40 protein-coding genes (1 of these 40 running past the window's edge) are annotated in these 57,671 nt (G+C 64.6%); 18 read left to right on the top strand and 22 right to left on the bottom strand.

Going from position 1 to position 57,671, the window contains the following annotated elements; all coding sequences use genetic code 11:
- From pepN to E8F12_RS19580, 5 genes are all read left to right on the top strand, one after another.
- Window positions 1–254, top strand: the 3' portion of a protein-coding gene (pepN, locus tag E8F12_RS19600; RefSeq protein ID WP_280326865.1) for an aminopeptidase N. Its footprint begins 2,404 nt before the window's first position; the window shows 254 of its 2,658 coding nt (coding positions 2,405–2,658); its start codon lies off the left edge, out of view; its stop codon occupies window positions 252–254.
- 521 nt (window positions 255–775) lie between these two features.
- Window positions 776–2,812: a DUF1302 domain-containing protein gene (locus E8F12_RS19595; RefSeq protein ID WP_280326864.1), complete on the top strand. Its 2,037-nt coding sequence runs from the start codon at window positions 776–778 to the stop codon at window positions 2,810–2,812.
- 60 nt (window positions 2,813–2,872) lie between these two features.
- The gene (locus tag E8F12_RS19590) at window positions 2,873–4,240 is read left to right on the top strand and encodes a DUF1329 domain-containing protein (RefSeq protein ID WP_280326863.1); all 1,368 of its coding nucleotides are present in this window, start codon (window positions 2,873–2,875) and stop codon (window positions 4,238–4,240) included.
- Between the two features lie 828 nt (window positions 4,241–5,068).
- A complete protein-coding gene (locus E8F12_RS19585; RefSeq protein ID WP_280327103.1) occupies window positions 5,069–6,142 on the top strand; it encodes a YCF48-related protein in 1,074 nt (357 codons plus the stop codon).
- 18 nt (window positions 6,143–6,160) lie between these two features.
- Entirely contained in the window at window positions 6,161–8,536 is a 2,376-nt protein-coding gene (locus E8F12_RS19580; RefSeq protein WP_280326862.1) for an RND family transporter, read from the top strand.
- Window positions 8,537–8,796: 260 nt separating this feature from the next.
- On the opposite strand, the gene E8F12_RS19575 is transcribed toward E8F12_RS19580, so the two are convergent.
- The 6 genes from E8F12_RS19575 to E8F12_RS19550 form a co-directional block, all read right to left on the bottom strand.
- Window positions 8,797–10,440, bottom strand: coding sequence for a BatD family protein (locus E8F12_RS19575; RefSeq protein WP_280326861.1), 1,644 nt, complete (start codon window positions 10,438–10,440; stop codon window positions 8,797–8,799).
- Window positions 10,440–12,155 (bottom strand): VWA domain-containing protein, encoded by a 1,716-nt coding sequence (locus E8F12_RS19570; protein WP_280326860.1) that lies wholly within the window; start codon window positions 12,153–12,155, stop codon window positions 10,440–10,442. Before E8F12_RS19570 ends, E8F12_RS19575 begins: the two co-directional genes overlap by 1 nt.
- Window positions 12,152–13,171 carry a VWA domain-containing protein gene (locus tag E8F12_RS19565; protein ID WP_280326859.1) on the bottom strand — a complete coding sequence of 340 codons (1,020 nt, stop codon included), beginning with the start codon at window positions 13,169–13,171 and terminating at the stop codon, window positions 12,152–12,154. Before E8F12_RS19565 ends, E8F12_RS19570 begins: the two co-directional genes overlap by 4 nt.
- Window positions 13,164–13,655: a DUF4381 domain-containing protein gene (locus E8F12_RS19560; protein ID WP_280326858.1), complete on the bottom strand. Its 492-nt coding sequence runs from the start codon at window positions 13,653–13,655 to the stop codon at window positions 13,164–13,166. The genes E8F12_RS19565 and E8F12_RS19560 overlap by 8 nt, the downstream gene beginning before the upstream one ends.
- A complete protein-coding gene (locus E8F12_RS19555) occupies window positions 13,652–14,530 on the bottom strand; it encodes a DUF58 domain-containing protein (RefSeq protein WP_280327102.1) in 879 nt (292 codons plus the stop codon). The genes E8F12_RS19560 and E8F12_RS19555 overlap by 4 nt, the downstream gene beginning before the upstream one ends.
- A gap of 122 nt (window positions 14,531–14,652) precedes the next feature.
- Window positions 14,653–15,612, bottom strand: coding sequence for a MoxR family ATPase (locus E8F12_RS19550; protein WP_280326857.1), 960 nt, complete (start codon window positions 15,610–15,612; stop codon window positions 14,653–14,655).
- A 446-nt stretch (window positions 15,613–16,058) separates the two neighbouring features.
- Here E8F12_RS19550 and E8F12_RS19545 point away from each other — a divergent pair, with 446 nt between their 5' ends.
- Window positions 16,059–20,921 carry an NAD-glutamate dehydrogenase gene (locus E8F12_RS19545; RefSeq protein ID WP_280326856.1) on the top strand — a complete coding sequence of 1,621 codons (4,863 nt, stop codon included), beginning with the start codon at window positions 16,059–16,061 and terminating at the stop codon, window positions 20,919–20,921.
- Window positions 20,922–21,283: 362 nt separating this feature from the next.
- Here E8F12_RS19545 and E8F12_RS19540 read toward each other — a convergent pair whose 3' ends face one another.
- The 4 genes from E8F12_RS19540 to E8F12_RS19525 all read right to left on the bottom strand — a co-directional run bounded on the left by E8F12_RS19540 (window position 21,284) and on the right by E8F12_RS19525 (window position 26,310).
- A complete protein-coding gene (locus tag E8F12_RS19540; protein ID WP_280326855.1) occupies window positions 21,284–22,726 on the bottom strand; it encodes a cytosine permease in 1,443 nt (480 codons plus the stop codon).
- A gap of 482 nt (window positions 22,727–23,208) precedes the next feature.
- Window positions 23,209–24,624, bottom strand: coding sequence for an amidase (locus E8F12_RS19535; RefSeq protein ID WP_280326854.1), 1,416 nt, complete (start codon window positions 24,622–24,624; stop codon window positions 23,209–23,211).
- Window positions 24,625–24,626: 2 nt separating this feature from the next.
- Entirely contained in the window at window positions 24,627–25,217 is a 591-nt protein-coding gene (gene betI, locus E8F12_RS19530; protein ID WP_280326853.1) for a transcriptional regulator BetI, read from the bottom strand.
- 616 nt (window positions 25,218–25,833) lie between these two features.
- A complete protein-coding gene (locus E8F12_RS19525; protein ID WP_280326852.1) occupies window positions 25,834–26,310 on the bottom strand; it encodes an Lrp/AsnC family transcriptional regulator in 477 nt (158 codons plus the stop codon).
- A 137-nt stretch (window positions 26,311–26,447) separates the two neighbouring features.
- Here E8F12_RS19525 and kynB point away from each other — a divergent pair, with 137 nt between their 5' ends.
- The 4 genes from kynB to E8F12_RS19505 all read left to right on the top strand — a co-directional run bounded on the left by kynB (window position 26,448) and on the right by E8F12_RS19505 (window position 31,230).
- The gene (kynB, locus tag E8F12_RS19520; RefSeq protein ID WP_280326851.1) at window positions 26,448–27,101 is read left to right on the top strand and encodes an arylformamidase; all 654 of its coding nucleotides are present in this window, start codon (window positions 26,448–26,450) and stop codon (window positions 27,099–27,101) included.
- Window positions 27,098–28,348, top strand: a complete 1,251-nt coding sequence (kynU, locus tag E8F12_RS19515) for a kynureninase (RefSeq protein WP_280326850.1) — start codon at window positions 27,098–27,100, stop codon at window positions 28,346–28,348. The genes kynB and kynU overlap by 4 nt, the downstream gene beginning before the upstream one ends.
- 147 nt (window positions 28,349–28,495) lie before the next feature.
- A complete protein-coding gene (locus tag E8F12_RS19510) occupies window positions 28,496–29,764 on the top strand; it encodes an OprD family porin (RefSeq protein WP_280327101.1) in 1,269 nt (422 codons plus the stop codon).
- A gap of 50 nt (window positions 29,765–29,814) precedes the next feature.
- Window positions 29,815–31,230, top strand: a complete 1,416-nt coding sequence (locus E8F12_RS19505) for an amino acid permease (RefSeq protein WP_280326849.1) — start codon at window positions 29,815–29,817, stop codon at window positions 31,228–31,230.
- A 78-nt stretch (window positions 31,231–31,308) separates the two neighbouring features.
- On the opposite strand, the gene E8F12_RS19500 is transcribed toward E8F12_RS19505, so the two are convergent.
- Window positions 31,309–32,178, bottom strand: coding sequence for a DUF6685 family protein (locus E8F12_RS19500; protein ID WP_280326848.1), 870 nt, complete (start codon window positions 32,176–32,178; stop codon window positions 31,309–31,311).
- Between the two features lie 147 nt (window positions 32,179–32,325).
- Here E8F12_RS19500 and E8F12_RS19495 point away from each other — a divergent pair, with 147 nt between their 5' ends.
- Both E8F12_RS19495 and E8F12_RS19490 read left to right on the top strand, forming a co-directional pair.
- Window positions 32,326–32,547, top strand: a complete 222-nt coding sequence (locus E8F12_RS19495; protein WP_280326847.1) for a DUF2835 domain-containing protein — start codon at window positions 32,326–32,328, stop codon at window positions 32,545–32,547.
- Between the two features lie 57 nt (window positions 32,548–32,604).
- The gene (locus E8F12_RS19490; protein ID WP_280326846.1) at window positions 32,605–33,630 is read left to right on the top strand and encodes a quinone-dependent dihydroorotate dehydrogenase; all 1,026 of its coding nucleotides are present in this window, start codon (window positions 32,605–32,607) and stop codon (window positions 33,628–33,630) included.
- Window positions 33,631–33,723: 93 nt separating this feature from the next.
- On the opposite strand, the gene E8F12_RS19485 is transcribed toward E8F12_RS19490, so the two are convergent.
- A complete protein-coding gene (locus E8F12_RS19485) occupies window positions 33,724–33,939 on the bottom strand; it encodes a ribosome modulation factor (RefSeq protein WP_151132935.1) in 216 nt (71 codons plus the stop codon).
- Between the two features lie 433 nt (window positions 33,940–34,372).
- Here E8F12_RS19485 and rlmKL point away from each other — a divergent pair, with 433 nt between their 5' ends.
- Complete coding sequence (gene rlmKL, locus E8F12_RS19480) at window positions 34,373–36,550, top strand: bifunctional 23S rRNA (guanine(2069)-N(7))-methyltransferase RlmK/23S rRNA (guanine(2445)-N(2))-methyltransferase RlmL (RefSeq protein ID WP_280326845.1); 2,178 nt, start codon at window positions 34,373–34,375, stop codon at window positions 36,548–36,550.
- A 286-nt stretch (window positions 36,551–36,836) separates the two neighbouring features.
- Window positions 36,837–39,614 (top strand): diguanylate cyclase, encoded by a 2,778-nt coding sequence (locus tag E8F12_RS19475; RefSeq protein WP_280326844.1) that lies wholly within the window; start codon window positions 36,837–36,839, stop codon window positions 39,612–39,614.
- A 51-nt stretch (window positions 39,615–39,665) separates the two neighbouring features.
- On the opposite strand, the gene dacB is transcribed toward E8F12_RS19475, so the two are convergent.
- Window positions 39,666–41,123, bottom strand: a complete 1,458-nt coding sequence (gene dacB, locus E8F12_RS19470) for a D-alanyl-D-alanine carboxypeptidase/D-alanyl-D-alanine-endopeptidase (protein ID WP_280326843.1) — start codon at window positions 41,121–41,123, stop codon at window positions 39,666–39,668.
- Window positions 41,124–41,347: 224 nt separating this feature from the next.
- Between dacB and E8F12_RS19465 the strand changes: the two genes are divergently transcribed.
- Window positions 41,348–41,689, top strand: a complete 342-nt coding sequence (locus E8F12_RS19465; protein WP_280326842.1) for a 50S ribosome-binding protein YggL — start codon at window positions 41,348–41,350, stop codon at window positions 41,687–41,689.
- Between the two features lie 162 nt (window positions 41,690–41,851).
- Here the strand turns inward: E8F12_RS19465 and E8F12_RS19460 are convergent, their stop codons facing one another.
- From E8F12_RS19460 to E8F12_RS19450, 3 genes are all read right to left on the bottom strand, one after another.
- Window positions 41,852–44,803: an HD domain-containing phosphohydrolase gene (locus E8F12_RS19460; RefSeq protein ID WP_280326841.1), complete on the bottom strand. Its 2,952-nt coding sequence runs from the start codon at window positions 44,801–44,803 to the stop codon at window positions 41,852–41,854.
- An 88-nt stretch (window positions 44,804–44,891) separates the two neighbouring features.
- Complete coding sequence (locus tag E8F12_RS19455) at window positions 44,892–45,308, bottom strand: response regulator (RefSeq protein ID WP_280326840.1); 417 nt, start codon at window positions 45,306–45,308, stop codon at window positions 44,892–44,894.
- Window positions 45,309–45,311: 3 nt separating this feature from the next.
- A complete protein-coding gene (locus E8F12_RS19450) occupies window positions 45,312–46,511 on the bottom strand; it encodes an EAL domain-containing response regulator (RefSeq protein ID WP_280326839.1) in 1,200 nt (399 codons plus the stop codon).
- A 328-nt stretch (window positions 46,512–46,839) separates the two neighbouring features.
- On the opposite strand from E8F12_RS19450, the gene E8F12_RS19445 reads away from it, so the two are divergent.
- Together E8F12_RS19445 and E8F12_RS19440 are read left to right on the top strand one after the other, a co-directional pair.
- Window positions 46,840–47,517 carry a response regulator transcription factor gene (locus E8F12_RS19445; protein WP_280326838.1) on the top strand — a complete coding sequence of 226 codons (678 nt, stop codon included), beginning with the start codon at window positions 46,840–46,842 and terminating at the stop codon, window positions 47,515–47,517.
- Between the two features lie 8 nt (window positions 47,518–47,525).
- Complete coding sequence (locus E8F12_RS19440) at window positions 47,526–51,146, top strand: transporter substrate-binding domain-containing protein (protein WP_280326837.1); 3,621 nt, start codon at window positions 47,526–47,528, stop codon at window positions 51,144–51,146.
- A gap of 15 nt (window positions 51,147–51,161) precedes the next feature.
- Here E8F12_RS19440 and E8F12_RS19435 read toward each other — a convergent pair whose 3' ends face one another.
- The 5 genes from E8F12_RS19435 to E8F12_RS19415 form a co-directional block, all read right to left on the bottom strand.
- Window positions 51,162–52,226, bottom strand: a complete 1,065-nt coding sequence (locus E8F12_RS19435; RefSeq protein WP_280326836.1) for an FUSC family protein — start codon at window positions 52,224–52,226, stop codon at window positions 51,162–51,164.
- A 25-nt stretch (window positions 52,227–52,251) separates the two neighbouring features.
- Window positions 52,252–53,583, bottom strand: a complete 1,332-nt coding sequence (locus tag E8F12_RS19430) for a deoxyguanosinetriphosphate triphosphohydrolase (protein ID WP_280326835.1) — start codon at window positions 53,581–53,583, stop codon at window positions 52,252–52,254.
- A gap of 111 nt (window positions 53,584–53,694) precedes the next feature.
- Complete coding sequence (locus E8F12_RS19425; protein WP_280326834.1) at window positions 53,695–54,012, bottom strand: hypothetical protein; 318 nt, start codon at window positions 54,010–54,012, stop codon at window positions 53,695–53,697.
- The gene (locus E8F12_RS19420) at window positions 54,009–54,392 is read right to left on the bottom strand and encodes a phage holin family protein (protein WP_280326833.1); all 384 of its coding nucleotides are present in this window, start codon (window positions 54,390–54,392) and stop codon (window positions 54,009–54,011) included. Before E8F12_RS19420 ends, E8F12_RS19425 begins: the two co-directional genes overlap by 4 nt.
- A 2-nt stretch (window positions 54,393–54,394) precedes the next feature.
- Window positions 54,395–54,709: a YqjD family protein gene (locus E8F12_RS19415; protein ID WP_280326832.1), complete on the bottom strand. Its 315-nt coding sequence runs from the start codon at window positions 54,707–54,709 to the stop codon at window positions 54,395–54,397.
- A 355-nt stretch (window positions 54,710–55,064) separates the two neighbouring features.
- Between E8F12_RS19415 and E8F12_RS19410 the strand changes: the two genes are divergently transcribed.
- Window positions 55,065–56,273, top strand: coding sequence for an ammonium transporter (locus tag E8F12_RS19410; RefSeq protein ID WP_280326831.1), 1,209 nt, complete (start codon window positions 55,065–55,067; stop codon window positions 56,271–56,273).
- Window positions 56,274–56,486: 213 nt separating this feature from the next.
- Here E8F12_RS19410 and E8F12_RS19405 read toward each other — a convergent pair.
- On the bottom strand, window positions 56,487–57,671 hold a 1,185-nt coding region (locus E8F12_RS19405; protein ID WP_280326830.1), incomplete at its 5' end, for an OprD family porin.

Below are 57,671 nucleotides of genomic sequence, written 5' to 3'. Positions count from 1 at the left end.
GTGCCTTCGCCAACCAGAACCTGGTGAACTTCCACCGGGCCGATGGCGCGGGTTATCGCTTCCTCGCCGATCATGTGATCACGCTCAATGCCCTCAACCCGCAGATCGCCTCACGCCAGCTCGCGCCCCTGACCCGCTGGCGCAAGTACGACGGCGGCCGCCAGCAACTGATGAAGGCCGAACTGGAGCGCATCCTCGCCTCCGGTGAACTGTCCAGCGACGTCTTCGAAGTGGTCAGCAAGAGCCTCGCCTGAGGTCCTCCCAACAGCCCGTGAAAGCGGGCTGTCATCTTTCCGAAAGAGTCCTTTTATGAAGTGTTACCGGTTAGTTCCGGTAACACTTTTTTGTTACTCAAGGAAATAACTGCCTCCTCTGTTATGCGCTGATTGTCTTAAAAGCCCAGAAAATGCTTGACCAGGCAGCTTTTGGTATGAGCGTACATGCCCTGCAAGTGTGATCTTGAGTGACAAATCGAGCCAGATCGTCCGACAAAATCGGACGCAAATTTCGGAATTGATCAGTGGCTGATCAGTCACTTGTTTGACAATTTTCCGTCGCGCAGTCTGCGGGATTTTTCTGACGAACATTCCCGACTTGGCACCATGGTTGCAACTCCGCCTGCCGATTTGGCCCCGTTTCGGTGCGTCTGCAACGGGGTGCGCTCTGCGCTGGGGGTTTCCTGCCGAAGCAAGAAAGTCGCCAAGAGCGGCTGGACAAACAGGCCTGCCCGACGGGCCGCCAATAACAAAGTGATCAGTCCACGGAGTAAGACTCGATGGAGCTAAAGTCCCATAAGCCCATGTTGCGTTTCGCACCGGCCAAGGCAGGTTTCGCCTTCGCCGGTATCCTGCCGCTCCTGGTAACCGCCCAGGCCCAGGCGGTGGAGTTCAGTTTCGCCAACGACGAAATTTCCGGATCCCTCGATACCACCGTTTCCTACGGCCAGCTGTGGCGCGTGCAAGGACGGGACAAAACCAACGACGACATCAACACCAACGACGGCAACCGCAACTTCGATACCGGCCTGGTTTCCGAGGTCTACAAGATCACTTCCGACCTGGAAGCGACCTACAAGAACTACGGCATGTTCGTTCGTGGCACCGCTTTCTATGACACCCAGATCATGGACAAGCGCAACGACTACCTGGACAACAACGACCCCGTCCAGCCGAGCCAGAACTTCCCGAAGGATGACAGCTTCACCCACGAGACCCGCCACAAGGCGGGCCGTGATGCACAGATCCTCGACGCCTATCTGTATGGCAACTGGGACGTGGCCGACATGCCGGTCACCGGTCGTATCGGCCGCCAGGTGTTCAACTGGGGCGAAGGCATCTTCTATCGCGGTGGCGTCAACACCACCAACCCGGTGGACGCCGCCAAGTTCCGCCTGCCGGGCTCCGAGCTGAAGGAAGTGCTGGTGCCGGTGGAAGCCCTGAGCTTCAACCTCGGCCTGACCGAAAACCTGTCGATGGAGACCTTCTACCAGTGGAACTGGAAGGAATCGGCCATCGACCCGGTCGGTACCTACTATTCCGAGACCGACCTGTTTGCTGAGGGCGGCAATACCGCCTATTCGACCCAGCGCGCGCTGACGCCGCTGGCCGGTCTGTACAGCGGCCTGAGCCGCTTCGGTGTGGGCGGCCTGCAAGGCGGCCGCACCGTGGATGCCAACGGCAACATCAAGGTCGCGTCCATCGGTCCGGACATCAACGCCAAGAATGATGGTCAGTTCGGCGTTGCCTTCCGCTACATCGCCGAAGAACTGAACTCCACCGAGTTCGGCTTCTACTTCGTCAACTACCACGCCAAGGAGCCGACCATCGCGGCCAACCTGGGCGACTACGCCGGCCTTAATCTCGCGCAGATCGCTGGCCAGGCGTCCACCGCCCTGGCTCCCCAGGTGCAGCAGGCGGTCGCCTCCCAAGCTGGTATCTCGGTCGCCCAGCTGCAGGCCGTGCTGGCCAACCCGGCGCTCAACCCGAACTTGGCCCGCGCCTACTCCAACGCCCTGACTTCGGCGGCTACCACCGCTGCCGGCGGCCTGGCGACCATCGACGTGGCCAACCAGGTCCAGGCCCAGCGCGAGTACGCCGAAGACATCCGCATGTACGGCCTGAGCTTCAACACCACCATCGGCGAGGCCTCGGTCTTCGGCGAGTTTGCTTACCGTCCGAACCTGCCGATCGGCATCGCCACCACCAACGACCTGCTGGGCGACCTGCTGCTCCAGGCCCCGCAACTGGCATCCGGCCGAACCGTCAACATCGGTGGCCAGAGCGTCCAGTTGGGCGACGAGATCCACAACTCCGAGCGCGTCGAGGCCTACAACACCTCCCTGGGCACCATCTACAACTTCGGCCCGTCGCTGTCCTTCGACTCCCTGATCGGCGTGGCCGAGCTGGCCTCCGAGCACCTGCGCGGCAGCGATCTGCAATACGTCGCTTTCAACGGCGAGAACCGCTACTACTCCGGCCGTGGCAACAGCTCCTACGTCTCCGGCGGCGATCGCGACGACCAGGTCAACAAGAACGCCTACGGCTACACCCTGCTTCTGTCCGGCACCTGGAACGACGTCTACGCCGGCGTGAACGTTTCCCCCTACGTCGTCTACAAGGACGACTTCGAGGGCAACTCCTACCAGACCGGCAACTTCATCGAAGGTCGCAAGGCTTACACCCTGGGCCTCAAGGCCACCTACCTGAACAGCCTGGAAGCCGAACTGCAGTACACCGAGTTCTACGGCGGTGGCCAGAACAACTCGGTGCGCGACCGCGACAACGTCGGCGTCAACGTCAAGTACTCCTTCTAAGCCAACAAGAACAAGACGGGCGTCCCGGCGCCCGCTACAGACTCATCACGGAGAACCCACATGCTGAAAAAGCTTTCGCTGATTAGTGCCGCGGTTGCCCTGGCGCTGTCCGCCAGCAGCGCCCTGGCGCAGGTTTCGGCCCAGGATGCCGCCAAGCTCGGCAGCAGCCTGACCCCCTTCGGCGCCGAGAAGGGCGGCAACGCCGCCGGCACCATCCCGGCCTGGACCGGTGGCATCACCCAGCCTCCGGCCGGTTACAAGTCCGGCCAGCACCATCTGGACCCGTTCCCGGAAGACAAGCCGCTGTTCACCATCACCAAGGCCAATCTGGACCAGTACAAGGCCAACCTGACCCCGGGTCAGATCGCCCTGTTCAACGCCTACCCGAACAGCTTCCAGATGCCGATCTACCAGACCCGCCGCTCCGGCTCCGCACCGCAGTGGGTCTATGAGAACACCGTCAAGAACGCCACCGGCGCCAAGCTGCTGGACGGCGGCAACGGCTTCTCCGACGCCTACGGCGGCATCCCGTTCCCGATCCCGCAGAACGGTGTGGAAGCCCTGTGGAACCACGTCGTCCGCTACCGCGGCAGCTACATCGTCCGTCGCGCCTCGGAAGTGGCCGTGCAGCGCAATGGCGACTACTCCCTGGTGACCTCGCAGCAGGAAGCCCTGTTCAAGTACTACAACCCGAAAGGGTCCTATGCCGACCTGAACAACGTCCTCTTCTTCTACCTGTCCTTCACCAAGAGCCCGGCACGCCTGGCCGGTGGCGCGACCCTGGTCCACGAGACCCTGGACCAGGTCCAGGAGCCGCGCCAGGCCTGGGGCTACAACGCCGGCCAGCGTCGCGTCCGCCGCGCGCCGAACCTCGCCTACGACACGCCGATCGCCGCCGCCGACGGCCTGCGTACCGCCGATGACACCGACATGTTCAACGGTGCGCCGGACCGCTACGACTGGAAGCTGGTGGGCAAGAAGGAAATCTACATCCCCTACAACAACTACAAGGTGTCCAGCCCCGAGGTCAAATACGATGACCTGCTGCAGCCGGGCCACCTGAACCCGGCCGTCACCCGCAACGAGCTGCATCGCGTGTGGGTCGTGGAAGGCACCCTGAAGGCGGGCGCCCGCCATATCTACTCCAAGCGCACCCTGTACCTCGACGAGGACAGCTGGCAAGCCGCAGTGGTCGACCAGTACGACGGCCGTGGCGAGCTGTGGCGTGTATCGGTGGCCTACCTGAAGAACTACTACGACCTGCCGACCACCTGGTCCGCGCTGGACGTGTTCCACGACCTGCAGGCCCGCCGCTACCACGTGCAGAACCTGGACAACGAGGAGCCGACCACCATCGACTTCGCCCAGGCCGTGCCGGACGATGGCTACTTCAAGCCGTCCGCCCTGCGTCGCCGCGGTACTCGCTGATCCGGCAGTGCTCCATGAAAAAGGCCGCTACCCGCAGCGGCCTTTTTCTTTTGGTTGAAACTGGATTGGTAATCCAATGTTGGGCTTTCTGGTGTGGGCTTGTTGTCTGGTGGTCCAGCCCATTGCCGAGTGAGCTTTGGGTTTTTGTTTCGCCCTCCCGGGCGACTCCCTTTTGCAGTCGACGGATGGCCGCCCCCCACAAAAGGAAGCAAAATGCTTGCCCCTGCATCCGGGTCCGGCTTTGCCGAACTTCCCTCGCTCCATCATTGCTCCGGGGGCACGGCGTGAGGGGCCATCCATGGCCCCGCACGCCTCTCGCGGCATCCATGCCGCTCGTCCCCCTGCGCAACGATTCCGCTCGGCCGCCTGAAGGGGCGGAGTCCCTGCCTCAGCCGCTCTACATGGTTTCAGATCCGTTTCGGCTTCAGGCTTGCTCCGGACTTGCCGGCGCGAGTCACCCCTCTCCTCTTCAGGGGTGAAGAGGCACGCTTTCGGAAGCACCGCTTCCGGTGCCGATGAACGCCTGAGCGCGAAGCGATCAGGCCGGGGCGCAGGGCGGGGGCCGGGGGAGAGGGAAGTATGCGGTGGCGCAGAGCCAGCCAAGGGCAATCGGACAATCTTGCCAATCCAGTGCGATCTCGATGACCGGCGGGCGAAGGCAGTGCCAGAGCACCCCGCCCGCAGTTACACAGCGCCACCTGCGCTTAACAAAACATAACGTCCCGCTGATTGTGCGCGCTTTCCAAAGCTGGCTAGGATTAGGTCGCTGCCTCCCTGGGCAGATCCCACCTATAACAATAAGGGGAAAGGTGTATGAGTGAGCCCGTCATGCGGCGCACCCCGTCCGGCCTCAACGTGGAAAGCCACCACAAGCCGACGTTCCGCTTCCAATCGCCGCTGGCCAAAGCGCTCTCGCTGTTCAGTGTGCTCTCCGTCCTTGCAATAGCCGCTGCGCCCATTACCGCATCCGCGCTGGCCGCCGATGCGCCGGTACTCTCCATTCAATCGCCCAAGGCCGTGAGCAGCCTGCTGCTCGATGTCGTCCATGCCGGCAAGCGCCTGGTGGCCGTTGGCGACCGTGGCCACATCCTCTATTCCGACGACAACGGCAAGTCCTGGACCCAGGCCAAGGTGCCGACCCGCCAAATGCTCACCTCCGTCTTCTTCGTCGACGACAAGAAGGGCTGGGCCGTTGGCCATGACGCGCAGATCCTCGCCAGCGAGGACGGCGGCGTCACCTGGACCCTGCAATTCGAAGACCTGCAACGCGAAGCGCCACTGCTGGACGTCTGGTTCAAGGACGCCAACACCGGCTTTGCCGTGGGTGCCTACGGGGCCCTCCTGAGCACCCGCGATGGTGGCAAGAACTGGGAAGACGTCAGCGATCGCCTGGACAACGAAGACCAGTACCACCTCAACTCCATCGCCGCGGTGAAGGATTCCGGCCTGTTCGTGGTGGGGGAGGCGGGCAGCATGTTCCGCTCCGCCGACTGGGGCGAGACCTGGGAACGCCTCGAAGGCCCCTATGAGGGCTCGCTGTTCGGCGTACTTGGTACCGCCGAACCGGGCGTCGTGATCGCCTACGGCCTGCGCGGCCACCTGTTCCGTTCCGCCGATTTCGGCAGCTCCTGGGAAACCGTGCCGCTGAAGACCAGCAACGGCGAACTGGAGTTCGGCCTGTCCGGCGGTGCCCTGCTGCCCGACGGCAGCGTGGTGGTTGTCGGTCACGGCGGCAGTGTGCTGAAGAGCACCGACAGCGGCCGCACCTTCAAGGTGGTGAACCGCAGCGACCGTATGTCGCTGGCCAGTGTCATCGCCGATGAAAAAGGCAACCTGATCCTGGTGGGACAGGGCGGTGTACGCGTAGCGTCGCCGACCGGCGCCGAGCTGGGCCAACTATAAGAAAGGCGGAGAGTTTCGATGACTACCCATCACCAGGACAAGGCGACGTTCCTCGAACGCCTGATCTTCAACAACCGGCCGGCGGTGATCGTCATCTGCCTGCTGGTCAGCATCTTCCTCTTCTGGCAGGCCCTGCAAGTGCGGCCCTCCACCAGCTTCGAGAAGATGATCCCGCTGCATCATCCCTATATCCAGAAGATGCTCGAGCATCGCAACGACCTGGCCAACCTGGGCAACACCGTGCGTATCTCGGTGGAAGCGGTCGACGGCGACATCTTTACCAAGGAGTACATGGAGACCCTGCGGCAGATCCATGACGAGGTCTTCTACATCTCCGGTGTCGACCGTTCCGGCCTGAAGTCCCTGTGGAGCCCGAGCGTTCGCTGGACCGAAGTGACCGAAGAAGGCTTTGCCGGCGGCGAGGTCATTCCGCAGACCTACGACGGCTCCCCGACCAGCCTGGAAGAGCTGCGCAACAACGTGCTCAAGTCCGGCCAGATCGGCCGCCTGGTGGCGAACAATTTCAAGTCCAGCATCATCGACGTGCCGCTGCTGGAGTCCTATCCGGATCCGAAAGACCAGGGCAAGCTGCTGAAGCTCGACTACCGCCAGTTCTCCCATGAGCTGGAAGAGAAGATCCGCGACAAGTACCAGGCCCAGAACCCCAACGTGAAGGTCCATGTGGTGGGCTTCGCGAAGAAGGTGGGTGACCTGATCGACGGCCTGATCATGGTGGTGCTGTTCTTTGGCATCGCCTTCCTCATCACGCTGGTGCTGCTCTACTGGTTCACCTGGTGCATCCGCAGCACCATTGCCGTGCTCTCCACCACCCTGGTGGCGGTGATCTGGCAGCTGGGCCTGATGCACAGCGTGGGCTTCGGTCTCGATCCCTACTCGATGCTGGTGCCCTTCTTGATCTTCGCCATCGGCATCTCCCATGGCGTGCAGAAGATCAACGGTATCGCCCTGCAATCCAGCGGTGCCGACAATGCCCTGACCGCGGCGCGGCGCACTTTCCGCCAGCTGTTCCTGCCGGGCATGATCGCCATCCTCGCCGACGCCGTGGGCTTCATCACCCTGCTGATCATCGACATCGGCGTGATCCGCGAGCTGGCCATCGGTGCGTCCATCGGCGTGGCGGTGATCGTCTTCACCAACCTGATCCTGCTGCCGGTGGCCATCTCCTACGTGGGCATCAGCAAAAAGGCCGTCGAGCGCAGCAAGAAGGACGCCAATCGCGAGCATCCGTTCTGGCGCCTGCTGTCCAACTTCGCCCATCCGGTGGTGGCGCCCATCTCCGTGGTCATCGCCCTGATCGCCTTTGGCGGCGGCCTCTGGTACAGCCAGAACCTGAAGATCGGCGACCTCGACCAGGGCGCCCCGGAGCTGCGTCCGGACTCGCGCTACAACCAGGACAACAACTTCATCATCAACAACTACTCCACCAGCTCCGACGTACTGGTGGTCATGGTCAAGACCGGCCCCGAAGGCTGCTCCACCCATGAGGCTCTGGCGCCGGTGGACGAGCTGATGTGGAAGATGGAGAACACTCCGGGCGTGCAATCGGCCATCTCCATGGTCACCGTCTCCAAGCAGGTGATCAAAGGGATGAACGAGGGCAACCTGAAGTGGGAAACCCTGTCCCGCAACCAGGATGTGCTGAACAACTCGATCAGCCGTGCCGAAGGCCTGTACAACTCCGATTGCTCCCTGGCACCTGTGCTGGTGTTCCTCAACGACCACAAGGCCGAGACCCTGTCCCGTGCCGTGGCCGCAGTCGAGGCGTTCGCCAAGGAGCACGAGAAGGAAGGTCTGCAGTTCCTCCTGGCAGCAGGCAACGCCGGCATCGAAGCGGCCACCAACGAGGTGATCGCCCAGGCCGAGCTGACCATCCTGATTCTGGTGTACATCTGCGTTGCCGCGATGTGCCTGATCACCTTCCGCTCCATCGCCGCGACGCTGTGCATCGTGCTGCCGCTGATCCTCACTTCGGTGCTGGGCAACGCGCTGATGGCCTGGCTGGGCATCGGCGTGAAAGTGGCGACCCTGCCGGTGATCGCCCTGGGCGTGGGTATCGGTGTCGACTACGGCATCTATATCTACAGCCGCCTGGAAAGCTTCCTGCGTGCCGGCCTGCCGCTGCAGGAGGCCTACTACGAGACCCTGAAGTCAACCGGCAAGGCCGTGCTCTTCACCGGCCTCTGCCTGGCCATTGGCGTGGCGACCTGGATCTTCTCGGCCATCAAGTTCCAGGCCGACATGGGCCTGATGCTGACCTTCATGCTCCTCTGGAACATGTTCGGTGCCCTGTGGCTGTTGCCGGCCCTGGCGCGCTTCCTGATCAAGCCCGAGAAACTGGCGGGCAAGGTCGGTGGTTCGCTGTTGGCGCACTGAGCCTTCTCAGCTGGATGAAAAACCGCGGCCCAGGCCGCGGTTTTTTTGTGGGCGGTTTTTTGCCGGGGACGAAGGGCAGGCCTGGGGCCTGCTTGGCGAATGAATTCGCCCCTACAGGGCAGGGAGCGGCCGGCGCGAGTCACCCCTCGCCCTTCAGGGTGAGGGTAAGTGGGTTCGGCTTTGAGTCAGAAGGGCAGTCCTGCGGCCTGCTTAGCGAATGAATTCGCCCCTACAGGAATAGCGCTGCTGAGGGGGCGGGTCTACCGCGGATAGAGCGGCGGCAACTGGCTGGGTTCGCCGCTGGCCACCTGCTCCCGCGCCTGCGGGGCGGGGAGGGCGCGGATGGCTTTCCACAGGTCATCGCCTTGCCAGTGCTGGCCGGCCTCGCTGTAAAGCGCGCCGTTCAGGCCGTCCATGGCATCGGACAGGGGCACGAAGCGCGCGGCCATGTCGGCCAGGGTTTCCGGCTGCTGGCGAGCCCAGGCGTCGAGGGCCTGGCGGGTGGCGTGGGAATCATTGGACTGGCAGGCGCGGCGCAGGTCGTCCAGCAGGGTGCGCGGGCTCGGGCCGGCCTGGACGGGGGGCAGGATGGCCGGCTGGCGGCGGGCGCGCCACCAGAGGCCGAAGCCCAGGACCGTGGTGCAGGCGAGCAGGGCGCAGGCCAGTTGCCAGGGCCAGAGCCGGGCCTGGGCGCCCGTGTTGCCGGCCATTGCTGCATCGGCGGGCGCTGTGCCGGCCTCCAGTTCGGGGTTGCTGGCCACTTCCAAGGTGCGGGCGGGCAGTTCGCTGCGCTCCAGGCGGTCGTCCCGGGTGTTCCACCAGGTCACTTCCACTGCCGGCAGTTCGAGGCGGCCGCTGCTGGTGGGCACCAGGGCCTCACGATCTTCGCGGCTGCCGATCAGCCCTCGCTCGTCGATCTTGTTGGCCACCTGCGGCTGGTCGGGGTAGCGGCGCAGGCCTTTGGCCTGGGTCGCGGGCAGGGGCGGGATCTGTGCGCTGGAGAGACCCTCCACCTGCAGCATCAGGCTGCGGGTCAGCGAGTCGCCGGTCTGTGCGCCCTTGGGATCGGGACTCCAGGACTCGGTCAGGATGAGGTTGCGCGCCGGCAGCCAGGGTGCATCGGCCGGGTATTCGGCGGGCTTGGGCTTGACGGTCAGGGGAATCCGCGGCGAGTTCACTCTCGTGAGCTTGCCCGGCCTGGGTCCGAAGGGCTGGTAACCTTCCTGGCTACCGGGGTCGACCAGGGTGGCGCTGAACACTTGCGGAGGAATGTCCAGTAGGCCGCTCTTCTGCGGGAAGAGCGCGTAGCGCACCTCGATCACACCGTGCCGAACGCCATTGATCTCCTTCTCGTAGGTGCGTGGGTCGCCCAGTTGCTCGACGCGGGCGTCATCCATTTGCAGCGGGCTGAGGCTGCTGTCGTCGTAGAGCGAGATCGAGTGGTAGATGCGCAGGGTGAGGATGGCCTGAGCCTGCACATAAACGCTGTCCTGGTCGAGGCTGGCATCGATGAACACCGGCGCCAGGTTGCCGCTGCCGGCCTTCTCGGCCTTCTGCACGTTCAGGGTGATGGGTGCGCTGTGGACTTCGCCCAGCTTCAGTGCCGGGATGGTGACGAAACCGCTCTGGCGGGGGCGCAGGGTGATTATCCAGCGCGTGGCGCGGTCATTGTGGCCGTTCAGCGTGCCCAACTGGTTGATCTGGCGCGTTCCGAGCACTTCGAACTGGGCTTCGAGCGGGGTCAGGTCGGGTTTGCCGAACAGGGTCGGGTCCGAGGACTCCAGGGTCAGTTCGACGGTCTCGCCTTCGCTCAGGCGGGTTCGGTCGACGTTGGCGGTGAATCCGGCAGCCTGCGCGCAGAGCGCCAGCAGGCTGAGGAGGAGGGTGCAGAGCAGGCGCGTCATCACTGTTCTTCCTGGCGCTGTTGCTGTTCGTACCAGAACTTGCGGCGCAGCAGTTCGGCCGGGTCATCCGGGATCTGCCGCAGCCATTGTTCCAGGGCCTGGCGGCGTTCGTCGGCCAGGGGTTCGGCGCTGGCTGTCCGGGGCTGGGTGGCATCCGCGTCCAGGGCGTCTTCGGCAGTTCCGCCGGCTCCCTGCTGCGTGGGCGTCGAGTGCTTGGCCTCGCCATTGCCCTGCTGCAGGGTGGATTCGCTGGCGCTCTGTTCGCCGTCCTGTTGCCGGGCGGCGTCCTGTTCGCCGCTCTGGCCAGCCTGCTGCTGGCGGTCGGTTTGCTGGGCCTGGTTGCCGGCCTGGGCTTCGCGCTGGCGCAGCAGCTCCTCCACCAGTGCCTTGTTCTTCTGTGCGGCGGCCAGGTCCGGCTGACGCTCCAGGGCCGAGTCGTAGGCGTCGATCGCCGCCTCCAGTTCGCCGGCACGGGCCAGGGCGTTGCCGCGATTGTAGTGGTCCGTCGCGCTGTCGCCCTGGGCGAAGCGGGCGGCAGCCTCCGCATAGTCGCCGGCCTGGTAGAGCGCCATGCCTTGCCAGCGTGGGTCGCTGAAGCGCTGCGCGGCTTCTGCCGGGCGCTGGGCCTCCAGCAGGCGCTGGCCTTGCTGGTCGGGGCGCAGCCAGAGGTCGTCGAATTCCAGGGCCAGGCTGGGGCGCGGCAGCACCAGAAGCAGGGGTAGGCAGAACAGCCAACCCCGACGGCCGGCGCAGGCAGCGATCAGCAGCAGGGGCAGGAGCAGCCAGTGTCCCTGGTCGGCCCAGGCGGCAAAGCGGGCGACCTCGCCGCTGGCCCGCAGGCTGCTGGGGCCGTCCAGCAGGCGCAGGCTGCGCAGGTCGCCGTCGTCCAGCCGGGCGCTGGCATAGCGCCCGCCCAGGTTGGACGCGAAGCGCCGCAGCTGGGCGCTGTCGAGTTTCGGCAGGAGGATGGCGCCCTGGTCGTCCTTGAGGAAGCCGCCATCCTCTTCGGCGATAGGAGCTCCGGCTGCGGTGCCGATGCCGAGGATGGCCAGGCGCTCGCCCCGGGAGCCCAGGGCCTTGCGGATGCCGGCCTGTTCCTGCTCGTCCAGGCTGCTGGCGATCAGCAGTAGCCGTCCCTGGCCTTGGGCGCCCTGTTCCAGCAGCGCGAGGGCCTTGCTCACCGCCAGGTCGGCGCGCTGGCCATGCTGCGGCATGATCGAGGGCTTGAGGGCGTCGATCAGGTTGAGGCTGGTCATCAGGTCGTCGGACAGCGGCACCACGCTGTGAGCACTGCCGGCGTAGACCACGATGGCGGTTTGCGCGTCGCGGCGCGCGTCGAGCAGGTCGCGGAGCTTGCGCCTGGCCTGCTCCAGGCGGGTCGGCGCGATGTCGGTGGCGAGCATGGACGGCGTCAGTTCCAGCAGCACCACCAGCGGGTCGGCGCGTTTCTGGGTGCTCTGTTCCATCAATTGCCAGCTGGGCCCGAGCAGCGCCAGCAGGCACAGCAGCCAGGCCAGGCCCAGGGCCAGCCAGGGCAGGCGGCTGCCGCGACGGCTGCCGCCATTCAGCAGCCAGGGCTGGAAGGCACGGGGCAGCAGTTGCTCCCAGCGGCCGCTGCGACGCTCGCGGTGCCAGAGCTGCCAGAGCAGCCAGCCCAGCAGGGGCAGCAGGAGCAGCCAGGCCGGGCGCAGCCAGTGGGGCCAGAGCGCGATCATGTGCGCCTCCGCAGCCATTGCGGGCGTTGTTGCAAGGCGTCGGGCCAGAGCACGCGGCAGACCAGGAGGAGGCTCAGCAGCAAGGCGCCGCCCAGGGGCCAGCTGTAAAGGGAATAGGCCGGGCGCGCCTGGCTGGCGCGCTGGGTCACCGGCTCCAGGCGGTCGAGGCCCTCTTCGATCGCCGCCAGCTCCTTGCTGTTGCGGGCACGGAAGTAGCGGCCGCCGGTCTGCTCGGCGATGGCGGTGAGGGTGGGTTCGTCCAGGTCCATGCTTGGGTTGAGGCCGAGGATGCCGAGCACGTCGCTCTGCTCCGGATCGGCGCCGATGCCGATGGTATAGATCTTCACCTGCTCCTCGGCAGCCAGGCGGGCGGCGGTCAGGGGTTCGATCTCGCCGCCGGTGTTGGCACCGTCGGTGACCAGTACCAGCACCCGGCTGTTGGCCGGGCGTTGGCGCAGGCGCTTCACCGCCAGGCCGATGGCATCGCCAATGGCGGTGTTCTTGCCGGCGATGCCGATCAGCGCTTCGTCCAGCCAGGTGCGCACGGTCTGCCGGTCGAACGTCAGCGGTGCCTGCACGTAGGCCTGGCTGCCGAACAGGATGAGGCCGATGCGGTCGCCGCGGCGGCCGTCGATGAACTCGCCCATCAGGTGTTTCACCAGGGTCAGGCGGCTGACGTCCTCGTCTTCCCATTGCATGTCGGCGTAGTCCATGGAGCCGGACACATCCACCGCCAGCAGCAGGTCGCGTCCGCTGGTGGGGAGCGGCTGCGGCTCGCCCACCCATTCCGGGCGGGCGCCAGCCGTGAGCAGCAGCAGCCAGAGCAGGGCGAAGGGCGCCTGCTGGCGCCAGGCCGGCAGATTGGCGCGGGCGCGGCGGCCCACAAGGCTTTCGAGGTCGGCGAGGAAACTGACCTGCAGTGCCGCTTCGCCGCTATCGGCCGGTGGCAGCAGCAGGCGCAGCACCCAGGGCAGCGGGGCGAGCAGAAAAAACCAGGGCCAGGCGAACTCAAACATGTTTGCGGATCCAGGTATCGACGGACTGGTAGAGGCCGTTGATCGCCTTGTCGTCCAGCTTGCACAGCGGACGGTAGGCGCCTTCGACCAGGATCATCCAGCGCGTCAGGCCCGCGGCCGGGCAGCGGTTGTCCAGGTAGGCCAGCCAGGCGCGGCCGCTGAGGGTATGGCTGTGATCGCCGGGATAGTGCATGCGGCAGAGGCGCTTGAGCAGGCCGTTGAGCTCCTGCAGCCAGGCGCCGGCCGGTGCACCGTCATAGGGCTTGGGCAGGCGTGCCAGTTCTTCCAGGGCCGACTGGCGCAGTGGGTCCAGGGGCTGCTCGGGTTCGGCCGCGACCTTGCGCCCGGCCTGGCGCCACCAGCGCCACAGGGCCCAGGCCAGCAGCGCGAGCAGGGGCGGCAGGCACCACCAGCCGGGGGCGGGCGGCCACCAGGGTATCGCCGCCGGAGCGATCAGCGGTTCCAGCCCATCCAGCGGGTTCATCGCGCGCTGCCCTTGTGCAGCAGGTAGTCGCGCAGTTGCTCGATCATGCCTTCCTGGGTGGAGAGCGGCAGCAGCAGTACGCCGAGTTTCTGCGCCAGGCGCTCCCAGCGCGCGGTGCGGGCTTCGCCCATTTCGCGGTAGGCCTGGCGCAGGTCGCTGGCGTGGGTGTCCAGCTCCAGCTGCGCGCCCTGCTCGGCGAAGCGCAGCAGGCCGGCCGCGGGCAGGGCGTGGTCCAGAGGGTCGGAGACGGGCATCAGGATCAGGTCGGAATGCCGGGCGAGCAGGGCGATCTGCTGCTCGGCGGTGTCGGACAGGGTGCGTTCGTCGCAGAGGATCACCACCAGGCTGCCCGGGCGCAGCACCTCGCGGGCACGGCGCAGGGCCAGGCTGAAGCCTTCGCGCTGGACCGCTGCCGGGCTGCCGAGGGCCTGGTTGGCGCGGGCCAGCCGGTTGAGCAGCTGCAGCAGGCTCTGTTTGCTGCGCCGTGGCTTGATTTCATGGTGTTCCTGATCGCTGAACACCAGGCCGCCGACCCGGTCGTTGTGCGCCAGGGCAGCCCAGCCAAGAAGGCTGGCGGCCTGGGCCGCGAGCACCGACTTGAACACCAGGCCGGTGCCGAAGAACAGGCGCTGGCTCTGTTCGACCATGATGAATACCGGCCGCTCGCGCTCCTCGTGGAACAGCTTGGTATGGGGCTCCTGGGTGCGCGCCGTGACGCGCCAGTCGATGGTGCGCACGTCGTCGCCGGGTTGGTAGATCCGCACCTGATCGAAATCCACACCGCGTCCGCGCAGCTTGGAGTGGTGCAGACCGATCAGCGGACTGCGCCGCGCCGGACTGGAGAACAGTTGCACCTCCCGTACCCGGTGGCGCATGTCGATCAGCTCGGCCAGGTCGACGTGCACGCCCGCCGCGCTGGGCGCGGGCGGAGCGGCGCCCGGGGTCGCCGGACGGCGCTTCCTGACCCGGAACTTCCAGTCCGCCGCTCGCAGGCGCATCAGGCTACCGCCACCACATCCAGGATGCGCTGGATCACACGGTCCTGGTCGATGCCGGCAGCTTCTGCCTCGAAGGATAGAATCAGGCGGTGGCGCAGCACGTCGAAGAGTACCGCCTGGATGTCCTCGGGGCTGACGAAGTCGCGGCCAGCCATCCAGGCATGGGCGCGCGCGCAGCGATCAAGGCCAATGGAGCCGCGCGGGCTGGCGCCCCAGGCCAGCCACTCGGCCAGCTCGCTGTCGAACTTGGCGGGGGTACGGGTGGCCATGACCAGGTGCACCAGGTACTCCTCCACCGCGTCGGCCATGTAAAGGCCGAGGATTTCCTTGCGCGCGGCGAAGATCGCCTGCTGGCTGACCTGGTGCTCGGCGCGGGTTTCGCCGTGCAGGGCCTCGCCGCGGGCCTGCTGGAGGATCTTGCGTTCCACCGAGGCGTCCGGGTAGCCGATGCGCACGTGCATCAGGAAACGGTCGAGCTGGGCTTCGGGCAGCGGGTAGGTGCCTTCCTGCTCGATGGGGTTCTGGGTCGCCATCACCAGGAACAGTGGCGGCAGGGAGTAGGTGGAGCGGCCGATGGACACCTGACGCTCGGCCATGGCCTCCAGCAGCGCGGACTGCACCTTGGCCGGCGCGCGGTTGATCTCGTCCGCCAGCACCAGGTTGTGGAAGATCGGCCCCTGCTGGAACACGAAGCTGCCGTTTTCCGGACGGTAGATTTCGGTGCCGGTGATGTCGGCGGGGAGCAGGTCCGGGGTGAACTGGATGCGGTGGAACTCCGCCTCCACACCGTCCGCCAGGTCCTTGATCGCCTTGGTCTTGGCCAGGCCGGGCGCGCCTTCCACCAGCAGGTGGCCGTCTGCGAGCAGGGCGATCAGCAGGCGGTCGATGAGTTTTTCCTGGCCGAGGATCTGGGTGGAAAGGAAGTTTCGAAGAGCGACTAGCGCTTCACGGTGTTCCATCGATGGGCTCGTTGAGGTGGAGAAGGGAGACCGTCTAAGGCTCCAGTGGTGGGGCATAACTTTAATCCAGACCAGGGCGGGCGGCCTAGAAGAGCCTGAATTTGGGCATTGGTTCCGTGATGGGGGTGGGTTTACATGGGCCTTGCACAGGGCGCCGGGCGGACGCGGATTTCCGTAGGAGCGAGCCCGGCGATGAGCCAGGCGCAGACATCATGCTCCTCCGCCTGGCAGGGCCCGCTGCATGAACGAATATGTCGCAGCGCCGTAAGCGCGCTGTATCGCTCCCTCGTTAAGCTTTCGCGGCAATGGTGACCGCCGGGTCGCAGTTGTCCCCCGGCATTCACCCGGAGCGGGGCCACACTGCCCGGATCGACCTGTGGCCCTCTCTCCGCTTATTAAGCGTTCTACGCTTAACCCCAACAAAACGAGCCTAGCGGAGCAAAACCATGACGTCCTTCACGGCAGCCAGCAAAGCCGACTTCCAGCATCAACTGCAAGCGGCCCTGGCGCAGCACGTCAGCGAAAAGGCGTTGCCACAAGTAACCCTGTTCGCCGAGCAATTCTTCGGCATCATCGCGCTCGACGAACTGACCCAGCGTCGCCTGTCCGACCTGGTCGGCTGCACCCTGTCGTCCTGGCGCCTTGTGGAGCGCTTCGACCCCGCCAGCCCGGAAGTGCGGGTATTCAACCCCGATTATGAGAAGCACGGTTGGCAATCCACTCACACGGCCGTTGAAGTGCTGCACCCGGACATCCCCTTCCTGGTGGATTCGGTGCGCATGGAGCTGAACCGCCGCGGCTACAGCATCCACACCCTGCAGAACAACGTGCTCAGCGTGCGTCGCAATGCCAAGGGCGAGCTGCTGGAAGTCCTGTCCAAGGGCAGCCAGGGCAAGGATGTGCGCCAGGAATCGCTGATGTTCCTGGAGATCGACCGCTGCGCCAACAATGGCGCCATGAAGACCCTGGAAAAGGCCCTGCTGGAAGTGCTGGGCGACGTCCGCGTCGCGGTCGCAGACTTCAAACCGATGAAGGCCAAGGCCCAGGAACTCCTGACCTGGCTGGACAAGGCCAAGCTCAAGGTCGACAAGGAAGAGTTGGCCGAAGTGAAAGTGTTCATGGAGTGGCTGCTGGACGACCACTTCACCTTCCTCGGCTATGAAGAATTCACCGTGGCCGAAGAAAACAGTGGCGGCCACCTGGTCTATGACGAGAAGTCCCTGCTGGGCATTTCCAGGCTGCGCCGCGCCGGGCTGAAGAAGACAGACCTGCATATCGAGTCGGAGGCCCTGGCCTACCTGCGCGGGCCGATGCTGCTGTCCTTCGCCAAGGCTGCCGAGCCGAGCCGCGTTCACCGACCGGCCTACCCGGACTTCGTCTCGATCCGTGAGCTGGACGCCAAGGGCAACGTGGTCAGGGAGTGCCGCTTCATGGGCCTCTACACCTCGGCCGTGTACGCAGAAAGCGTCGAGCGGATTCCCTACATCCGCCGCAAGGTGGCGGAGATCCAGCGTCGTTCCGGTTTCGACGCCAAGGCACACCTCGGCAAGGAACTGACCCAGGTGCTGGAAGTGCTGCCGCGCGACGACCTGTTCCAGACCCCGGTGGACGATCTCTTCTCCACAGCGATGTCCATCGTGCAGATGCAGGAACGCAACAAGATCCGCCTGTTCCTGCGTCGCGACCCGTACGGCCGCTTCGCCTATGCCCTGGCCTATGTGCCGCGTGACGTGTACTCCACCGAGACCCGCCTGAAGATCCAGCAGATCCTGATGGATCGCCTGCAGGCCAGCGACTGCGAATTCTGGACCTTCTTCTCCGAATCGGTGCTGGCTCGCGTGCAGTTCATCCTGCGCCTGGACCCGAAGAACAAGCTGACGGTGGATATCGCGCTGCTGGAGAAGGAAGTCATCCAGGCCTGCCGTTCCTGGAAGGACGACTACGCCAGCCTGGTCAACGAGAGCTTCGGCGAAGGGCAGGGCACCCGCGTGCTCGCCGATTTCCCGAAAGGCTTCCCGGCCGGCTACCGCGAGCGTTTCGCCCCCCACTCGGCGGTGGTGGACATGCAGCACCTGCACAGCCTGTCCGACGAGCGCCCGCTGGTGATGAGTTTCTACCAGCCGCTGACCCAGGGTGAGCAGCAGCTGCACTGCAAGCTGTACCACGCCGACACCCCGTTGGCCCTGTCCGACGTCCTGCCGATCCTGGAGAACCTCGGCCTGCGCGTGCTGGGCGAGTTCCCCTACCGCCTGGCGCGCCAGGACGGTCGTCAGTACTGGATCCACGACTTCGCCTTCACCAGCGCCCTGGGCGACGAAGTCGACCTGCAGCAGCTCAACGACACCCTGCAGGACGCCTTCGTCCACATCGTCGGTGGCCATGCCGAGAACGACGCCTTCAACCGCCTGGTGCTGACTGCCGCCATGCCCTGGCGCGATGTCGCCCTGTTGCGTGCCTATGCCCGCTACCTGAAGCAGATCCGCCTGGGCTTCGACCTGTCCTACATCGCCAGCACGCTGCTGAACCACGCCAACATCGCCAAGGAGCTGGTACGTCTGTTCAAGACCCGCTTCTACCTGGCGCGCAAGCTGGCGGCGGACGACCTGGAAGACAAGCAGCAGAAGCTGGAACACGCCATCCTCGGTGAGCTGGACAACGTCGCCGTGCTCAACGAAGACCGCATCCTGCGTCGCTATCTGGACCTGATCAAGGCGACCCTGCGCACCAACTTCTACCAGCCCGACGTGGCTGGCCAGAATAAGTCCTACTTCAGCTTCAAGCTGAGCCCGCGCCTGATTCCCGATATCCCGCGCCCGGTGCCCAAGTTCGAGATCTTCGTCTACTCGCCGCGCGTCGAGGGCGTGCACCTGCGCTTCGGCGACGTGGCCCGGGGCGGCCTGCGCTGGTCCGACCGCGAGGAAGACTTCCGCACCGAAGTGCTGGGCCTGGTGAAGGCGCAGCAGGTGAAGAACGCCGTCATCGTGCCCATGGGCGCCAAGGGTGGCTTCATCCCGCGCCGGTTGCCGGTGGGCGGATCCCGTGACGATATCCAGAACGAGGCCATCGCCTGCTACCGCATCTTCATCTCGGGCCTGCTGGACGTCACCGACAACCTCAAGGAAGGCAAGGTGGTGCCGCCGGCCAACGTGGTGCGCCACGACGCCGACGACCCCTACCTGGTAGTGGCCGCCGACAAGGGCACCGCGACTTTCTCCGACATCGCCAATGGCATCGCCCTGGAGTACGGCTTCTGGCTGGGCGACGCCTTTGCCTCCGGTGGTTCGGCCGGCTACGACCACAAGGGCATGGGCATCACCGCCAAGGGCGGCTGGGTGTCGGTGCAGCGCCACTTCCGCGAGCGCGGCATCGACGTGCAGAAGGATCACGTCACGGTGATCGGCATCGGTGACATGGCCGGCGACGTGTTCGGCAACGGCATGCTCCTGTCGGACAAACTGCAGGTGGTGGCCGCCTTCAACCACATGCACATCTTCATCGACCCGAACCCGGATTCGGCGTCCAGCTTCGTCGAGCGCAAGCGCCTGTTCGAGCTGCCGCGCTCGTCCTGGGCCGACTACGACAGCAAGCTGATCTCCGAGGGTGGCGGTATCTTCCTGCGCGCCGCCAAGAGCATCGCCATCAGCCCGCAGATGCAGCAGCGCTTCGAGATCGAGGCCGACAAGCTGACCCCCACCGAGCTGCTCAATGCCCTGCTAAAGTCGCCGGTGGACCTGCTCTGGAACGGCGGCATCGGCACCTACGTCAAGGCCAGCAGCGAAAGTCACGCTGACGTCGGCGACAAGGCCAACGACGCCCTGCGTGTCGACGGCCGCGAACTGCGCGCCAGGGTGGTGGGTGAGGGCGGCAACCTCGGCATGACCCAGCTGGGACGCGTCGAGTACGGCCTCAACGGCGGTGCCAGCAACACCGACTTCATCGACAACGCCGGCGGCGTGGACTGCTCGGACCATGAGGTCAACATCAAGATTCTGCTCAACGAGATCGTGGCCAACGGCGACATGACCGGCAAGCAGCGCAACAAGCTGCTGGCCGAGATGACCGACGACGTCGGCAACCTGGTGCTGGGCAACAACTACAAGCAGACCCAGGCGCTGTCCCTGGCGCAACGCCGCGCTCGCGAACGCATCGGCGAGTACAAGCGCCTGATCGTCGCCCTGGAAACGGCCGGCAAGCTGGACCGCGGCCTCGAGTTCCTGCCCTCGGACGAGGAGCTCAACGAGCGCATCTCGGGCGGCCAGGGCCTGACCCGTCCGGAGCTGTCGGTGCTGATCTCCTACAGCAAGATCGACCTCAAGGAATCGCTGCTTAAATCCCTGGTGCCGGACGACGACTACCTGGCACAGGAGATGGAAACCGCCTTCCCGGCGCGCCTGACAGACACCTTCGGCGAAGCCATGCGCCGCCACCGCCTGAAGCGCGAAATCATCAGCACCCAGATCGCCAACGACCTGGTCAACCACATGGGCATCACCTTCGTGCAGCGCCTGAAGGAGTCCACCGGCATGAGCGCGGCCAACGTGGCCGGCGCCTACGTGGTGGTGCGCGATGTATTCCGCCTGCCGCACTGGTTCAAGCAGATCGAGGCCCTGGACTCCAAGGTTCCCGCCGATCTGCAGCTGACCCTGATGGATGAGCTGATGCGCCTGGGCCGCCGCGCGACCCGCTGGTTCCTGCGCAGCCGCCGCGAGGACCAGGACGCCGCCCGCGACGTTACCCACTTCCAGCCGCGCGTGGAGGCCCTGGCCGGCCGCCTGGACGAGCTGCTCGAAGGCCCGTCCCGCGAGCAGTGGCTGGCACGCTTCCAGGCCTATGTCGAAGCCGGCGCGCCGGAAGACCTGGCCCGGGTAGTGGCTGGCACCAGCCACCTCTACACCCTGCTGCCGATCATCGAAGCCTCGGACGTCACCGGCAAGGACACCGCCGAAGTCGCCGCCGCCTACTTCGCCGTCGGCGGGGCGCTGGATCTGTCCTGGTACTTGCAGCAGATCACCAGCCTGCCGGTGGAAAGCAACTGGCAAGCCCTGGCGCGGGAAGCCTTTCGCGACGATCTGGACTGGCAGCAGCGGGCGATCACCATATCCGTCCTGCAATTGAACGACGGTCCGGTGGAAATCGATGAGCGCGTGGCCTATTGGCTCGACCAGCACCGTGCGCTGGTGGAGCGCTGGAAGGCCATGCTGGTCGAACTGCGCGCCGCCACCGCGACCGACTACGCCATGTACGCCGTGGCCAACCGGGAGCTGATGGACCTGGCCCAGAGCGGCCAGCACGGGGTGTGCATTCCCTGATACCCGTGACGCTGTAAGTTTTTAGTGCTCTCAGCCCCGCCTTGTGCGGGGCTTTTTTTGTTCATTTGGGTGGATCCCGCAGGTGTGGCAAGACCAACTCCCCTCTCCCTTCAGGGAGAGGGGCTGGGGGAGAAGGCCGTTGCCTGGCTCGGACTTGCAAGGGCAGCCCCGTTCAAGGGTGGAAATCGCTCTTCATTTCCACCATTTGCCGACGGGACCGCCCGCGGAAGGTGGACCGATAAAGCGTGGTCCATCCTTCATCAGGCTTGGCCCGGCAACCGCCACCAACGTTAGCGCCGCCCCGACGCTTTTACTCCCATCAGCGTGGACATGGGTGGCGAACCACCTATGGCTATATACCGCTAGTGAGCGGCTCCATTATCCAGGCCGAAGTCAAGGGTTCCGACCCTGCTCAACTCCTGCTGAATGTTCTGCGAACGGCAGAGCCACCAGTAGACCAGGGCCGAGACGGCAAGCCCGATTGGCATGCTTATATCGGCGCCATCCAGTTTTTCAGAAATATATCCGGTGTAGAGCCCGGTATTGGAGAAGGGCAGCATGACCACGAATCCAACTATGTAGGCTCCAATACCGCGCCAGTTCCATTTTCCATAGATACCGTTCGGATTGAATATCTCGCTTATCGAGTACTTTCCATGGCGCACGCCATAGAAATCAACCAGGTTGATTGCGGTCCAGGGAGTGAACAAATAAAGCAGGATCGCCAGGAAGTCGCCGAACTCCTTGACGAAGTCGACGGACGCGGATGCCGCAATCAGCATTGCGGAACTACCCACGACCAGCATTGCAATTATCCGCTTGAGAAGAGTGGATTTCTGGGTCTTTACCGTGTCGATGATGCTGAGCAAGGTAATTGAGGCGCCATAGAAGTTTTGCGCTGCACTGGTAATCAGAATCAGCACCGAGATGATCACGAGCGTCTCGCCGAATCCTGAAAAAACCATATCTCCCAGCATGATCAGGCCGGCGGCCAGGTTCTGGCCGGGGCTGAGTGCCGTGGCTATGGCCCCGATCAGCATCATCCAGACTCCACCGATCATGGCGCCCATATAGGTCCACCAGAACGAGGCACGAACGCTGACGTCGGCGGGCAGGTAGCGTGAATAGTCGGAGACGTAGATGGCCCAGCTCAGTTGATAGGCGGCAGCAACAAAGAACTGGGCCAGAAAGGCATTGAGCTTGAACTCGCCGAAGGACAGCTGATTGGCCGGAAGCTTCATGAACAGGAGCAGGCCGATGGTGAGCAGTAGCATCAGTGCGACCATCAGGAAAGCCAGACCCCGCTGTACCTTGTGGAAGGTGTTGTATCCGGCGACCGCCATGATGATCGCCAGCAGGGAAAAGACCATGGACGACCCGGTTTCGGGGACGCCGAGCAGTTCATGCAAGGTTTGCCCCACGAGCAACTGGTTGAAAGCGTTGTAGCCGACGTAGGTAACAATGGCCACGAGGTAGACGAGCAGGGCGCCGAGATAGCCGAACTGGGGGCGGGACTGGATGAGTTGTGGCAGCCCCATCTGCGGGCCTTGGGTGGAGTGACCGGCCATGAACAGGGTACCGAAGGCGCATCCGAGAATGATGGCGATGGCGGACCACAACAGATTGGCGCCCATGCCGATCCCGATGATTCCCACGGCCAGGGTCGTTAGCTGTGCTCCGCCGCAGAACCAGATGGGCCACAGGTGCCAGGCCTTGCCATGGCGCTCTGATAGTGGCACGTGGTCAATAGAGCGTACTTCCAGATTGAAACGTCCAGCAGATGAGGCATTTTCTTTGGCTAACATGATTGTCGTACCTATATTTCTTGTCGTAGTACATTTGTTAGGCAGAAAAGCAAAGAAGTTAAGTGGTGTTGCGCGCCGCAGGCTTTTCAATTGCCAACCGTAAGTTGAAATTCCATTTTCAGGTGGCTTCGTTTTGGTCTGTGGCGGTATCGATCCACTGTTGGGCTTGTTTGCTGATTTGGAAGCTCAGGCAGGCACTTCAAACTACCTGTTTTTTTACGGGCTAAAGTCATATGGCGCTTCCTTTGTCGAAACTGCGTGATTCACCAATGTCGATTTATTGCATCGGGTTCTCCTTGGCTTATGTTTACGGTCTATTCGTAATTGCCATCTTCAGGTGGATTGCAGGCGCAGCGTGGCGCTATTGGTGAATAGGCTTTGCGCACTATTCCTTCCATTAGTTCGATGCGTCCTGCGGATGGTTGTTGGCTAGGCCTTACCGAACGGGCCGGGATGTCAGGTTCTGGTATTCGGTCGTTTGCCTAGGCGAGAAAATTTGAGGAAAAGCTTTTTTCGATCTCATTGGCCAGTCTGAGAATCGTTTCTTCATCACCGAACCTTCCGACTATCTGTAGTCCGATCGGAAGGCCGTCGCCCATCACGCCTATGGGCACGCTGATTGCCGGTTGGCCCGTCAGGTTGAAGACTTCGGTGAAGGGCGAGAAGGCATAGGCATTTTCGTACCAGACCTTCAGCTGCTTTTCTCCGGATGCCGTGAATCCACCGATCAAGGGCGGCGCAAGGGCCACGGTAGGCGTGATCAGCACATCGATCTCCGTGAACTTTGCCGCGATACGACGTGAGACCCGGTTCTGCACGGACCTTGCGTCATGGACATCGAGGGCAGAGCGGCGGGCCGACTGCTTATACATTTCGTAGGTGATCCATTCGACGTCGCCTTCGGCTATAGGGCGGCCCAGCGCTGCTGCCTGATGTGTCATCAAGGCTTCGATTTCGAGCTGCCAGAACACGGCTGCGGCATCGCCCGCTCCCGTCAGGTCCGGCCAGTTGAAGTCTCTTAGCTTGTGGCCTTCCGAGCCGAGGAAGTCCATCACTTTGAGAACGGCATTGCGAATGGACTCGTCTATTTCCGACCCGTCGGGCCGGGTGCAGCTGAAGGCTATCTTCAACGAGGGGGACGCCCTGTTCAGGCTCTCGAGCCAGGAGGGCGGCGCAGGTGGAGCCGCATAAGGAGCTCCTGGCTCGTAACCGGCCAGTACGTCCAGCAACAAGGCGGTGTCGCGGACGGTCCTGGTCAGCACATGTTCGCTATCGAGACCGCCGACGAACTCCCCTACGTGGGGGCCGACCGGGTTGCGTCCCCGGCTGGGTTTCAGTCCCACGACACCGCAGACCGATGCTGGGACGCGGATCGAACCGCCACAGTCGGTTCCGTGAGCCACAGGTACCATGCCGGCTCCTACCGCGCAGGCGGAGCCGCCACTCGAGCCGCCGGAGGCGTACTTCGGATTCCTGGGGTTTCGGCAGGGACCGAAGTACTCGGGCTCAGTGACGAAATCCCCCGCGAACTCCGGCGTCTTGGCCTTGCCGAGAATGATTGCCCCGGCATTGCGCAGACGTGCAACGAGCTCGCTATCAGCTTCGGCCGCAGCCGCATCCTTGTACAAGCGAGAGCCGTGTCTGGTCGCAAATCCCCGGACGTCGATGTTGGTGTCTTTTATCAGCATGGGCAGCCCCGCCAGGGCGCCTTGCCCATGGCTTCTGGCCGCCCGCCTGGCGCCTTCCGCATCGATGGAAACGACCGCCCCCAGTTCATGGTCTCGGGTTTCGATTTCATTGATCGCCAGGTCGACCAGTTCCAGGGCGGTGACTTCTCCCGCCTCAACGAGCCGAACAAGGCTTACCGCATCGCAGTTCTTATATTCATCGCGATTCATATCTACACCTTCAGGTCAAAACCAAGGAGGTTGTTCAGGAACTCATAAGCCAGGTGACGGGATTCGCCGATCGTGTCCGGGGTGGGGTCCACGGCCGCCCGCAACCATAGGCCGTCGATGAATACCGCGATCATCTGTGCCTTATATCGAGCGGTTGTCTTGTCCATGCTTTTTGCCAGCGCGTGGAAAAGCAGCGAGTGGCTGCGGCGCGCAACGATGTTCTGAATCCGCTGGAACTGCGGTGACTGAGGGACCTGGGCCCAGAAGGCCAGCCAGGCAGCGACGTTCTCGCGTGTCAGGTTCAATGCGCTGACGTTGCCTTCGACGAAGGCCTGCACCCGTTCGGAAGGCGTCCTGGATTGGCGGAGATGGTTGAAGATCTCGGCGTTGATCCGCTTGTTCAGCTCCCGCAGGGTCGCTTCGAGCAGGGCGTTCTTGTCCGAGAAGTAGTGGTGCACTATCCCGTTGGACATTCCCGATCTCGCGCTCACCTGCGCCATGCTCGTGCCGGCAAGGCCTTGCTCGCCAATAAGTGTGAGCGTGGCCTCCACCAACTGCTTCTTGCGTATTTCCTGCATTCCTACCTTAGGCATGGCGTGCTCTCTTTTTTTTCATTGGTCACTCAATGAAAAAAAATTAGCATCCGTTTTGCCGGTGATGCAAGGGAAAATCTGCGCGCTGGCAGCCGCCTTGTGCAGACGCAGTTTGTTTCGGCAAGGAGAGGGCCGGACTAGAGCGGATCAAGCTGGAATGCCGGATGGAGCCATCGGATGAAAGGGGGCGAATCTTTGCGTAACCGTCCTGGAGTGGCGGGTTCGAAAAGGGGACAGATTCAATTTCCCCACTCCAAACGGTCGCTCTTGCCGAATGCGGACATTGCACGCCGCCATGTTCCTGCCCCCGGTCAAAGCGGCGACCGAGGGCGTAGCCCTGGCAGGGAGGCAAGATCCTGTTCGTTCGGAGGGTGGCGCCGGAGCTGGCGGCACGATTGAAGCGAATGACCTCCTGGTTGAGGCGGCACGGCGCGAGCTTAAAGAGGAAACGAGCTTTCCCTTCGGGAATGCCGAACGCCTGGGGCGGCATGTATTCGAGGAAGAAGTCCATCACCTTTATCGGATGGCTGTGCTTGAATCCCGCGACCCCCCGGGATGCCTCGGTCAAGTCCTCGCCGTGGTTGGGTGCCACGGAGGGGCGTCAGGCCGCTGTCGGCTACTTTCTGGCCACCAGCAGATCCAGCACGCCACCGCCTTCCTTGATCTTCTGCAGGATGATCTCGGAGCGGATATCGGTGACCCCCGCCGTCCTGTTCAGTTTGTTGACGATGAAGTCGGAGTACTGCTTCAGGTTGCGCGCCTGCACCCGCAGCACGTAGTTGCTGGCACCGGTGATCACGTAGGCGCTGACCACCTCGGGCCAGGACTGCACCTTCTGGATAAAGGTCTCGTGCCAGTCTTCGTCATCCTGGCGCATGGAGATGTGCACGATGGCTTCCAGTTCCACCCCCAGCCGCTCGGCATTGAACACGGCGCGATAGCTTTCGATGACGCCATTGTCTTCCAGGATGCGCAGCCGCCGCAGGCAGGCCGAAGGCGAGAGTGCGACCTTTTCCGCCAGCTCCTGGTTGCTGATGCGACCATTCTGCTGCAGGCAGAGGAGGATGCGGATATCCGTAGAGTCGAGTGTCATGGCGTTCGAATAAAATTGTGCAGATGTAATTGATTTTAGAATTATATTCGAGATCTTGGTCGTTCGGTTCGTGACTTTGCACGAAAATGCGAAAGGGGTTCGTTCATCATATTTCCAGCAGCAACTGGAGAACGAGCATGTCGCGATCCCTTTCGTGGTGGGACATCAGTCCCTGGATCGATCAGGACATTCCCACCTGGCCAGGCGATACGCCTTACACCGAGGAAAGGGTCTGGCACATGGGGCCGGACTGCCCGGTCAATGTCGGCCGCATCAGCCTGTCGCCGCACACCGGTGCCCACGCGGATGCGCCCCGGCATTACGACCCGGCGGGCGTGGCCATCGGCGCGGTGTCCCTGGAGCCTTACCTGGGGCCCTGCCGGGTCATCCACTGCATGGACGGCGGGCCGCTGGTACGTCCGCAGGATATCGCCGCGTCGCTGCGGGACGTTCCTCCCCGGGTGCTGCTGCGCGCCTGTCGGCAGGCTGCCCAGACCCGCTGGGATGAGCGCTTCCGGGCGGTGGCGGCGGAGACCATCGAGCTGCTCAACACTCATGGCGTGCGCCTGATCGGCATCGACACACCGTCGCTCGACCCGCAACAGTCAAAGACCATGGATGCCCATCGGGCCGTCGCCCGGCACGACATGGCCATTCTCGAAGGTCTGGTGCTGGATGAGGTTCCCGCCGGCGACTACGAACTGATCGCACTCCCACTCAAATTCACTCACCTCGATGCCAGCCCGGTACGCGCTGTGCTGCGTCCCCTTTCGAACGAGGAAAGACCATGACAACAAAAGCCCATTGCCTGGCGCTCGACGCCCAGGACCCCCTTGCCCATTTGCGTGCGGATTTCGCCCTGCCCGAGGGGGTGATCTACCTGGATGGCAACTCGCTGGGCGCACGCCCGGTCGCGGCGCTGGAGCGTGCCCGTGAAGTGGTGGACCTGGAGTGGGGCGATGGCCTCATCCGCAGTTGGAACAGCGCCGGTTGGCGCGCCCTGCCCGAGCGCCTGGGTAACAAGCTGGCGCGGCTGATCGGTGCCGATGAGGATGAAGTGGTGGTCACCGACACTACCTCGATCAACCTGTTCAAGGTGCTGGTGGCGGCGCTGCGCATCCAGGCCCAGCGCGATCCCGCGCGTAAGGTGATCGTCTCCGAGGCGAGCAACTTCCCGACGGACCTCTACATGGCCGAAGGCCTGGCCAACATGCTCCAGCAGGGCTATTCCTTGCGCCTGGTGCAAAGCCCGGAGGAGCTTCCCGAAGCCATCGGCACGGACACGGCCGTGGTGATGATCACCCACGTCAACTACAAGACCGGCTATCTGCACGACATGGCCGGCCTGACCGCCCTGGCCCACGAGTGCGGCGCGCTGACCATCTGGGACCTCGCCCATTCGGCGGGCGCGGTGCCGGTGGACCTGAAGGCGGCAAACGCCGACTACGCCATCGGCTGCACCTACAAGTACCTGAATGGCGGTCCGGGCTCGCCGGCCTTCGTCTGGGTGTCGCCGGACTTGCGCGATCAGGTCTGGCAGCCGCTGTCCGGCTGGTGGGGTCATGCCCGCCAGTTCGACATGGAGTCCCACTACGAGCCGGCACCGGGCATCGGCCGCTACCTCTGCGGCACCCAGCCGATTACCTCCATGGCGTTGGTGGAATGTGGCCTGGATATCTTCGCCAAGACCGATATGCAGGCCTTGCGGCGCAAGTCCCTGGCCCTGACCGACCTGTTCATCGAACTGGTCCGGCAGCGCTGTGCCACCCACCCGCTGACCCTGGTGACGCCGCTGGAGCATGCCCGCCGTGGCAGCCACGTCAGTTTCGAACATCCGGAGGGCTACGCCGTTATCCAGGCGCTGATCGAGCGTGGTGTCATCGGTGACTACCGCGAGCCACGGATCATGCGTTTCGGCTTCACCCCGCTCTACACCAGCTTCAGCGATGTCTGGCAGGCGGTCGAGACACTCGGTGAGATTCTCGATTCCGGAACCTGGCAGCAGGAGCGCTTCCGGGTTCGGAACCGGGTGACCTGAGGATTCGACTGCAACTCGAAGGGCGCCTCGAAAAGGGGCGCCCGGCAACGACGTGCCACACCTAAAACAAGAAAGGAGAACCCTGTGAAACTGAATTTATCTTCAGTGTGCCCGCTGCTGTTCGTCGGGGCCGCCAGCCCCGTTCTCATGGCCGGGGAGGGGCCTGCCGAGGGATTTCTCTCCGCTGGCACCCTGACGCTGAACCAGCGCAACTTCTATTTCCACCGCAACCTGCTCAACAATCCGGGCGGGCAGAATTACAGGGAAGAATGGGCCCACGGCTTCATGCTCGACTTCGCGTCGGGCTATACGCCCGGGCCGGTCAAGTTCGGTGTGGATGCCTATGCCCAGCTGGGTCTGAAGCTGGATAGCGGTCGTGGTCGGTCGGGCACCAACCTGATGCCGGTCGATTCGGACGGCCGTGCCGAGGACGAGTTCTCCGAAGCGGGCGTGGCGATCAAGGCCAAGGTGTCGGAAACCGAGTTGAAGTACGGCAGCCTGACGCCAATGAATCCCGTGTTCGGCACCGGCAACGCGCGCCTGTTCACCTCGACCGCGACGGGTTTCCAGCTGACCAGCCGGGAAATCGATGACCTGACGCTCGATGCCGGCCACTTCACTGCCGGTAGTGCAGGTTCCTCCACCAGCGCCGATGGCCCGCTCACCGCGCTCTATACCTACGGTGTCGAGGCTCGTGCAGTGGACTACCTCGGTGCCGCCTATGCGGCCGATAACGGCACCAACCTCAGTCTCTACGCATCGCGTTTCGACGATATCTGGAAGCAGTACTACGCCAACCTGGGGCACCGCTTCACCCTGAGCCAGCTGGATGCAGTGAGCTTCGATTTCAACATCTACCGCACGACGGATGAAGGCGGGCAGAAAGCCGGCGAGATCGACAACACCACCTGGTCGCTGTCCAGCCGCTACAGCCACGGTCCGCACAGCCTGACCCTGGCCTACCAGCGCGTGCACGGCGACGAACCTTTCGATTACCTCGGTTTCGGCTTCGAGCCCGGCACCTCGATCTGGTTGGCCAACTCGGTGCAGATCGTCGACTTCAACGCGCCCAACGAGCGCTCCTGGCAACTGCGCTATGACCTGGACATGGCGGCCTTTGGCGTGCCGGGCCTGAGCTTCATGAGCCGTTATGTCAGCGGCGACCATATCGATGACAGCGACTATGACGGTGGCCGGAACGGCGGCCAGGGTGCCTACGGCAATTACGGAACCGACGGCAAGCGCTGGGAGCGCGACATCGAGCTGCGCTATGTGGTGCAGGGCGGTCCCGCCAAGGACCTGGCCGTGCGACTGCGCCAAGCGACCCTGCGCTCGTCCGCCCAGGTGGCCGCGATCGACACGGCGGACAACAACGAGATCCGCGTCATCCTCGATTACCCCTTGAGCCTGCTGTAGCCCGGCGGCACGCGTCTTCCTTCAATAAATACAAGACTCCGAGAAACGAAATGAACGAATCCAACGGTTTCCAGGCGATCGCCGGACGCGAAAAGGGGCTGCGGCAGCAGCTCACGAGCGCCCAGATGAGCATGATCGCGATCGGCGGTGCCATCGGCACCGGCCTATTCATGGGCAGCACCTTTGCCATCGGCTTCGCCGGCCCAAGCGTGTTGATCAGCTACGCCATCGGCGCCCTGATCACCCTGCTGCTGATGGGTTGCCTGGCGGAAATGACGGTCGCCCACCCGACGTCGGGCTCCTTCGGTGCCTACGCCGAGTTCTACATCAGCCCGCTGGCGGGCTTCCTGGTGCGCTACGCCTACTGGGCCTGCATCGTCCTGGCCGTCGGCACCGAGGTGACGGCGATCGCCAAGTACATGAAGTTCTGGTTCCCGCAGGTGGCGGAGTGGGTCTGGATCCTCTCGTTCTCCGCGGCCCTGGTGCTGATCAACGCGACCAGCGTGAAGGCCTTCGGCAACTTCGAGTACTGGTTCTCCGCGATCAAGATCACCGCGATCGTCGGTTTCATCCTGCTCGGGGCCTACGTGGTCTTCGGTACCGGCGCTGCCGAGTATGGCCTGCACAACTACACGGCCAATGGCGGCTTCCTGCCCCATGGCCTGGAAGGCATGTGGGTCGCGGTGATCATCGCCATCTTCAGCTACCTGTCGGTGGAGATGATCGCCGTTGCCGCCGGCGAAGCGGAGGACCCGCAACGCGCGGTCAAGCAGGCCTTCCGTGCAACCCTGATCCGCCTGGTAGTGTTTTACCTGCTGACCCTGGCGTTGATCCTGGCGATCGTGCCCTGGAGCCAGGCGGGGCAGGGGGCCCAGAGCCCGTTCGTCACGGTGATGGAGGAGATTGGCATCCCGGGTGCTACCGGCCTGCTCAACTTCGTGATCCTGATCGCCGCCGTTTCTGCGATGAACAGCCAGCTCTACACCACCACCCGCATGATGTTCAGCCTCTCCCGTGCCGGCCATGCGCCTGAGTCCATGGGTCGCCTGACGCGCAACGGCGTACCGCTCAACGCCCTGCTGCTGTCCTCCGTGGGTATCGCGCTGGCGACCGTGGTGAGCCTGCTCTATCCGGAGCAGTCCTTCACGCTGATGATGGCCATCTCCATGTTCGGTGCGTTGTTCACCTGGATGATGATCTTCCTGACCCACTACTGCTTCCGGCGTTACCACGAGCGCAATGGCGGGATCCAGCTTTCCTTCCGCATGCGCCTTTTCCCCTGGAGCACCCTGTTGGGCCTGGCGCTGATGGTCGCCATCCTGGTGACCACGGCCTTTACCGAAGTTTTCCGGATGACGCTGGCGTTCGGGGCTCCGTTCCTCGTGGTGCTGGTGCTGGCCTATCACTTCGTATTGCGCAAGCGTTCCAAGCCCGTGGCAGCGATACTGGAGCCTTCGTCCCATTGAGGGGGCGGGTCTCGACAGGAGCCATGGCCAGGAGTGCGGCCATGGCTTTTTGCTCGGGTCAGCCTCTGTGTCCGACCTTCAGGCCAGCGCCTGTAGATACCTCACCACATCCGGCGCGCCGGCCAGGCGCAAGCCTTCACCCAGGGCTGTGGCCTCGGCGTGCTTCTTTGGCAGCAAGATGAATTCGGGGGCGCCGGCATTGCGCAGGAGGGTCAGGCGCGAATAAGGGATGCCGCCGTCCAGTAGTAGGCCCATGAAGGCGGGGTCGCTCCAGGCCTGCACCGGCATAGCCAGTACATGGTAGCGCTCGTCCAGGAGCCTCAGGCCGCCGGGATCGAGGCGGTAGTCGGTGATTGCGGCGGGGAGGGTGGCTTCCAGTTCGCGCAGGCGCGCATAGGCGATGGCGGCGGCGAAGGCCTCGACATGCTGGTCGCCGGTCCAGAACACGCGGCTACCGTGCCAGTTGGCCCGGCACAGACTGATGGGCTTGCCGGCGAGGAAGCGCGGCAGCGGCAGGCTGATGGCCTTGACGAAGTCCTTGTAGCTGATGATCCGCACCTTGCGGGTATGCAGGCCGGCCAGATACTCCTCGAAACTGGGAGTGGGCTGCAGTTCGCTGTTGCTGCCGCAGAGGCCGTCGACCTGGCGCAGGTCGAAACTCGAGAGCTGCTGTTCGCTGCGTTTCACCACGCCGACCAGCACGGCGTGAGCCTCTGCCTTGTCTTCCTGCACCGGGCCGGAAAGGGAGCCGCGCGGCAACTCCACCAGCCGCTGCAAGGGCGGGCCGACCTGCCACCAGATGGAATCCTGGGGGCGGGGCAGGGGTTGAAAGGGCAGTTGCAGCTGACTGGCTCGCTCCAGTACCCGGCGCGGTGTCTTGCCAAGGCCCAAGCGCTGGGCGAATGCAGCCAGGCGGGCGGTCAAGGGTAGTGGCTGCATGTCACTCATGGCCTGAATACTCCCGGGTCACGGGTGGCAGTGTGGCAGAGCGCTGCCAGCCGCGCACGCCGGGCGCCGCACAATTCCGCCTGGCGGGGGACGAGGGTGAACGGACGGTGTGGCAGAATTCTGCTCTTCATTGTCGAGGATGCCTCCATGCCCAGCCTGGTGCTGGATATTTCCCTGACTGCCGACGAATTTCTGGCAGTCTATCAAGGTCGCGCCAACCGCGTGTTGCTGCGTAGTCGCGACGACCGCAAGGTCAGCCTGCCAGCCCACCACCTGCGGCCGCACCTGGGCCACGCCGGCGTCCAGGGAACTTTCCAGCTGGAGTTTTCCGCCGACGGCAGGTTGCTGAGCCTGCATCGCCTCGCCTGATGGGGGCGGCGCGGCTATAATCGCCGCCCCATACCGCCGATCGATGCCCGACCGACCATGTACAAACTGGCCCGCGAGCTCCTGTTCTCCCTGTCCCCGGAAACTTCCCACGAACTGTCCATCGACCTTATCGGTGCCGGCGGCCGTCTCGGCCTCAACCGTCTGCTGAACAAGGCGCCGGCAAGCCTGCCGGTGAAGGTGATGGGGCTGGAGTTCCCCAATCCGGTTGGCCTGGCCGCCGGCCTGGACAAGAACGGCGACGCCATCGACGGCTTCGCCCAACTGGGTTTCGGCTTCGTCGAAATCGGCACCGTGACGCCGCGGCCGCAGCCGGGTAATCCCAAGCCCCGCCTGTTCCGTCTGCCCGAGGCCGAAGCCATCATCAACCGCATGGGCTTCAACAACCTGGGCGTCGACCACTTGCTGGCGCGGGTGCGCGCGGCGAAGTTCGACGGTGTGCTGGGGATCAATATCGGCAAGAACTTCGATACCCCGGTCGAGCGCGCGGTGGACGATTACCTGATCTGCCTGGAGAAGGTCTACGCCCATGCCAGCTACATCACAGTGAACGTCAGCTCGCCGAACACCCCCGGCCTGCGCAGCCTGCAGTTCGGCGATTCGCTGAAGCAGCTGCTGGAAGCCCTGCGTGTGCGCCAGGACAGCCTGGCCGCCCTGCATGGAAAACGCGTGCCGCTGGCGATCAAGATCGCCCCGGACATGAGCGACGAGGAAACCGCACTGGTGGCCCAGGCGTTGCTGGAATCCGGCATGGACGCGGTGATCGCCACCAACACCACCCTCGGCCGCGAAGGCGTCGAAGGCCTGCCTTTCGGCAACGAGACGGGCGGTCTTTCCGGCGCGCCGGTACGCGACAGGAGCACCCACACGGTGAAAGTGCTGGCGGGCGAACTGGGTGGGCGACTGCCGATCATCGCGGTCGGCGGCATCACCGAGGGCCGCCACGCGGCGGAGAAGATCGCCGCTGGTGCGAGCCTGGTGCAGGTCTACTCGGGCTTCATTTATAAAGGGCCGGCGCTGATTCGCGAGGCGGTGGATGCCATCGCCGCGCTGCCGAGGGTCTGAGGACAAATAAAAAGGGCTCCCTCTAAGGGAGCCCCTGGGCTTGCGCCCGCCGCCCGGATGGGGCGTGCTTGGTGAAGTCGGTGTGATCCTGTGTCAGCCGACGGCGTGGAGTTCGTTCAGTCGGTGAATACCGGCGGCGCCGGTGTAGCCATCCCAGTTATCGCCACGGCCCTCGCGCCAACCGTTGATCCAGGCTTGCCGTGTGGTGGGATGGGTGAAAGGACAAAGATCGCGGGATTTGCCATTGATGCCGTGCTGATAGCCGCGCAAAAATGCTCGTTCCATCGGATCACGCTTAAGTCTTCTCATAGGGTGTAGCCCTCATTTGTTGACTGTTATGTCCATTGGCCCCAAGTCGAGGCCCGGCAGAAAATGCTCTGCCTTCGAAGTCCCGTTGCCGGCGTGACGGGCCTTCATCCCTCGCCATTGCGGCGGCGGGTTAAGCTGAGTTCTAACCAATGCCCCCCAGCATGTGAATGATCGTTTTGTCATAAGGACGTAACTTAAAGGGGGCAATGGCCATAAGCTGTAGGAAACGATTTTTGCCAATTTTCGGTCTAACCCCCGTGGCTTCGGGGTTGGCCAAAGATGTGATGTCGTAGTGCTATTTCATTTGGTGCACGAATCAGAGACTTTTCTATTCCGACGAAGGGCCGTTCTGCGACCTTAAGTCACACTTTTTCTTACCGTACAGCACAAATTCTGTGCCGCTGATCGCCGCTAAAGGCCCTGGATATTCCCCATGTCGGACCACTACGAACTTTTCCTCACCTGCCCGAAGAGCCTGGAAGGCCTGCTGGCCGAAGAGGCCGCGCGCCTTGGCCTGCAGGACGTGCGCGAGCAGGTGGCTGCGGTGCGTGGCCAGGGTGACCTGGAGACCGCCTACCGCCTCTGCCTCTGGTCCCGTCTGGCCAACCGCGTGCTGTTGGTGCTCAAGCGCTTCCCGGTGCGGGACGCCGAGCAGCTCTACCAGGGCGTGCTGGAGGTGGACTGGCACGATCACCTGATACCCAGCGGCACGCTCGCCGTAGAGTTCAGCGGCCATGGCTCGGGCATCGACAACACCCATTTCGGCGCGCTCAAGGTCAAGGACGCGGTGGTGGACAAGCTGCGCACCGCCGAAGGCGTGCGCCCCTCGATCGACAAGCTCAATCCCGACATGCGCATCCACCTGCGCCTGGAGAAGGGCGAGGCCATCCTCTCCCTCGACCTCGCCGGCCACAGCCTGCATCAGCGCGGCTACCGCCTGCAGCAGGGCGCCGCGCCGCTGAAGGAAAACCTGGCCGCGGCCATTCTGATCCGCGCCGGCTGGCCACGGATCGCCGCCGAGGGTGGGGCGCTGGCCGACCCCATGTGCGGTGTCGGTACCTTCCTGGTGGAGGCGGCGATGATGGCTGCCGACATCGCGCCCAACCTCAAGCGCGAGCGCTGGGGTTTCTCCAACTGGCTGGGCCATGTGCCGGCGCTATGGAAGAAGCTTCATGAAGAGGCACGCGAGCGCGCCGAGGCCGGCCTGGCCAGGCCGCCGCTGTGGATTCGCGGCTACGAAGCCGACCCGCGGCTGATCCAGCCCGGACGCAATAACATCGAGCGCGCCGGCCTGAGCGACTGGGTGAAGATCTACCAGGGTGAGCTGGCCACCTTCGAGCCGCGCCCGGACCAGAACCAGAAGGGCCTGGTCGTCAGCAACCCGCCCTATGGCGAGCGCCTGGGCGACGAAGCCAGCCTGCTCTATCTCTACCAGAACCTCGGCGAGCGTCTGCGCCAGTCCTGCCTCGGCTGGGAAGCGGCGGTCTTCACCGGCGCCCCGGAACTGGGCAAGCGCATGGGCATCCGCAGCCACAAGCAGTACGCCTTCTGGAACGGCGCCCTGGCTTGCAAGCTGCTGCTCTTGAAAGTGCTGCCGGAGCAGTTCGTGACCGGCGAACGGCGCCAAGGCGAGCAGGGCGAAGGCGCTACACCGCGCAACGAGCCGGCACGCCTCAGCGAAGGTGGCCAGATGTTCGCCAATCGCCTGCAGAAGAACCTCAAGCAATTGGGCCGGTGGGCGCGCAAGGGAGGCATCCAGTGCTACCGCCTGTATGACGCCGATATGCCCGAGTACGCCCTGGCGGTCGACCTCTATGGCGACCGGGTGCATGTGCAGGAGTACGCGCCGCCTCGTTCCATCGATCCGGAGAAGGCCCAGGCGCGACTGCTGGACGCCCTGGCGGCGATTCCTCAGGCGTTGGATGTGGACCCCGCGCATGTGGTGGTCAAGCGCCGCGAGCGCCAGAGCGGTACCCGCCAATATGAGCGCCAGGGCAGCGAAGGGCGTTTCATGGAGGTCAGCGAGGGCGGGGTGAAGCTGCTGGTGAACCTCACCGACTACCTGGATACCGGCCTGTTCCTCGACCACCGGCCGATTCGCCTGCGCTTGCAGCGTGAGGCCGCCGGCAAGCGCTTCCTCAACCTCTTCTGCTATACCGCCACCGCCAGCGTACACGCGGCCAAGGGTGGTGCCCGCAGCACCACCAGCGTCGACCTGTCGAAGACCTACCTGGACTGGGCGCGGCGCAATCTTGCGCTGAACGGTTTCTCCGACAAGCACAAGCTGCAGCAGGGCGATGTGATGGCCTGGCTGGCGGAGGATCGCGGCGAGTACGACCTGATCTTCATCGACCCGCCGACCTTCTCCAATTCCAAGCGCATGGAGGGGGTGTTCGACGTGCAGCGTGACCACGTGCAGCTGCTCGACCTGGCCATGGCGCGACTGGCGCCGGGCGGAGTGCTTTACTTCTCCAACAACTTCCGCAAGTTCCAGATGGATGACAGCGTGGCGGCGCGCTACTCGGTCACCGAGATCAGCGCCGAGACCCTGGATCCGGACTTCGCCCGCAACGCGAAGATTCACCGCGCCTGGCGCCTGACCACGCGCTGAGGCGCCGTCAGTTGCCCAGGGGCCCGCAGGATGGGGCGGTGGAAATCCGTTACCTGGATTTCCACCCTGCGCAGCCCCTCCGTAGGTGGGCCACGCTTTTCCGGCCCGCCAGGGCACTAGAGCTCCCCTCGCGACCACCAAGCTGAAGCGTGCCGGTGGCTCCGGCTGTCCGGCGTTTGCCGTGGGCGGTCGGCTGGCCGCAACTGCTCCTAGGCATAGTGCCACCATCTCGCTATGTTGATGCTCACAGGGACGGTATTTCCACACCCAGATCCGAGAAGTGAGCATGTGGTCGCTTGCGAAGGAAAAACTGAACCTGTCGACGTTCCTGTCCGGCCGCCCCCTAGTGTGGCTGGCCTGCCTGTTGACCATCTTCGGCGGCGTGGCACTCACCCTCCTGCTGAGCGAGGTGGTGCGCAGCGCTGAGGATGCGCAGCTGCGGGAGCGCTTCAATCTCGCCGCCAGCGAGCGCATCAGTCGCATCCAGGAGCGGCTGGACGGCCAACTCAAGGAACTGGACGCGGTCCGGCGCTTTTTCGGCAATTCCAATGAGGTGACTCTTGGCGAGTTCCATGGCTTCGTCGGCCCGCTTCTGGGGGACACCCTGGCCTATTCCTGGGTGCCGCGAGTCGTCGCTGACGAGCGCGGGGCATTCGAGGCCCGCGCCCGTGGCGAGGGCATGGTCGGCTTCGCCATCCGCGACCTCAGTGACGACAGCCTGATCCCCAGCCCGCCGAGGGACGAGTACTTTCCCGTCTACTACAGCGTTTCCTCGCGAATCGACGAAGTGCCGCTGGGGATGGACCTGAACTCCCAGCCGGCCCGGCGTGCGGCCATCGCCAAGGCGCGGGAAACCCGAGGCGTGACCGTGACCGAGCGCTTGCGGGTGATCGGCGCGGCGGAGCGCGAAGCCAGTGGCGTGGCGATCCTGGCGCCGATCTTCGAGGGCGGCATGGCGAGCGACGCCGGATTGCGCGGTTTCGTGGTGGCGGTGCTCAGCCTGAACCTGGAGATGGAAGCCGCCATCGCCCCGCACAATCTGGAAAGCCTGGTAATGCGGGTCAGAGATGTCAGCGGCGATGGCATCGAGCAACTGATCTACCAGAGCGGCCAGGCGCCCGAGAGCGAACTGCGGCAACGCCGGGTAGTGCCCTTCGCCGATCGCCAGTACCTGCTGGAAGTCGTCCCGAGCGAGGCCTTCCTTGCCGGGCCGCCGCTGTCGACCGCCAGCCTCGTGGCCATCAGCGGGCTGGCATTCACCTTGTTGCTGGCCGGCTACCTGCTATTGCTGATCAACCAGCGGCAAAGCGCCCTTGCCCTGGTGGCCGAGCGTACGCTGGAGCTGCGCGAGCGGGAGCTCGAGCTGCAGCTCAGTGAGGAACGCTGGAGCTTCGCCCTGGATGGGGCCGGGCACGGTGTCTGGGACTGGGAGCCGGAAACCGAGCGCATGTTCCTCTCCTGCGGCTGGAAAAGCATGCTCGGCTACGCGGTCGACGAGGTGGAGGACAGCCAGAAGGCCTGCATGCGCCTGATACATCCGCAGGACCGGGCGTTGGCCCGTGCCGAGCTGGAGCGCCACCTGCGCGGCGTCACGACCGTCTACCAGAGCCAGCACCGTATGCTGCACAAGGACGGACGCTGGATCTGGGTTCTGGATCGCGGCCGGGTGGTGGAGCGGGGCGCCGATGGCTCGCCCAGGCGGATGATCGGCACCCAGACCGACGTCAGCTCCAGCAAGGCGGTGGAACTGCAACTGGCCATGGCTCACGGCCAGCTGCGCAGTCTGCTCAATGCCGCCACTCAGGTGGCCATCGTCAGCACCGACCTGCGTGGCGCCATCCTCCTGTTCAATGTTGGCGCCGAGCGCATGTTCGGCTACCGCGCCCTGGAGATGATCGGCCGCCACCCCGTGGTGCTGCACCTGGAAAGCGAGGTTGAGGTGCGCTGCCGCGAGCTTGGGCGGCGCCTGGGCAAGGTGATCCCGGACTACCAGGCCTATGTGGAAGAGGTCACGGCCGGCGACCGCTTCGACGAGCGTGAGTGGACCTTCCAGCGCCGCGACGGCAGCCAGTTGACCGGTAGCCTGATCCTCACCGGGGTGCGCGATGAGCGGGATGTCCTGGTGGGCTACCTGGGCGTGGCCATCGACGTCACCGAGCGCCAGCGCGTGCAACAGGCGCTCGAGGCGCGCGACCGGCTGCTGGAAAAACTCAGCGCGCGGGTGCCGGGCGTGCTCTACCAGTTCCGCATGGAGCCGGACGGGACCTTCAGCTTTCCCTATACCAGCGCCGGGATCATCGAAGTCTTCGAGTCGGTGCCCGAGGCGGTTCGGGATGACGCCAGCAACCTGATGGAGCGCATCCATCCGGACGACATGGACCGGGTGCAGAGTTCGATCCGCCGTTCGGCGGAACTGCTCGCCCCCTGGCGCGAGGATTTCCGCGTGCTGTTGCCGCGCCAGGGCCTGCGTTGGCTGCGCGGCGAATCGGTGCCCGAGCGAGGCGACGACGGCGCCATCCTCTGGCACGGCTACATCGCCGATATCACCGGGTTGAAACTGGTGGAGCAGGAGTTGCGCGCCCTGTCGGTGACCGACTCCCTCACCGGCGTCTACAACAGGCGTTATTTCCAGGAGCACCTGGACCTCGAGATCGCCCGCGCCGAGCGCCACGAAGGGCCGCTGGCGCTGGTGATGCTGGACGTCGATCACTTCAAGCAGATCAACGACCGCCACGGCCACGAGGCCGGCGACCGGGTGCTAAAGGCCATTTGCGCCCGGGTCGGCGAGCGCTTGCGGCGCATCGACGTGCTGTGTCGGCTGGGTGGCGAGGAGTTTGTGGTGCTCTGCCCGGACACCAATGCCGAGCAGGCGGCGGCACTGGCCCAGGCGCTGTGCCAGGCACTCGGGCGGGAGGGCGTCGCGGGAGTCGGCCAGGTCACGGCGAGTTTCGGCTGCGCCAGCTGGCGTGAAGGAGAGAGTGCGGACGAATTGTTGCGGCGGGTGGATACGGCGGTCTATGCGGCCAAGCAGGCGGGGCGCAACCAGATTCGCATTGCCGACTGATGGGGCGGCAATACGCATGGCGGCCTCCCGTGCGAGGAGGCCGCCATGGGGTCAGTTGGCGCCGGCGACGCTCTTCGGCTGACGGTAGAGATCCACCAGCACCTGGTCGAGGATGGCCGAGGCACCCCAGGGACGCGAATCGTTGAGAATGGCGACCACGGCCCAGGTGTTGCCGTTGCTGTCGCGGCTGAAGCCGGCGATGGCGCGGACGGTGTTCAGCGTACCGGTCTTGATATGGGCTTCGCCTTCCAGGGCGGTGCGGCGCAAGCGTTTGCGCATGGTGCCGTCCATTGCCACCAGCGGCAGCGAGGCGACGAACTCGGCCGCGTAGGGGCTCTGCCAAGCGGCCTGGAGTATGGTGGCCATTTCCCGGGCGCTGACCCGCTCCTGGCGCGACAGCCCGGAGCCGTTCTCCATCACCAGGTGCGGCGCGGTGATGCCCTTCTTCGCCAGCCAGTCGCGGATCACCCGCTGGGCGGCCTTGGCGTCGTCGCCATCGGCCTGGGTGCGGTAACGCGCGCCGATGCTGAGGAACAGCTGCTGGGCCATGGTGTTGTTACTGTACTTGTTGATGTCGCGGATGATCTCCACCAGGTCCGGGGAGAAAGACCGCGCCAGCAGCTTGGCATTCTTCGGTAACTCGCCGAGGCGGTCCTTGCCGGCGATGCTGCCGCCAAGCTCCTTCCAGAAGGCGCGGACGGCGCCAGCGGCGTAGCCCGGGTGGTCGAGCAGGGACATGTAGGTCTGGGCGCTGCAGCCTTCCGGCAGCTTGCCGCTGGCGATCAGGGTGGTGCCGTCGAACTGGGTCACCGGGTTGTAGCGCACGTCGGGCCAGGACGGGCATTTGGCAGCCTTGGTCACCTTCACCCGGTTGTCGATGCGAATGTTCTCGAGGGGCGGTTCCATGGCCAGGTTGACCTGGCCGCCTTCGGCACGGGCGATCAGGCGCACCGCCTTGAGGTTGACCAGCAGCGAGTCGGGGCCGACCAGGAAAGGCTTGTTGTCGTCGCCGCCGTCGTCGTTGAAGGAAGGCAGCTGCGGGTGCACGAAGTAGCTACGGTCCAGCACCAGGTCGCCGGTGACCTTGAGCACGCCGTTGGCGCGCAGGTCACGCATCATCAGCCAAAGCTTTTCCATGTTCAGCTTCGGATCACCGCCACCCTTGAGGTACAGGTTGCCGTTGAGCACACCGTTCTTCAGGGTGCCGTCGGTGAAGAACTCGGTCTTCCACTGGTAGGTGGGGCCGAGCAGCTCCAGGGCAGCGTAGGTGGTGATCAGCTTCATGGTCGACGCCGGGTTCACCGAGACATCGGCGTTGACCAGGGTCTGGACGCCGGGGCCGGTGAGCGGGAGGGTCACCAGGGACAGCGAAGTGGGGGCGATCTTGTTGGCGGTCAGGGCCTTCTGCACCTTGGGCGGCAGGCTGGTGTTGACCTGGGCGGCTTCCAGGGGCAGGGCGCAGGGCAGGATCAGGGCGGTGAGCGCGAGGGTACGGATGGACTTGAACATCAACGCTTGCCCTCCTGGCGAGGGCGGGTGAAGTAGGCAGATGACATGACAGATGTTCCCATGAGGGTTCGGGAAATCGGCGCATTATGCCGTAACCCCGGGCCGACTGCGCGTGTTCGCGGCTCATTTCGTCCGGCAACCCCGGCGTGGAGTGGCTCCGGGCGGGCAAGTTGCGGCGGAAGCTGCTAGAGTGCCGCCCGTCATTTCTCCCGAGGAACCGCCTGATGGCTACCAACCGCTCCCGCCGCCTGCGCAAGAAGCTTTGCGTCGATGAATTCCAGGAACTGGGCTTCGAGCTCACCTTCAGCTACAAGGAGGGCCTGGACCTGGAAGCGATTTCGGAGTTCTTCGAGCGTTTCATCGCGGAAGCGATCGAGAACAACGATCTGGGCTTCATCGGTGCCGCGGATTACGGCTTCGTCTGCCTCGGCAAGCGTGGCTCGGTAAGCGCGGAACAGCGTGCCCAGGTCGAAGCCTGGCTGCAGAAGGGCCACGCCGAACTGGCCGGTTCCACCGTCAGCCCGCTGCTCGATGTGTGGTACCCGGAGAACCCCGTCAACGCGTGACAGGGTCTGGAATGAAGAAGGGCGCCCATGGGCGTCCTTTTTTCTGCCCGGACGTTTTGTCGGGACGAGTGCATGGTGAGCGAATTCGTTCGCGAAAGGTCCGTGCCGCGATGCCGGGCATGCCCGGCAGGTCTTCGACCTGCTTCGCGATTGAAATCGCTCCTACAACCCCGCCTTGGCCAGGACCGCCGCCTCGTCCACCTCATCCATCTGTTCCGGCTTCAGGAATCGTCGCGCGTAGTCCAGATAGACCCCGGAGCGGATGAAGAGACCGAACAGGTCCGGGTCTATGTGGGCGCCGCGGCACATGCCGGTCATGATGCCTAGGGCTTCGGAGAGGGTCTTGCCCTTCTTGTAGGGACGGTCCACCGCGGTCAGCGCTTCGAAGATGTCAGCGATGGCCATCATGCGCGCCGGCAGGCTCATATCCTCGCGCTTGAGCCGCTTCGGGTAGCCGGTGCCGTCCATTTTCTCATGGTGCCCGCCGGCGATCTCCGCCACGTTCGCCAGGTGCCGCGGGAAGGGCAGGTGATTGAGCATCAGGATGGTCTGCACGATGTGGTGGTTGATGATGTAGCGCTCCTCGTCCGTCAGGGTGCCGCGACCGACGGAGAGGTTGTACAGCTCGCCGCGGTTGAACTTGTATTCGGGCACCTGGAGCTTGAACCCCCAGGGGTTGTCCGGCGATATCAGGTCGCTGGCGGGGCGTTCGAAGATGTGCTCGGGGCGATCGGCCAGCAGCTTTTCCTCCACCGGCAGCGGCTGTGGCGGCGTCCGAGCCAGGCGCTGGGCTTCCTCCCAGGACACGCCCAGGCGGTTGTCCAGGGTACGGGTCCAGCGGCGCTCGGCGATGCACTTCAGGCGTTCCTGGTCGGCCTCGGCCATGGCCTCGCTGCCCAAGTTGCAGCGAGCGACAAAGGCGAAGTCATCGTCCAGTGCCGCCAGCTCCTCGTCGCGTAGCCGGGCCTGCAGGCTCTCATCGGCGCCTCCGGCCAGGGCCTGCCAGTAGCCTATCCAGGCGTCGCGCTTGAGCACCTCGAAACGGGTACGGATCTCATGGATGCGGTCGTTCAGGGTTTCCAGCTTGGTGGCCTTGTCGACCACATATTCCGGGGTGGTGACTTTGCCGCAATCATGGAGCCAGGCCGCGATATGCAGGGCCTCCCACTCCTCGTCACTGGGATTGAAGCCGCGGAACGCCGGCTCGTTGCTGGCGGCCGCGGCCCGCGCCAGCATCAGGGTGATCTCCGGTACCCGCTGGCAGTGGCCGCCGGTATAGGGGCTCTTGGCGTCGATGGCGCCGGCCATCAGCTGGATGAAGGCATCCAGTAATTGCTTCTGGTTCACCAGCAACCGCTGGCTCTCGATGCAGAGCGCGGCCACGCCGGAGATGGCTTCGATGAAGGCGATGCGTTCCGGCTTGAGGATGGCGGGCCGCGCTTCCAGGCCGGTATCGCGGTGCAGCAGGACCAGCACGCCGATGGTGACTCCCTGGCGATTGTGCAGCCCGGTGCTGACCAGATGGGCCCGCGGGCTTTCCAGGGTCTGCAGCAGGTCCCGGTAGGCGCCGGCCTGGTCGAAACCGAAGGACTGCACCTGGCTGGGACCACCATGGGCCGGCAGCTCCAGCCAGCGCGGCATGGCCGGGCTTTCCAGGCTGTAACCGCGAATGCCATGGGCGGCGAGGTCCTGCTCGCGGTCATTGAGGAACAGGCCGTGGGGTTCCAGGCGCCCTTTCTGGCTGTCGATCAGGTAGAGGAGGCCGCCGGAGGCTTCGCTGATGTCGATGGTTTCATCGAGTACGCGGCGCAGCAGATTGTCGAAGCGGGTTTCCGCCGAGAGGCTGGCGGCGATCTCGAGGAAGCTGGAAATCGTCTCCTTCATTCCCGCCATGGCCACCGCCAATTGGTCCACTTCCAGCACCGGCGAGCGGCCCATGGCCGGATGGTGGAAGTTGAAGCTTCGGATGGCCTCGGCCTGGATGACCAGGGCCTTGAGCGGCTTGACCACCAGGCGCGAGAGCAGGTAGCCGAGGGGGACGCAGAGCAGCAGGATGGCCAGCGTCAGCATGGCACCCTGCCAGCGAATCCTGTAGGCATCGTCCAGCAGCTCGTCCTCGGGCACCAGTATGGCCAGTTGCAGGCCATTGGGCCCGCCTTCCTGCAGATGCGCGCGCGACACCACCCAGCGTCGCTCGGCGAGGTCGAGACTCGAGCGCAGGTCTCTCTGGCCATCCAGGGCAACGAAAGCGGCCAGGGCAGGGCTGAAGTCCTTCACTTCGCCAAGTTCCGGAGCACCATCGATCCGACGTACCAGCTTGCTGGTGTCGGGGTAGGCCACCGCACGGCCATCCGGCTGGTAGAGCACGACCTCGGTGGAGGGCGTGACCCGGTGACCGGCGAGGGTGGCCGAAAGGTCGTCCAGGGTCAGGTCGGCGCCTATCACGGCATCGCTGCCGCTTGGGCGCGCCAGGGTCGTGCCGACGGCGCCGCTGGAGAAGAACACATAGGGCGCAGTGGTGATCGCCCCGTCCTGCTCCAGGGCCCGGTAGTACCAGGGCCGGACTCGGGGGTCGTAACGTTCCTTGAGTTCCTGGCGGCGGACGATCTCGTTGAGCTTGTCGTCGAAGAAGAAGGTCAGCGAGCGGGCGCGGCTCAGGTTGTCGCGCTCGATGCTCCAGACCTGGAATACGGCGTTCGGTGGGGCATCGAAGGCTTTCTTCAGCACCTCGCTGCGCAAGGGGCGGACCATGAAAAAGTCGCCGTCGTCGTAGCCCAGGTAGAGGGCGGCCAGCTTGGGATTGTCGCGCAGGGCCTGGGTGAGTGGTTTGAGCAGGCCGTCGAGGCGGTCGAAGCCGTCCTGCTTCTGGTCCATGCCGTCCAGGGCCAGCAGGTTCAACAGCTGATGGATGGGCTGGTAGGTGTGCTGCAGGTCGGTTTCCACTTCCTGGCTGATGCGGCCGAAGAGCTCGTCGCTGCTGGAGAGGATGATCCGGCTGGTCTGGCGATAGTTGAAGAGCCCCAGGACCACGCCGGTGAGAAGTAGAAGCAGGGTGAAGAGCACGCTGATATGGACATGCAGGGGAAAGCGACGCCCAGCGAACTTTTGCGGCATTGCGGGAGCTCCTTAGCCCCTATCCCTGAGGGGCTAAAGGAGCATAGATGAGCCTTGTGGCGCTCGTCGTGCCAATTGCCCTGCGGGATCAGGGACCGTCCAGCAGCGGAACGATACTGGCCTTGAAACGCTCCAGGTCCAGGGGTTTGGCGAGGCAGGCCAGCAGCGGCAAACGGCGCTCGCGGCCCCGCTCCTGCAGGTCGGCAAGCTCCTCCTCGGCAAGGCTGCTGAGCAGGATTCCATAGCGAATACGGCCGTCGCGGTGGAGCCGCTCCAGCAGGACCAGGCCTTGCAGGTCGGGGAGATTCTGGTCGCAGATGGCCAGGTCGAAGGGAGGCTTTCCCTGCTCGCAGGCGCGAAAGGCTTCAGCGGCGTTCATCGCCAGGGTGACCTGGAAGTACCCCGGCTGGTCGAGCAGCATTTCTACCGCCCGCAGTTGCAAGGGATGGTCCTCGATCACCAGCACCTGGAGCTTCCGGTCGCCCTTGGACGGAGCCGCGTGCATGGCCTAGGCCTCTTTCGGGAGTGTCGAACCCGGCCAGCGCCGCAACCAGTTGGCGAACTCCCGGCCCGGCATGGGGTGGCCGAACAGGTAGCCCTGGCCCTGGGCACAGCCGAGTTCGCGCAGCTGCTCGAGCTGCCGGGTGGATTCAATGCCTTCGGCCACCGCATTCATGCCGAGGGAGGCGGCGAGCGCCAGACTGCTGGTTACCGCCGCCAAGACTCGCGGATTCTGTTCCATACCATGAATGAAGGAAGCATCCAGCTTGAGCTCGTTGCAGGGCAGCTGGCAGAGCCTTTGCAGCGAGGAGGTTCCGGTGCCGAAGTCGTCGATGGCGATGCCGCAGCCCATCAGGCGCAGGCGCAGCAGGTTCTCCAGGCTGTTGGCAGCTATTCCGGGCAGGCCGTTCTCGGTGATCTCGACGTTGATCAGGGAGGAGGGAAGCCGGTAGTAGTCCAGCAGCTCCTGCAGCCGCCCGGGCAGGTCCGGCTCCTCCAGCAGATAGGGTGGGCAGTTGATCGCCAGCGGCAGGCGGGACTCGGGCTGTTGCCACTGGAGAAAGGCCATGGCGGCCTTCAGCAGGTATTCGGTCAGGTCGCGGACCAGCCCCAACTCCTCGAGCAGTGGGAGAAGCCCGGCCGGGCCGAGCAGGCCCAGGCGCGGATGCTGCCAGCGCACCAGTACTTCGGCGCCTGCCGGCTGGAGGCTGCGCAGGTCGACCTTGGGTTGGTAGTAGGGCACCAATTGTCCCTGGATCAAGGCCAGACGGGCCTCTTGTGCCGTGGGCTGCGCATCGTCGGATTGGGCGCCCGCTGCCGGCGCTCCGCGCCGGTAGCGCAGGAGTACGTTGCGCAGGCTGTCCGGGCTCAGCACCTTGCCCAGGTCGCCCAGCACCTGCAGGCCGAGCAGGCGGGCCAGTTGCAGCGCGGCCAGGCGCAGGTCTGGGGCCAGGCCGCTGAACAGTGCCACGGAGCGGATGGCGCCGCACTCGGCGGCCTTGCGCAGGAAGGTCAGGCCATCCATGCCCGGCAGGTTGATGTCGCACAGCGCTATATCCACCGGACCATGGCTGGACAGCCTGACCAGGGCGGCTTCGCCATCGGCGGCGCAGAACAGGTTCCGGCAGCCCAGGGTGCGTAGTTGCTGGGCCACTACCTGGGCTTGAAAGGGGTGGTCTTCCAGCACCAGGATGCTGAGCGTTTCCATCGGGTGAGCCTCGGAGCGGCGAAAGACTGCCTATTTTCCGGCTGCTTCCGTAATGGACCAGCAGGCGAGTTCCTGAGACCAAGTAGGAAATTTCCGTTTTTCGGTGCGTCGACGTCTCTACCAGACAGGCCTGGACGGCAGGGATTTGGAACGCGTTACCCCGGAATCGGGAGGTCGTTTCCGTCGAGATCAGCCGTTGGTTGTAGGTGTGTGCCTAAGCTGGGGTAGGCGTATTCCTGAAGTGGCCCTCCGGCACCTCTCGGGGGTCGACAGTGCAACGCGCTTCTCTATCTTGGCAGCCACTGAATCGCGCCAAGGGAGAGGTGCCGTGAGCAAGCTGGTCAATCTGGATGATTTCCTCGAGCCGGGGAACGAGTCCGCCAACAAGGTCCTGATCGTCGACGACCACCCGGTGATACGTCTCGCCGTACGCCTGCTGCTGACTCGCGAAGGCTACGAAATCGTCGCGGAAACGGACAACGGCGTCGACGCCATCGCGCTGGCGCGGGAACACTTGCCGGACCTGGTGATTCTCGATATCGGCATCCCCAAGCTCGGCGGCCTCGACGTCATCGCCCGCCTGCATGCGCTGGACATGCCGATGCGGGTGCTGGTGCTGACCGGGCAGAACCCCAGCCACTACGCCACACGTTGCATGCAAGGCGGCGCAGCGGGTTTCGTCTGCAAGGAAGGCGACCTCGCCGAACTCACCGCGGCGGTGCGGGCCGTGCTTTCGGGCTACAGCTACTTCCCCAGCGAAGTGATCAGGTCCGGCAAGCGCCAGGTGGGGCTGTCCGACGAACTCGAGCTGATCGACCGCCTCTCCGACCGCGAGCTGGTGGTGCTCAAGTTTCTCGCCAACGGTTACAGCAACAAGGACATCGCCGAAGAGATGTTCATCAGCAACAAGACCGTCAGCACCTACAAGACCCGACTGATGCTCAAGCTCAATGCCCGCTCCCTGATCGAGCTGGTGGAGTTCGCTAATCGCAATGCCCTGCTGTGAACCTTGCCATGCGCCTGCCCGCCCTGCTGGCCAGCTCCCTGCTCGGGGCCCTGCTGTTTTCCCTGCCCAGCTTCGCAATCGAAGCCATTCCGCTGCAGTTGCTGGGGCGGTCCGACCTGCGCGACCTGCGGGTACCGCTGGACGAGCAGGACAGGCTCTGGCTGCAGCACAAGGGCGTATTGCGGATCGGCACCAGCGAACCTGATTTCCCGCCCTTCGACATCACCGCCAGTGGCCAGGACTATGAAGGCGTGACGGCCGACTACCTGCGGCTGATCGCACAGGCACTGCAGTTGGAAACCCAGGTCCTGCGCTACCCCGACCGGCACACCGCTCGCGATGCCCTGCGCGCCGGAGAGATCGACCTGCTGGGCAGCAGCCTGGAGATCGATGCCGCCAGTCCGGGCCTGATCCAGACCAGACCCTACGTGCAACACCAGCCGGTGATGGTGATGCGCATCGACGACCGGCGCGCCGTCGGTGGCGACCTCGGGGGCCTGCGCCTGGCCTTTTCCGAGGAAGGTCCGGGCCTGGACCTGATCGGCCGTCTCTCCCCCGACGCCCGTCCCAACCAGCACAGCTCGGTGCGCGGTGCGCTGCAGTCGGTCGCCTTCGGCCAGAACGATGTGTTCATCGGCGATGCCATCACCGCCAACTACCTGATCAGCCAGGGTTACCTGATCAATCTGCGAATGACCAACTTCGCCGGTTTCGATGGAGTGGGCGTCAGCTTTTCACTGTCGGCGAAGAGCCGGCGGCTGCGGCGCATCCTTGACCGTGCCATCGCTGCCATACCCGAATTCGAACGGGCCGAGATTTTGCGTCGCTGGGGCGGCGGGTCGGGGATGTTCCTCGAGGAAGCGCGGATGCAGCTGACCGAGCGCGAGCGGCTCTGGCTGAAGCAGCATGGCCCGGTCAGGCTGGTGGTGGATGGTTCCTTCGAGCCGCTGACCTTTTTCAATGCGCAGAAGCGCTTCCGTGGCATAACGCCCGACTTGCTGGAGCTGATCCGGCAGAAAACCGGCTTGGAATTCGAGGTCCAGGACGGCGTCAGCCTCCGGGGCATTCTCGACAGGCTGCGCAATGGCCAGGCCGATATGGCGGCGCCCCTGGTCTCGACGCCGGAGCGCAATGAGTTCCTCCGCTTCACCCGGCCCTATTTCAGCAGCAGCAACGTGCTGGTGGTCCGCAGCTCGGAGCAGGTGCTGGAAGGCCTGGACCAGCTCGATGGCAAGGTCCTCGCCATCCCGGACGGCCATGCCATGAGTGGCTATATCCAGCAGCACTTTCCCCGGGTGCGCCTGCTCGAAGTCGGCAGCGGCATCCAGGCGCTTTCCACCGTTGCCGAAGGCAAGGCCGATGGCGCGGTGCATGCTATGGCGTCGGCGAGCTTCCGGATCAACCGCTACTACCCCGGGAAGTTGCGAATCGCCGATACCATCGGGCGTGATCCGGCGCGGTATGCCTTTTCGGTGGTGCAGGGCGAACCCGAGTTGTTGAGCATCCTCGACAAGGCGCTGCTGTCCATCTCGCCGGACGAGCTGGGCAATATAGTCAACCGCTGGTACACCAATGCCGAGGTGGCCGAACGCACCTGGGTCGAGTACGAGGCGCGGCTCTACGAGGTGGGCTTCGCCTTCCTCCTGCTGTCGCTGCTGTTCGCCGCCTGGGCCCTCTACATGCGCCGCCAGGTGTATCGACGCGAGCGGCAGGAGCGCTGGCTCAATGACCAGCTGGAGTTCAAGCGCTCATTGACCGACGGCATTCCCTTCCCGCTGTCGGTGCGTGATCTGGAGGGGCGAACCCTCATCTGCAATCGCAGCTTCGTCGAGGCCTTCGGCGTACCTCGGGAGGCCCTGATAGGCAAGCACCTGACGGAAGTGCCGGGCCTCCAGGCCGATGCCCTGGAAGAGCTGGACCGCCTGGGCCTGCGCGCCCTCGAGGAAGGCGAGGCACTGTTCAGCGACCAGCAGTTGCATTTCGGTGAACGGACTCAGGAAGTCTCCTACTGGGCCATTCCTTACCGGAACGCCCAGCAGCGCATCCTCGGCCTGATCTGCGGCTGGGTCGATATCACCGAGCGCAATCGCCTGGTAGCCGAACTGCGCCAGGCCAAGGACCAGGCCGAGCTGGCCAGCGTGGCGAAGAGCCGGTTCCTCGCCACCATGAGCCATGAGATTCGCACCCCGCTGAACGCCATCATCGGCATGCTCGAGCTGGCCCTCCAGCGCGAAGGGCTGGACCGTGAGGCGATCACCGTGGCCCAGGACTCGGCCAATTCGCTGCTGGCGCTGATCGGCGACATCCTCGATATCGCCAAGATCGAATCCGGGCGCATGGTCCTCGAACCTCGGAGGGCGACGCCCGGGGCATTAGTGGAGTCGGTGGTGCGGGTATTCGAAGGGCTGGCGTGGCAGAAGGGCTTGAAGCTGTCCCTGAGCCTGGACCTGGACACCCAGGACGACGTGATGGTCGATCCATCCTGTTTCAAGCAGATACTTTCCAACCTCGTCAGCAATGCCATCAAGTTTACCGAGCAGGGCGAGGTCCGCGTCCGCCTGCTGGTCAGCCGGGTCGGCGAAGAGCTGATGCAGCTGACTGCGGTGGTGGAAGACAGCGGTATCGGCATCACGGCGGAAGACCAGAAGCAACTGTTCCAGCCCTTCACCCAACTGGCCGGCAGCATGAATGCCGGGACTGGCGGTACCGGCCTGGGCCTGAGCATCTGCCGCCGGCTGGTGGAGATGATGGGCGGGCGCCTGGAGTTGCACAGCAAGCGCGGAGTGGGCACGCAGATCACGGTGATCCTGTGCCTGCCCCGTCTGGCGCCCTTGCCCCAGGTGGCGGCGCTGCCCGCGCCTGCGGAGCCGCCCCGGCAGGTCCTACGCGTGCTGGTGGTGGACGATCACCCGGCCAATCGCCTGTTGCTGGTGCAGCAGCTGGAGTTCCTCGGGCACCTGACCGAGCAGGCCGAGAATGGCCAGGCGGCGCTGGATATCTGGCGGCAGGCGGCTTTCGACCTGGTCATCACCGACTGCAATATGCCGGTGATGGGCGGCTACGAATTCGCCCGGCACATCCGTGAACTGGAGCGCGAGGCGGTCGCCGCCCCCTGCCGGATCGTCGGCCTGACTGCCAACGCCCAGGCGGACGAACGTACGCGCTGCCGCGAGGCGGGCATGGACGATTGCCTGTTCAAGCCGATTGGCCTGGACGCACTGCGGCGCTACCTGCAGAAACTGGCCACGTTGCCTGCCGAGCCAGAGGATATCGGCCGCAATCCCCAGCCGATGCGCCTTGACCTGGGACTGCTGGACAGCGCCACCGGCGGTTCGCCCGAGCTGACCCGCAGCCTGCTGACTGAGCTGCGCCGGACCAACCGAACCGACATGCTGGCACTGGAAGCCCTGCTGCAGGCAGGCAACTGGGATGACCTGGAGCGGCTGGTGCACAGGATCAAGGGGGCGGTGCAGCTGATCGCCGCGCAGCCGCTGCTCGAACACTGCATCGAGTTTGGCGACGCCCATGAGCGTGGTGCCCCGGATACCAGGCTGCGGGAACTGGGCGAAGCGGTGCGGCGCAGCCTGCATGCCCTGCAAGGAGCGCTGGCGCAGCGCCTGCAAAGCTGAGGCGCGTGCTCCTCGCTACTTTCCCTCGCGTGCTGCTTCCATCCGTGGTGCTGGAGCGCCCCAGCGCTGCCGGGCGCGGTGGGCGAGGTAGGCCACCAGCAGTGCCAGCGCCGCGCCCAGCAAGGTGTTGTAGAGGCGCAGCTCGGGCAGGTGCCAGTCGAGGGACAGGCCCTCGGCCAGCAGCACGAAGCACACAGTGGTCTGCACCACGAACAGGCCGTAGTGCTGGGCGATGTAGGCCCGGCTGAGGACGATCAGCGGCAGCATGCAGGCCACCAGCAGGGCGGGGCTCTGCAACCAGCTGCCCACGGCGATCAGGATCAGCGCGCCGATCAGGCTGCCCAGGCAGCGCTGGATGCCGCGTACCAGGCTGCCGTTGAGGTCCATCTGGAGGGTGGTCATCACCGTCAGCGTCAGCCAGTAGCCCCGTGGCAGGCCGGAGAGGTTGACCGCCAGGCCCGCGAGGGCGCCGGCCAGGGAGCAGGCGAGAGCGTGGATCAGCCAGAGCCGCTGGGGCAGGCGCCGGGCATGGCGCCGCATCACTCGTGCGAAGTTGCCGAGGGGCGGCATCAGCGGCCACAACCGCAGACCCTGGGACGCGCGCAGGGCGAAGGCCAGCAACATTACCCAGAGTCCACCCAGGGCGAACAGCGCTCCCACCGCCATCCCGTTATGCAGATTGCCGAGCCCCGCCTGGCCCTGGCCCAGGCAGAGGCAGGCGGCCAGCCCCACGCCCAGCTTGCCCAACTCGGTACCATAGCGTTGCAGCCCGGCCAGCAGCAGGCCCATCAGGGCGAAGCTGGCCAGGCTCGCCAGCGGATGGCTGGCCGCCCAGAAGCCGACACCGGCGCTGATGGCACCCAACCCGGTGAGCAGGGTCATGCGCAGCATGCCTAGGCGGTGGAAGGGGTTGGCCAGGGCGGCCTGAAAGGCACCGGTGGCGGCCCAGAGAAAACCGCTGTGGCTGGTGAACAGGCCCAGCATCAGCGGCAGCCCGCAGCCCATGCCTGCCATCAGAGCCGCGCCCCAGGCGGGTGGTCCGGCGTGCCAGCGCAGGCTCTGTCGGAACAAGGTACGCATCAGCGCTACTCCTGGAAGCCTGGGTTCAGGTCGGGCTGGAGCGGCCGGTCATCTCACGGGCCATTTCGGTAGCGTAGCTGTCGGTCATGCCGGCGATGAAGTCGATCATCCGGATGAAGGATTTGTACAGGGGCCAGCCGGGATCAGGGGCGTTGTTGCCGAGCAGGTCGAGGATGCGCCTGTGCTTGAAGGATGGGGTGCGTCCTCCGTGCTGCTCCAGGGCGGCGCCACAGAAGGCATTGAGGAGGATTTCCAGGGTGGTGTAGGCGCCGATCTCGTGGAGCGTCTTTCGCTTGTCCTGGAAGATCTTCTCGCGGGCGATGGCCTTGGCCTCGAGCACGCAGCGCTTGGCCGGGCCATGCATGTGCTCCACCAGGTCGCCTTGCAGGCTGCCGGCCAGCAGGGTGTCCTGCTGTTCGACGAAGGCGCGGGCGGCGGCGTTGGTCAGGTGTTCGATGGCCTTGCCGCGAAGGATCGCCAGCTTGCGCCGGCGCGAATCCCTGGGGCCTAGCTGGCGGTAGGTTTCCGGCAGGTCATCACCCACCAGGCCGAGCAGCAAGGCTTCGACCTCCGCATACTCCAGCAGCTCCATTTCCAGGCCGTCTTCCAGGTCGATCAGGCCGTAGCAGATGTCGTCCGCCGCCTCCATCAGGTACACCAGCGGGTGACGCGCCCAGCGGTGTTCGTCGATTCGAGGCAGCTCCAGCTTGCTGGCGATCTGTTCGAGCAGGGGCAGCTCGCTCTGGTAGCAACCGAACTTGTGCTTCTTGTAGCCCAGCGCTTCGGCATGGCGCGAGGTCCAGGGGTACTTCAGGTAGGTACCGAGAGTGGCGTAGGTCAGACGCATGCCGCCGTCGAACTGGTGGTATTCCAGCTGGGTCAGCACCCGCAAGCCCTGGGCGTTGCCTTCGAAGCTGAGGAAGTCGGCGCGCTCGGCCTCGCTCATGGCGTCCAGCCAGCCCCGTGCGGCGGCCTGCTGGAACCAGTGGCGGATGGCGTCTTCGCCCGAGTGGCCGAACGGCGGGTTGCCGATGTCGTGGGCCAGGCAGGCGGACTGGACGATGACGCCCAGGTCCGAGGGCTCGCACCAGTCCGGCAGGGCGTCGCGCAGGGTTTCGCCGACGCGCATGCCCAGGGAACGGCCCACGCAGCTCACTTCCAGCGAGTGGGTGAGGCGCGTGTGGATATGGTCGTTGCTGGAGACCGGGTGCACCTGGGTCTTGCGCCCGAGGCGGCGGAAGGCCCCGGAGAAGATGATGCGGTCGTGGTCCTTGTGGAAGGGGCTGCGGCCCAGTTCTGCGGTGCTGTGCGCCGGTTTGCCGAGACGTTCGCGGGTGAGCAGGGTCTGCCAGTCCAAGGCCGGTCCTCGCCGTTCAGTGGCTGAAGACCTTACTCTAACCCAAGCGTCCGTCGGCGGTTCAGTCCATTGCCTGGCACGTGGCGTCCATGTCTGCCTTGGCAGCCGGGGCTAGTCTTGGCCGGAGCCGGGTGGACGCCTGAGGAACGCCTGCAGCAGGGGGTAGAGCGCACCGCCCAGACGCAACCCGCGTCTCAGACTGCCCTTGCGCGCGGCAAGGAATCCGAGGGCGGCGACCGCGGCCATGCCCCACAGCGGTGCGTGGGGGATTTCCAGTTGGCGGGTGAATTCCTGGGCCTGGCGCAGGGGCTGGGTGAGCAGCAGGGATTCGTGGCGCAGTTCCTGGCGCTGCATCTCCAGGCGCAGGCGCACCAGTGCCTTGCGCATATCACGGCGGCTGGCCTTGCGTGGCAGTTCCGGCATGGTCATGGCAACAGGCGCTCGCGGTCGCGGGCCAGCTCTTCGAGCGTGGCATCGAAGGGGGATTCATCGTCATCCACCGCTGCGTGGAGACGCACGCCACAGTAAATGGTGGCGAGCAGATAGAAGAGGCAGAGCCCGCCCAGGGCCTCGAAACGCCAGCTGTCCCACAGCAGCATCAGCAGCAGGCCGGAGAGGCCGATTACCAGCAGCATGGCGAAGATCAGTGTGAGGCCGCCGAACAGCAGCAGGAAGAGGCTGTTGGCCTTCTGTTCCTGCAATTCGATGCCGAACAGCTCCACATGGCTATGCAGCAGGCCGAGCAGGGAGGCGCTCAACCGCCTGGGCGAAGGGCCGCGCCCCGCCGGCCGGTCGGAGGAGTCACTCATGGTCAGCGCCGGGCGGCCAGCAAGCCGAGGAGAAACCCGATGCCGGCGGAAATGCCGATGCTCTGCCAGGGATGCTCCTGCACGTAGCCTTCGGTGGCCTGGACGGCGGCCTGGCCGCGTTCGCGCAGGTTCTGTTCGGTATCGCGAAGGGTGTCGCGAGCCCGTTTCAGGCTGTCGTTGATCTGTAGGCGCAGTTCATCAGCCTGGTCTCCCGCCAGGTTGGCGGTGTCTTGCAGGAGCTTCTCGGTGTCGCTGACCAGGGTCTGGAAGTCGGCCAACAGGTCGTCCTGTGAGCGGGTAGCGGTCTTACGGGGCATGGCGATTCTCCTTGTAGGACTCAATGCCTATGAGTCCGCGCCTTCTTCCAAGGTTCACTCTGAATTTTTCTGGGGGGTACTGGTATAGCGCTTGCATCGGGCTGGTGCGCGGTTGTGGCGCTGTGCTCTCGATCGGGGCGTCCAGGAGGGGCCTGCCTGTCGCGAAATAAGCGCACAACCTTATGAAAACGAAAGAAAAGCTTAATCAAGACAAATCCTTGCGCCTGCCTGCGCGCACCAAATCGGGATCCTGATCCGGTCCTTTGCGGTGCGGCATGGCATCAGGATGGTGCGCGCCTGGGTCGCCTTGAACTGCTTTGGTGCTTTTTCCTCGCTGCCGGAGTTCCCTTCGCCAATGGAAAACCTCAATAGCGCCGTGGAGACCCTGATCCACGGTTCCAACACCCTGTTCATCCTGATGGGCGCCGTGATGGTGCTGGCCATGCATGCCGGCTTCGCGTTCCTCGAAGTCGGCACCGTGCGCCAGAAGAACCAGGTCAACGCCCTGTCGAAGATTCTCTCTGACTTCGCGGTTTCGACCCTGGCCTACTTCTTCGTCGGCTATTGGGTCGCCTACGGCGTGTCCTTTCTCGAGCCCGCCAGCGTGCTGGCCGGCGATCATGGTTACGCCCTGGTGAAGTTCTTCTTCCTGCTGACCTTCGCCGCGGCCATCCCGGCGATCATTTCCGGTGGCATCGCCGAGCGCGCCAGGTTCTGCCCGCAACTCTGCGCCACGCTGCTGATAGTCGCCTTCATCTATCCCTTCTTCGAAGGCCTGATCTGGAACGGCAACTTCGGCTTCCAGGAGTGGCTGAAGAATGACTTCGGCGCCAGCTTCCATGACTTCGCCGGCTCAGTGGTGGTGCATGCCGTTGGCGGCTGGCTGGCCTTCGGTGCGGTACTGCTGTTGGGCCATCGCAATGGCCGCTACCGCGAGGGCCGCCTGGTGGCTTTCGCTCCCTCGAACATTCCCTTCCTGGCACTGGGTTCCTGGATCCTCATCGTCGGCTGGTTCGGCTTCAACGTCATGAGCGCCCAGACCCTGCAAGGTGTCAGCGGCCTGGTGGCGGTCAACTCGCTGATGGCCATGGTCGGCGGCACCATCGCCGCGCTGCTGATCGGGCGCAATGACCCGGGCTTCCTTCACAACGGTCCGCTCGCCGGGCTGGTTGCGGTGTGCGCCGGCTCCGACCTGATGCATCCGGTCGGCGCCCTGGCCACCGGCGCCGTGGCGGGTGGCCTGTTCGTCTGGGCCTTCACCGCCACCCAGGTGAAGTGGAAGATCGACGACGTCCTCGGTGTCTGGCCGCTACACGGCCTGTGCGGTGTCTGGGGCGGCATCGCCTGCGGGATCTTCGGCCAGGAAGCCCTCGGTGGCCTGGGCGGCGTCAGCCTGGTCAGCCAGCTGATCGGCACCGGTCTTGGTGTGCTGGTGGCGCTGGCGGGCGGCTTCCTGGTCTACGGCCTGCTCAAGGCCACGGTAGGGATTCGCCTGAGTCAGGAAGAGGAGTATTACGGCGCGGACCTCTCGGTGCACAAGATCGGCGCCACCTCACAGGACTGAGCCGCGCCGTTCGTAGGGCGGGCCACGCTTCACCGGCCCACCAGCGGAGTTCGGCAGGACCACGCTTGGGGGACATGAAAAGCGATGTCCACGCCACGGAAAGATAAAAACCCGCCGATTGGCGGGCTTTTCGTCATGCGACGTCAGTAGGAGCGAGCTTGCTCGCGAACGGGGCCTCCATTCGCCAGCAAGCTGGCTCCTACACGCCGAGATCTACCAGAGCGGCACCACGTAGCTGAGGATCAGGCGGTTCTCGTCGATGTCGCTGCCGAAATTGGTGGAGCGCACCGTGGCATTGCGCCATTTGATGCCGAAGTTCTTCAGCGGGCCGTCCTGGAACACGTAGGCGATGTCGGTGTTGCGTTCCCATTCCTTGCCGTCTTCGCGGTTGGCGCCGAGGTCGACGTTGTCGCCGGACAGGTAGCGGGTCATGAAGGTCAGGCCGGGAATGCCGAGGCTGGCGAAGTTGTAGTCGTAGCGGGCCTGCCAGGATTTCTCGTCCTTGTTGGCGAAGTCGCCGATCTGTACGTAGTTGACCAGGAAGGGGTCGGTGCCGTTGATGTAGGCGAAGCCGGTGTCGCCGCTCATGCTCTGGTAGCCGAGGCCGAAGGCATGGCCGCCGAGGGCGTAGGTGAACATGGCGCCGAAGGCCTTGTTGTCGACGTTGCTGGTGCCCTCGTCGGTGGAGCGGGCGAAGCGCAGGTCGCTCTTCAGCGACTGCTTGTCGCCCAGCGGCAGCAGGTGCACGGCGCTGACATAGTGTTGCTTGTAGAAGTCGTCCAGCTCGCCGTAGTGGTAGCCGGTGCTGAGGCTGTCGTTCCACTTGTAGCTGGCGCCGGCGAAGTTGAAGGCATCGCTGGTGGTGCCGCGGCGGAAGCTGATACCGCGGGCGCCGCCGTTGGCGATGGTCATGTCCTCGTAGTCGGAGGAGTCGCGCTGGTTGACCTGCTTGAGCTGGCCGGCGTCGAAGGTCAGGCCGTCGAGTTCCAGGGAGTTCAGGTGGCCGCCCTGGAAGGTCTGCGGCAGCAGGCGCGAGTCGTTGTACTGGACCACCGGCAGCTTGGGCAACAGGGTGCCGACCTTGAGCACGCTCTTCGAGGCGCGCAGCTTGGCGGTGAGGCCGAGTTCGCCGTATTCGTCCTGGGCGCGGCCGGTTTCGCGGTCGCGTTTCAGCAGGCCGGTGCCGCTGCGGTCGGGGCTGGAGTCGAGCTTGACGCCGAGCAGGCCGAGGGCATCGACGCCGACGCCGACCGTGCCTTCGGTGAAGCCGGATTCATAGCGCAGGAGGAAGCCCTGGGCCCACTCCTCGGCCTTGGCCTGGGGCGCATTGTCCTGGCGGAAGTCGCGGTTGAAGTAGAAATTGCGCAGTTCCAGGCTGGCCTTGCTGTCCTTGATGAA

The sequence above is a fragment of the Pseudomonas sp. BN102 genome, from assembly GCF_029871245.1.
Taxonomy (GTDB): domain Bacteria; phylum Pseudomonadota; class Gammaproteobacteria; order Pseudomonadales; family Pseudomonadaceae; genus Metapseudomonas.
The sequence above is the reverse complement of the archived record's forward strand: the minus strand, read 5'-3'. Positions and strand labels throughout refer to the sequence as shown.

Bases quoted from the DNA above. Each gene is read 5' to 3' on its own strand.
- E8F12_RS19500 (WP_280326848.1), bottom strand. From the start codon at position 32,178: ATGAGTGACATGCAGCCACTACCCTTGACCGCCCGCCTGGCTGCATTC.
- kynB (WP_280326851.1), top strand. From the start codon at position 26,448: ATGTCGCGATCCCTTTCGTGGTGGGACATCAGTCCCTGGATCGATCAG.
- E8F12_RS19545 (WP_280326856.1), top strand. From the start codon at position 16,059: ATGACGTCCTTCACGGCAGCCAGCAAAGCCGACTTCCAGCATCAACTG.
- E8F12_RS19485 (WP_151132935.1), bottom strand. From the start codon at position 33,939: ATGAGAAGACTTAAGCGTGATCCGATGGAACGAGCATTTTTGCGCGGC.
- E8F12_RS19590 (WP_280326863.1), top strand. From the start codon at position 2,873: ATGCTGAAAAAGCTTTCGCTGATTAGTGCCGCGGTTGCCCTGGCGCTG.
- E8F12_RS19535 (WP_280326854.1), bottom strand. From the start codon at position 24,624: ATGAATCGCGATGAATATAAGAACTGCGATGCGGTAAGCCTTGTTCGG.
- E8F12_RS19575 (WP_280326861.1), bottom strand. From the start codon at position 10,440: ATGACGCGCCTGCTCTGCACCCTCCTCCTCAGCCTGCTGGCGCTCTGC.
- betI (WP_280326853.1), bottom strand. From the start codon at position 25,217: ATGCCTAAGGTAGGAATGCAGGAAATACGCAAGAAGCAGTTGGTGGAG.
- E8F12_RS19505 (WP_280326849.1), top strand. From the start codon at position 29,815: ATGAACGAATCCAACGGTTTCCAGGCGATCGCCGGACGCGAAAAGGGG.
- E8F12_RS19450 (WP_280326839.1), bottom strand. From the start codon at position 46,511: ATGGAAACGCTCAGCATCCTGGTGCTGGAAGACCACCCCTTTCAAGCC.
- E8F12_RS19525 (WP_280326852.1), bottom strand. From the start codon at position 26,310: ATGACACTCGACTCTACGGATATCCGCATCCTCCTCTGCCTGCAGCAG.
- E8F12_RS19465 (WP_280326842.1), top strand. From the start codon at position 41,348: ATGGCTACCAACCGCTCCCGCCGCCTGCGCAAGAAGCTTTGCGTCGAT.
- E8F12_RS19595 (WP_280326864.1), top strand. From the start codon at position 776: ATGGAGCTAAAGTCCCATAAGCCCATGTTGCGTTTCGCACCGGCCAAG.
- E8F12_RS19580 (WP_280326862.1), top strand. From the start codon at position 6,161: ATGACTACCCATCACCAGGACAAGGCGACGTTCCTCGAACGCCTGATC.
- E8F12_RS19490 (WP_280326846.1), top strand. From the start codon at position 32,605: ATGTACAAACTGGCCCGCGAGCTCCTGTTCTCCCTGTCCCCGGAAACT.
- E8F12_RS19440 (WP_280326837.1), top strand. From the start codon at position 47,526: ATGCGCCTGCCCGCCCTGCTGGCCAGCTCCCTGCTCGGGGCCCTGCTG.
- rlmKL (WP_280326845.1), top strand. From the start codon at position 34,373: ATGTCGGACCACTACGAACTTTTCCTCACCTGCCCGAAGAGCCTGGAA.
- E8F12_RS19570 (WP_280326860.1), bottom strand. From the start codon at position 12,155: ATGATCGCGCTCTGGCCCCACTGGCTGCGCCCGGCCTGGCTGCTCCTG.
- E8F12_RS19435 (WP_280326836.1), bottom strand. From the start codon at position 52,226: ATGCGTACCTTGTTCCGACAGAGCCTGCGCTGGCACGCCGGACCACCC.
- E8F12_RS19415 (WP_280326832.1), bottom strand. From the start codon at position 54,709: ATGCCCCGTAAGACCGCTACCCGCTCACAGGACGACCTGTTGGCCGAC.
- E8F12_RS19495 (WP_280326847.1), top strand. From the start codon at position 32,326: ATGCCCAGCCTGGTGCTGGATATTTCCCTGACTGCCGACGAATTTCTG.
- E8F12_RS19475 (WP_280326844.1), top strand. From the start codon at position 36,837: ATGTGGTCGCTTGCGAAGGAAAAACTGAACCTGTCGACGTTCCTGTCC.
- E8F12_RS19555 (WP_280327102.1), bottom strand. From the start codon at position 14,530: ATGCGCCACCGGGTACGGGAGGTGCAACTGTTCTCCAGTCCGGCGCGG.
- E8F12_RS19410 (WP_280326831.1), top strand. From the start codon at position 55,065: ATGGAAAACCTCAATAGCGCCGTGGAGACCCTGATCCACGGTTCCAAC.
- E8F12_RS19420 (WP_280326833.1), bottom strand. From the start codon at position 54,392: ATGAGTGACTCCTCCGACCGGCCGGCGGGGCGCGGCCCTTCGCCCAGG.
- E8F12_RS19425 (WP_280326834.1), bottom strand. From the start codon at position 54,012: ATGACCATGCCGGAACTGCCACGCAAGGCCAGCCGCCGTGATATGCGC.
- E8F12_RS19550 (WP_280326857.1), bottom strand. From the start codon at position 15,612: ATGGAACACCGTGAAGCGCTAGTCGCTCTTCGAAACTTCCTTTCCACC.
- E8F12_RS19460 (WP_280326841.1), bottom strand. From the start codon at position 44,803: ATGCCGCAAAAGTTCGCTGGGCGTCGCTTTCCCCTGCATGTCCATATC.
- E8F12_RS19565 (WP_280326859.1), bottom strand. From the start codon at position 13,171: ATGTTTGAGTTCGCCTGGCCCTGGTTTTTTCTGCTCGCCCCGCTGCCC.
- E8F12_RS19585 (WP_280327103.1), top strand. From the start codon at position 5,069: ATGCGGCGCACCCCGTCCGGCCTCAACGTGGAAAGCCACCACAAGCCG.
- E8F12_RS19455 (WP_280326840.1), bottom strand. From the start codon at position 45,308: ATGCACGCGGCTCCGTCCAAGGGCGACCGGAAGCTCCAGGTGCTGGTG.
- dacB (WP_280326843.1), bottom strand. From the start codon at position 41,123: ATGTTCAAGTCCATCCGTACCCTCGCGCTCACCGCCCTGATCCTGCCC.
- kynU (WP_280326850.1), top strand. From the start codon at position 27,098: ATGACAACAAAAGCCCATTGCCTGGCGCTCGACGCCCAGGACCCCCTT.
- E8F12_RS19560 (WP_280326858.1), bottom strand. From the start codon at position 13,655: ATGAACCCGCTGGATGGGCTGGAACCGCTGATCGCTCCGGCGGCGATA.
- E8F12_RS19510 (WP_280327101.1), top strand. From the start codon at position 28,496: ATGGCCGGGGAGGGGCCTGCCGAGGGATTTCTCTCCGCTGGCACCCTG.
- E8F12_RS19540 (WP_280326855.1), bottom strand. From the start codon at position 22,726: ATGTTAGCCAAAGAAAATGCCTCATCTGCTGGACGTTTCAATCTGGAA.